The organism is Priestia sp. SIMBA_032 (assembly GCF_046535215.1).
Lineage (GTDB): Bacteria > Bacillota > Bacilli > Bacillales > Bacillaceae_H > Priestia > Priestia aryabhattai.
In genome coordinates this window covers 461,371-519,041 of sequence record NZ_JAWRXD010000001.1, presented here as the reverse complement: position 1 = coordinate 519,041, position 57,671 = coordinate 461,371, and the positions used below count along the sequence as shown (strand labels likewise).

Annotated in this window: 59 protein-coding genes and 1 pseudogene (2 of these 60 only partly in view); 38 read left to right on the top strand and 22 right to left on the bottom strand. The window is 38.1% G+C overall.

Annotated features, from left to right (window positions below):
- The 3 genes from SB717_RS02615 to SB717_RS02605 all read right to left on the bottom strand — a co-directional run.
- On the bottom strand, positions 1-158 hold the 5' portion of the coding sequence (locus SB717_RS02615; RefSeq protein ID WP_098621509.1) for an IDEAL domain-containing protein. The gene continues 64 nt to the left of window position 1, outside the view; the window shows 158 of its 222 coding nt (coding positions 1-158); the start codon lies at positions 156-158; the stop codon falls past the left edge of the window.
- Positions 159-361: 203 nt separating this feature from the next.
- The gene (locus tag SB717_RS02610) at positions 362-556 is read right to left on the bottom strand and encodes a hypothetical protein (RefSeq protein WP_013056022.1); all 195 of its coding nucleotides are present in this window, start codon (positions 554-556) and stop codon (positions 362-364) included.
- Positions 557-679: 123 nt separating this feature from the next.
- Positions 680-1,279 carry a TetR/AcrR family transcriptional regulator gene (locus SB717_RS02605; RefSeq protein WP_410903145.1) on the bottom strand — a complete coding sequence of 200 codons (600 nt, stop codon included), beginning with the start codon at positions 1,277-1,279 and terminating at the stop codon, positions 680-682.
- Positions 1,280-1,580: 301 nt separating this feature from the next.
- Between SB717_RS02605 and SB717_RS02600 the strand changes: the two genes are divergently transcribed.
- A complete protein-coding gene (locus SB717_RS02600) occupies positions 1,581-2,486 on the top strand; it encodes a chemotaxis protein (protein ID WP_410903144.1) in 906 nt (301 codons plus the stop codon).
- A gap of 49 nt (positions 2,487-2,535) precedes the next feature.
- Here SB717_RS02600 and SB717_RS02595 read toward each other — a convergent pair whose 3' ends face one another.
- Complete coding sequence (locus SB717_RS02595) at positions 2,536-3,003, bottom strand: YkyB family protein (protein ID WP_013056025.1); 468 nt, start codon at positions 3,001-3,003, stop codon at positions 2,536-2,538.
- Between the two features lie 254 nt (positions 3,004-3,257).
- Complete coding sequence (locus tag SB717_RS02590) at positions 3,258-3,770, bottom strand: L,D-transpeptidase family protein (RefSeq protein WP_410903143.1); 513 nt, start codon at positions 3,768-3,770, stop codon at positions 3,258-3,260.
- Positions 3,771-3,879: 109 nt separating this feature from the next.
- Here SB717_RS02590 and SB717_RS02585 point away from each other — a divergent pair, with 109 nt between their 5' ends.
- Both SB717_RS02585 and SB717_RS02580 read left to right on the top strand, forming a co-directional pair.
- Positions 3,880-5,406: a Ppx/GppA phosphatase family protein gene (locus SB717_RS02585; protein ID WP_410903141.1), complete on the top strand. Its 1,527-nt coding sequence runs from the start codon at positions 3,880-3,882 to the stop codon at positions 5,404-5,406.
- A 73-nt stretch (positions 5,407-5,479) separates the two neighbouring features.
- Complete coding sequence (locus SB717_RS02580) at positions 5,480-7,603, top strand: RNA degradosome polyphosphate kinase (protein ID WP_410903140.1); 2,124 nt, start codon at positions 5,480-5,482, stop codon at positions 7,601-7,603.
- Between the two features lie 39 nt (positions 7,604-7,642).
- On the opposite strand, the gene SB717_RS02575 is transcribed toward SB717_RS02580, so the two are convergent.
- Entirely contained in the window at positions 7,643-7,966 is a 324-nt protein-coding gene (locus SB717_RS02575) for a hypothetical protein (RefSeq protein ID WP_074678454.1), read from the bottom strand.
- Between the two features lie 145 nt (positions 7,967-8,111).
- Positions 8,112-8,978, bottom strand: coding sequence for a metallophosphoesterase (locus SB717_RS02570; protein WP_074678452.1), 867 nt, complete (start codon positions 8,976-8,978; stop codon positions 8,112-8,114).
- Between the two features lie 171 nt (positions 8,979-9,149).
- Here SB717_RS02570 and fadH point away from each other — a divergent pair, with 171 nt between their 5' ends.
- The 3 genes from fadH to SB717_RS02555 all read left to right on the top strand — a co-directional run bounded on the left by fadH (position 9,150) and on the right by SB717_RS02555 (position 11,870).
- Complete coding sequence (gene fadH, locus SB717_RS02565) at positions 9,150-9,914, top strand: 2,4-dienoyl-CoA reductase (protein WP_074678450.1); 765 nt, start codon at positions 9,150-9,152, stop codon at positions 9,912-9,914.
- Between the two features lie 105 nt (positions 9,915-10,019).
- Positions 10,020-11,231, top strand: coding sequence for an EAL domain-containing protein (locus SB717_RS02560; RefSeq protein ID WP_074678448.1), 1,212 nt, complete (start codon positions 10,020-10,022; stop codon positions 11,229-11,231).
- Positions 11,232-11,387: 156 nt separating this feature from the next.
- Positions 11,388-11,870, top strand: coding sequence for a DUF3993 domain-containing protein (locus tag SB717_RS02555; protein ID WP_410903139.1), 483 nt, complete (start codon positions 11,388-11,390; stop codon positions 11,868-11,870).
- 29 nt (positions 11,871-11,899) lie between these two features.
- Here SB717_RS02555 and SB717_RS02550 read toward each other — a convergent pair whose 3' ends face one another.
- Positions 11,900-12,136, bottom strand: coding sequence for a glutaredoxin domain-containing protein (locus tag SB717_RS02550; RefSeq protein ID WP_013056034.1), 237 nt, complete (start codon positions 12,134-12,136; stop codon positions 11,900-11,902).
- Positions 12,137-12,416: 280 nt separating this feature from the next.
- Here SB717_RS02550 and SB717_RS02545 point away from each other — a divergent pair, with 280 nt between their 5' ends.
- The 6 genes from SB717_RS02545 to SB717_RS02520 all read left to right on the top strand — a co-directional run bounded on the left by SB717_RS02545 (position 12,417) and on the right by SB717_RS02520 (position 16,892).
- On the top strand, positions 12,417-12,653 hold the full coding sequence (locus SB717_RS02545; RefSeq protein WP_013056035.1) for a YkuJ family protein: 237 nt from the start codon (positions 12,417-12,419) through the stop codon (positions 12,651-12,653).
- A gap of 382 nt (positions 12,654-13,035) precedes the next feature.
- Positions 13,036-13,491 carry a cyclic-di-AMP-binding protein CbpB gene (cbpB, locus tag SB717_RS02540; protein WP_074678444.1) on the top strand — a complete coding sequence of 152 codons (456 nt, stop codon included), beginning with the start codon at positions 13,036-13,038 and terminating at the stop codon, positions 13,489-13,491.
- Between the two features lie 99 nt (positions 13,492-13,590).
- A complete protein-coding gene (gene ccpC, locus SB717_RS02535; RefSeq protein WP_013056037.1) occupies positions 13,591-14,469 on the top strand; it encodes a transcriptional regulator CcpC in 879 nt (292 codons plus the stop codon).
- A 129-nt stretch (positions 14,470-14,598) separates the two neighbouring features.
- Positions 14,599-15,318 carry a 2,3,4,5-tetrahydropyridine-2,6-dicarboxylate N-acetyltransferase gene (dapD, locus tag SB717_RS02530; protein ID WP_013082280.1) on the top strand — a complete coding sequence of 240 codons (720 nt, stop codon included), beginning with the start codon at positions 14,599-14,601 and terminating at the stop codon, positions 15,316-15,318.
- Between the two features lie 144 nt (positions 15,319-15,462).
- Positions 15,463-16,590 carry an N-acetyldiaminopimelate deacetylase gene (locus tag SB717_RS02525; RefSeq protein ID WP_410903138.1) on the top strand — a complete coding sequence of 376 codons (1,128 nt, stop codon included), beginning with the start codon at positions 15,463-15,465 and terminating at the stop codon, positions 16,588-16,590.
- Positions 16,591-16,646: 56 nt separating this feature from the next.
- The gene (locus SB717_RS02520) at positions 16,647-16,892 is read left to right on the top strand and encodes a YkuS family protein (protein WP_013056040.1); all 246 of its coding nucleotides are present in this window, start codon (positions 16,647-16,649) and stop codon (positions 16,890-16,892) included.
- A gap of 35 nt (positions 16,893-16,927) precedes the next feature.
- Here the strand turns inward: SB717_RS02520 and SB717_RS02515 are convergent, their stop codons facing one another.
- Complete coding sequence (locus SB717_RS02515; RefSeq protein ID WP_074678440.1) at positions 16,928-17,791, bottom strand: mechanosensitive ion channel family protein; 864 nt, start codon at positions 17,789-17,791, stop codon at positions 16,928-16,930.
- Between the two features lie 356 nt (positions 17,792-18,147).
- On the opposite strand from SB717_RS02515, the gene SB717_RS02510 reads away from it, so the two are divergent.
- From SB717_RS02510 to SB717_RS02485, 6 genes are all read left to right on the top strand, one after another.
- Positions 18,148-18,696 carry a peroxiredoxin gene (locus tag SB717_RS02510; protein ID WP_013082283.1) on the top strand — a complete coding sequence of 183 codons (549 nt, stop codon included), beginning with the start codon at positions 18,148-18,150 and terminating at the stop codon, positions 18,694-18,696.
- Between the two features lie 102 nt (positions 18,697-18,798).
- Positions 18,799-19,245, top strand: coding sequence for a TlpA family protein disulfide reductase (locus SB717_RS02505; protein WP_045292727.1), 447 nt, complete (start codon positions 18,799-18,801; stop codon positions 19,243-19,245).
- A gap of 187 nt (positions 19,246-19,432) precedes the next feature.
- Positions 19,433-20,329 carry a phosphogluconate dehydrogenase (NAD(+)-dependent, decarboxylating) gene (gene gnd / locus SB717_RS02500; protein ID WP_074678438.1) on the top strand — a complete coding sequence of 299 codons (897 nt, stop codon included), beginning with the start codon at positions 19,433-19,435 and terminating at the stop codon, positions 20,327-20,329.
- 277 nt (positions 20,330-20,606) lie between these two features.
- Positions 20,607-22,343: an ABC transporter ATP-binding protein gene (locus SB717_RS02495; RefSeq protein ID WP_182004114.1), complete on the top strand. Its 1,737-nt coding sequence runs from the start codon at positions 20,607-20,609 to the stop codon at positions 22,341-22,343.
- Between the two features lie 15 nt (positions 22,344-22,358).
- Positions 22,359-24,164 carry an ABC transporter ATP-binding protein gene (locus SB717_RS02490; protein ID WP_182004112.1) on the top strand — a complete coding sequence of 602 codons (1,806 nt, stop codon included), beginning with the start codon at positions 22,359-22,361 and terminating at the stop codon, positions 24,162-24,164.
- Positions 24,165-24,314: 150 nt separating this feature from the next.
- The gene (locus SB717_RS02485; protein ID WP_074678432.1) at positions 24,315-24,977 is read left to right on the top strand and encodes a potassium channel family protein; all 663 of its coding nucleotides are present in this window, start codon (positions 24,315-24,317) and stop codon (positions 24,975-24,977) included.
- A gap of 42 nt (positions 24,978-25,019) precedes the next feature.
- Here the strand turns inward: SB717_RS02485 and rnjA are convergent, their stop codons facing one another.
- Both rnjA and SB717_RS02475 read right to left on the bottom strand, forming a co-directional pair.
- Positions 25,020-26,687: a ribonuclease J1 gene (rnjA, locus tag SB717_RS02480; protein ID WP_013056048.1), complete on the bottom strand. Its 1,668-nt coding sequence runs from the start codon at positions 26,685-26,687 to the stop codon at positions 25,020-25,022.
- A gap of 5 nt (positions 26,688-26,692) precedes the next feature.
- The gene (locus tag SB717_RS02475) at positions 26,693-26,902 is read right to left on the bottom strand and encodes a DNA-dependent RNA polymerase subunit epsilon (protein WP_013056049.1); all 210 of its coding nucleotides are present in this window, start codon (positions 26,900-26,902) and stop codon (positions 26,693-26,695) included.
- Positions 26,903-27,452: 550 nt separating this feature from the next.
- On the opposite strand from SB717_RS02475, the gene SB717_RS02470 reads away from it, so the two are divergent.
- Positions 27,453-28,235: a Cof-type HAD-IIB family hydrolase gene (locus SB717_RS02470; RefSeq protein WP_182004110.1), complete on the top strand. Its 783-nt coding sequence runs from the start codon at positions 27,453-27,455 to the stop codon at positions 28,233-28,235.
- 29 nt (positions 28,236-28,264) lie between these two features.
- Here the strand turns inward: SB717_RS02470 and def are convergent, their stop codons facing one another.
- Together def and SB717_RS02460 are read right to left on the bottom strand one after the other, a co-directional pair.
- Entirely contained in the window at positions 28,265-28,819 is a 555-nt protein-coding gene (def, locus tag SB717_RS02465; protein ID WP_013056051.1) for a peptide deformylase, read from the bottom strand.
- 174 nt (positions 28,820-28,993) lie between these two features.
- Positions 28,994-29,104: a YjcZ family sporulation protein gene (locus SB717_RS02460; RefSeq protein WP_016763434.1), complete on the bottom strand. Its 111-nt coding sequence runs from the start codon at positions 29,102-29,104 to the stop codon at positions 28,994-28,996.
- Positions 29,105-29,273: 169 nt separating this feature from the next.
- On the opposite strand from SB717_RS02460, the gene SB717_RS02455 reads away from it, so the two are divergent.
- The 6 genes from SB717_RS02455 to SB717_RS02430 all read left to right on the top strand — a co-directional run bounded on the left by SB717_RS02455 (position 29,274) and on the right by SB717_RS02430 (position 35,920).
- Positions 29,274-29,939: a YkyA family protein gene (locus SB717_RS02455; RefSeq protein WP_410903137.1), complete on the top strand. Its 666-nt coding sequence runs from the start codon at positions 29,274-29,276 to the stop codon at positions 29,937-29,939.
- Positions 29,940-30,519: 580 nt separating this feature from the next.
- Positions 30,520-31,635: a pyruvate dehydrogenase (acetyl-transferring) E1 component subunit alpha gene (gene pdhA / locus SB717_RS02450; protein ID WP_013056054.1), complete on the top strand. Its 1,116-nt coding sequence runs from the start codon at positions 30,520-30,522 to the stop codon at positions 31,633-31,635.
- Positions 31,636-31,638: 3 nt separating this feature from the next.
- Positions 31,639-32,616 carry an alpha-ketoacid dehydrogenase subunit beta gene (locus SB717_RS02445; protein ID WP_013056055.1) on the top strand — a complete coding sequence of 326 codons (978 nt, stop codon included), beginning with the start codon at positions 31,639-31,641 and terminating at the stop codon, positions 32,614-32,616.
- A 102-nt stretch (positions 32,617-32,718) separates the two neighbouring features.
- Positions 32,719-34,014 (top strand): dihydrolipoamide acetyltransferase family protein, encoded by a 1,296-nt coding sequence (locus SB717_RS02440; RefSeq protein WP_410903136.1) that lies wholly within the window; start codon positions 32,719-32,721, stop codon positions 34,012-34,014.
- Positions 34,015-34,017: 3 nt separating this feature from the next.
- Positions 34,018-35,430, top strand: a complete 1,413-nt coding sequence (lpdA, locus tag SB717_RS02435) for a dihydrolipoyl dehydrogenase (RefSeq protein WP_328238200.1) — start codon at positions 34,018-34,020, stop codon at positions 35,428-35,430.
- A 247-nt stretch (positions 35,431-35,677) separates the two neighbouring features.
- The gene (locus SB717_RS02430) at positions 35,678-35,920 is read left to right on the top strand and encodes a hypothetical protein (RefSeq protein WP_016763437.1); all 243 of its coding nucleotides are present in this window, start codon (positions 35,678-35,680) and stop codon (positions 35,918-35,920) included.
- Between the two features lie 50 nt (positions 35,921-35,970).
- Here SB717_RS02430 and SB717_RS02425 read toward each other — a convergent pair.
- Positions 35,971-37,005: pseudogene (locus SB717_RS02425) on the bottom strand (BCCT family transporter); the annotation flags it as partial.
- Positions 37,006-37,340: 335 nt separating this feature from the next.
- Between SB717_RS02425 and SB717_RS02420 the strand changes: the two are divergent.
- Positions 37,341-37,466 carry a GapA-binding peptide SR1P gene (locus SB717_RS02420; protein ID WP_013056059.1) on the top strand — a complete coding sequence of 42 codons (126 nt, stop codon included), beginning with the start codon at positions 37,341-37,343 and terminating at the stop codon, positions 37,464-37,466.
- A gap of 38 nt (positions 37,467-37,504) precedes the next feature.
- Here the strand turns inward: SB717_RS02420 and SB717_RS02415 are convergent, their stop codons facing one another.
- Entirely contained in the window at positions 37,505-38,980 is a 1,476-nt protein-coding gene (locus SB717_RS02415; protein WP_074678426.1) for an aminotransferase class I/II-fold pyridoxal phosphate-dependent enzyme, read from the bottom strand.
- A gap of 532 nt (positions 38,981-39,512) precedes the next feature.
- On the opposite strand from SB717_RS02415, the gene SB717_RS02410 reads away from it, so the two are divergent.
- Complete coding sequence (locus SB717_RS02410) at positions 39,513-39,782, top strand: UPF0223 family protein (RefSeq protein WP_013056061.1); 270 nt, start codon at positions 39,513-39,515, stop codon at positions 39,780-39,782.
- Positions 39,783-39,831: 49 nt separating this feature from the next.
- Here SB717_RS02410 and SB717_RS02405 read toward each other — a convergent pair whose 3' ends face one another.
- Positions 39,832-40,467 (bottom strand): YktB family protein, encoded by a 636-nt coding sequence (locus SB717_RS02405; RefSeq protein WP_410903135.1) that lies wholly within the window; start codon positions 40,465-40,467, stop codon positions 39,832-39,834.
- 267 nt (positions 40,468-40,734) lie between these two features.
- Between SB717_RS02405 and SB717_RS02400 the strand changes: the two genes are divergently transcribed.
- A complete protein-coding gene (locus tag SB717_RS02400; protein ID WP_013056063.1) occupies positions 40,735-40,920 on the top strand; it encodes a hypothetical protein in 186 nt (61 codons plus the stop codon).
- Positions 40,921-41,115: 195 nt separating this feature from the next.
- Entirely contained in the window at positions 41,116-41,922 is an 807-nt protein-coding gene (locus tag SB717_RS02395; protein ID WP_074678422.1) for an inositol monophosphatase family protein, read from the top strand.
- 108 nt (positions 41,923-42,030) lie between these two features.
- On the opposite strand, the gene SB717_RS02390 is transcribed toward SB717_RS02395, so the two are convergent.
- Positions 42,031-42,216 (bottom strand): YlaF family protein, encoded by a 186-nt coding sequence (locus SB717_RS02390; RefSeq protein ID WP_055989026.1) that lies wholly within the window; start codon positions 42,214-42,216, stop codon positions 42,031-42,033.
- A 113-nt stretch (positions 42,217-42,329) separates the two neighbouring features.
- Between SB717_RS02390 and typA the strand changes: the two genes are divergently transcribed.
- Both typA and SB717_RS02380 read left to right on the top strand, forming a co-directional pair.
- Positions 42,330-44,168, top strand: coding sequence for a translational GTPase TypA (gene typA / locus SB717_RS02385; RefSeq protein ID WP_013056066.1), 1,839 nt, complete (start codon positions 42,330-42,332; stop codon positions 44,166-44,168).
- A 159-nt stretch (positions 44,169-44,327) separates the two neighbouring features.
- Positions 44,328-44,645 (top strand): YlaH-like family protein, encoded by a 318-nt coding sequence (locus tag SB717_RS02380; protein WP_013056067.1) that lies wholly within the window; start codon positions 44,328-44,330, stop codon positions 44,643-44,645.
- 26 nt (positions 44,646-44,671) lie between these two features.
- Here SB717_RS02380 and SB717_RS02375 read toward each other — a convergent pair whose 3' ends face one another.
- Both SB717_RS02375 and SB717_RS02370 read right to left on the bottom strand, forming a co-directional pair.
- The gene (locus SB717_RS02375) at positions 44,672-45,106 is read right to left on the bottom strand and encodes a hypothetical protein (RefSeq protein ID WP_074678416.1); all 435 of its coding nucleotides are present in this window, start codon (positions 45,104-45,106) and stop codon (positions 44,672-44,674) included.
- Position 45,107: 1 nt separating this feature from the next.
- Positions 45,108-45,308 carry a YlaI family protein gene (locus tag SB717_RS02370; protein WP_258357963.1) on the bottom strand — a complete coding sequence of 67 codons (201 nt, stop codon included), beginning with the start codon at positions 45,306-45,308 and terminating at the stop codon, positions 45,108-45,110.
- A gap of 185 nt (positions 45,309-45,493) precedes the next feature.
- On the opposite strand from SB717_RS02370, the gene SB717_RS02365 reads away from it, so the two are divergent.
- Positions 45,494-45,949 (top strand): pyridoxamine 5'-phosphate oxidase family protein, encoded by a 456-nt coding sequence (locus SB717_RS02365; protein WP_028414102.1) that lies wholly within the window; start codon positions 45,494-45,496, stop codon positions 45,947-45,949.
- Positions 45,950-45,975: 26 nt separating this feature from the next.
- Here the strand turns inward: SB717_RS02365 and SB717_RS02360 are convergent, their stop codons facing one another.
- Complete coding sequence (locus tag SB717_RS02360; RefSeq protein ID WP_410903134.1) at positions 45,976-46,575, bottom strand: YhcN/YlaJ family sporulation lipoprotein; 600 nt, start codon at positions 46,573-46,575, stop codon at positions 45,976-45,978.
- Positions 46,576-46,791: 216 nt separating this feature from the next.
- On the opposite strand from SB717_RS02360, the gene SB717_RS02355 reads away from it, so the two are divergent.
- A complete protein-coding gene (locus SB717_RS02355; RefSeq protein WP_013056072.1) occupies positions 46,792-48,120 on the top strand; it encodes a PhoH family protein in 1,329 nt (442 codons plus the stop codon).
- 36 nt (positions 48,121-48,156) lie between these two features.
- Here the strand turns inward: SB717_RS02355 and SB717_RS02350 are convergent, their stop codons facing one another.
- Entirely contained in the window at positions 48,157-48,657 is a 501-nt protein-coding gene (locus SB717_RS02350; RefSeq protein WP_013056073.1) for a hypothetical protein, read from the bottom strand.
- A gap of 281 nt (positions 48,658-48,938) precedes the next feature.
- Between SB717_RS02350 and SB717_RS02345 the strand changes: the two genes are divergently transcribed.
- The 3 genes from SB717_RS02345 to pyc all read left to right on the top strand — a co-directional run bounded on the left by SB717_RS02345 (position 48,939) and on the right by pyc (position 54,122).
- A complete protein-coding gene (locus tag SB717_RS02345) occupies positions 48,939-49,205 on the top strand; it encodes an Fpa/YlaN family protein (protein ID WP_370506486.1) in 267 nt (88 codons plus the stop codon).
- 143 nt (positions 49,206-49,348) lie between these two features.
- A complete protein-coding gene (locus SB717_RS02340) occupies positions 49,349-50,539 on the top strand; it encodes an FtsW/RodA/SpoVE family cell cycle protein (protein ID WP_074678410.1) in 1,191 nt (396 codons plus the stop codon).
- A gap of 133 nt (positions 50,540-50,672) precedes the next feature.
- Positions 50,673-54,122: a pyruvate carboxylase gene (gene pyc, locus SB717_RS02335; protein WP_074678408.1), complete on the top strand. Its 3,450-nt coding sequence runs from the start codon at positions 50,673-50,675 to the stop codon at positions 54,120-54,122.
- 39 nt (positions 54,123-54,161) lie between these two features.
- Here pyc and SB717_RS02330 read toward each other — a convergent pair whose 3' ends face one another.
- Positions 54,162-55,064, bottom strand: coding sequence for a COX15/CtaA family protein (locus tag SB717_RS02330; RefSeq protein ID WP_410903133.1), 903 nt, complete (start codon positions 55,062-55,064; stop codon positions 54,162-54,164).
- A 504-nt stretch (positions 55,065-55,568) separates the two neighbouring features.
- On the opposite strand from SB717_RS02330, the gene cyoE reads away from it, so the two are divergent.
- Entirely contained in the window at positions 55,569-56,507 is a 939-nt protein-coding gene (gene cyoE, locus SB717_RS02325) for a heme o synthase (protein ID WP_014460983.1), read from the top strand.
- 137 nt (positions 56,508-56,644) lie between these two features.
- On the top strand, positions 56,645-57,671 hold the 5' portion of the coding sequence (coxB, locus tag SB717_RS02320; RefSeq protein ID WP_410903132.1) for a cytochrome c oxidase subunit II. It continues 29 nt past the right edge of the window; only the first 1,027 of its 1,056 coding nucleotides appear in the window; the start codon lies at positions 56,645-56,647; the stop codon falls past the right edge of the window.

The following is a 57,671-nucleotide window of genomic DNA, read 5'->3' as shown; positions in this document are numbered from 1 at the left end:
TCCAACGCATCATCAATAAGAGATTTTAGATACTGTTTATTAAAGTTTGTACTCATAGTCGTTAAAATACGATTAGCTTCTTTCGCGTAATAGTGTTGGTAAGGCGTGTACTGAGATGAGTGAGGATAGTGATTCATATTTTTTCGATAAGAACTCATAACATAAACCTCCTTTTTTAAAATAAAACGCAGCTTCTATTACTTGAAATGTACCCTTTCTATATAGTTGTTAACCCTGTTTTTAGCTGCGAATGTGCTAAGGTATGTGTTAGGAAATCAGAGGTTCCTTGCTTCACATTCGATTCTAGACTCAAAGAAGTAAGCGCATAAAAAGACCTGCATATATATGCAGGTCTTGTATATTAGTCAGTATGTATTTGGCCTTCACGCCAATAAACGGGGGAAACGTAGCCAAAATCAACTTCATGATCGTCCAATGTTACAACGCAGTGATCAGAGCCTTCTTGTTCTTTAATATCTTGATATACAGCTTCTTCTACGTTTTCAATAATGGTCATTTCATTATCGTCATTAAAAAGAATGACGGAGCCTTTCATATTACGAACACCTTCTTTTAAGATTATTCATTCACTTTGTGTAGTATAAACCGTTTTGGCTGTAGAGTCCACAGCTATCTTCGATTTCTTGTTAAAAATTTGTGAACAGGCTTTTAGGAGCTTTTAGGAATGAATAAGAAAACCTCTAAATAGAAGAGTAACCGACTTGTCTATTCTTTCTTGAAGGGCAACAGAGTCGGGTTGGTTGATACACCAGTAGAGAAGTGTGCCAAAAAAATTAAGTATTGCAATAGAAGCCATTTCTTCGGCAGGGATGTCGACTATAAGTTCACCTCGGTCTTGTCCTGTTTGAAAAACTTTTGTAAAATGAGCACGCATTTTTTCAATTTGAAGAATTTCAGATTGTTGAAAGGAACTGTTGGTAATAGCGATATAAAACCAAGAACGGATTAAGTGAGGGTTCGCTTCTTCGTTTGATTGTGCTAGTAATAAAAACAGTTGTTTAACAATGGCAGCAGTTGATTCTTCGGTTTGAAGGAGCTGTTCTAATTTATAGGAGATACGGTTTGTAAAATTAATTCCAAGGTAGTGAAGAACTTCCTCTTTTGTTTTGAAGTAATTAAAGAATGTTCCCTTTGCGACACCCGCTTCATGCGTAATTTGAGACACAGTCGTTTTTTGATATCCCTGCTGCTGGAATAAAGAGATAGCTGCTTTTTGGATGCGTTTTTTTGTTTCTTCTTTTTGTAATCCTCTGTTCATAAATTACACCTCATTTGAATAGGAGTGGTCGTTTGACTCAAGTTCATAAGCTAGTATCTAGTATAGAGAAGTAAATTAGAGCAAGTAAAAAACTGAGCAGAGGATGAGACAAAAGGATCGGCGCTCATGTTTTTATATAGTATATAATATTCTGTTAATTCGTAAAACAATATTTTATGTATATGTTCAAGGAAAAAGATAACAAAATAAGAAAATTTTTCTTTGCGGATATAAGAGACAGTTACTATAATAGGAAATATGGACTATTAGGTAAGCAGGTGAGATGAGAGGAGTAAGTGATATGAATCAAGATAAAGGAATATTGTTAGAAAGTGGTACAAACGAACTGGAAATTGTCGAATTTGAGATAGGAAATGTTTTATTTGGCATCAATGTAGTAAAAGTTAGAGAGATTATTAACCCCGTATCTATTACACCTGTTCCAAATGCGCATTCTTACATAGAAGGTATTATAGAGCTAAGAGGGGAAGTTCTTCCTGTTGTTGACATAACAAAAGCGTTAAAAATGGAACCTTCAAATACGCCGGAAAAAGATAAGTTAATTGTTACAGAGTTCAATCAGCAAAAAATTGTCTTTCATACCCATGCAGTGACGCAAATTCACCGTATTTCTTGGAAAGAAATTGAGAAGCCTTCAGATTTGTATCAAGGTTTTGAAACGCAGATTACTGGAGTGGTAAAATTAAACGGACAAATGATTCTGCTTTTAGACTTTGAAAAGCTGCTTTCTGACGTGAACCCTGATGCGGGTATTAATCAGTCGATAATAAAAAAGCTAGGGGCCAGGGAACGCTCCAATAAAAAGATTGTCGTGGCTGAAGACTCGCCGCTGCTGCGCCGAATGATTCAAGATATTCTTGCACAAGCAGGTTATGAAAACACGGAGTTTTTTGAGAACGGTGAGGAAGCATGGAACTATCTAAGCTCGGTGATTGATGAAGGAGTGGAAATCAGTGATCAAGTCCAGCTGCTTATTACAGATATAGAAATGCCGCAACTGGATGGACATCATTTAACTAAAAAAGTGAAAGAAAATCCTCAGCTTTCTATCCTTCCAGTCATTATTTTCTCTTCTCTTATCACAGAAGATTTACGTCACAAGGGAAAGATGGTAGGAGCGGAAGGACAAGTAAGTAAGCCGGAAATCGGAGAGCTTGTTGAGCTGATTGATCTCTATATTTTGTAGGATGACAAAAAAGTGCCTGAAAGCAGATTGCTCCACTTCAGGCACTTTTTTAAAAATAACTTTTACCCAGCGGTTTAAACACAGGTGCTTGCCGTTTTCTTGGAGTCGAAACAGGGCTTTTGGCCGGCTGTACAAGATGACCCGTATATTTAGATAATAAGCGCTTCGCATAAGATAATGACATAGTCGTTTTGGGATTTCGATACTGATGGTTTAAATGGCCGAGGTGTGATAACTCTTTGAAGTCTTCTTTCTTTGGAGGCATATGGAAAAAGTAGTCTCCAACTGATACAAGTACATCTGATTTTTGTTGACTTTTACCAGGGTTTGGCGAAAAGTGAAGTCCTTCTTTTTTTGCTTTTCCTTCTAAAATTAGTTGATCTAATGCAATTTTCTTTAACGTATATAACTGCTTAGGATCAGGAGCAGCTTTTGCGTGACGATTTACAGTGAAAATAGCTTGTGCAATCTCAGATACAGACGGGGTCAAAGAGCCTTGTCCATTTGCTTGAGACATACGTTCACTCCCTTTCTATCGTATCAGCTGTTCAACCTATAAGGTGAAAGCTGATACGTTCATTATAGCGTGTCTTGTCCCATTTGAAAATAATTACACGAAGAAGTATTTTGGTAATTAATGAAATTTCTTATGTATAGGGTTTGTTTTGTTACGCTTCCTTATACAAGTAAAGTGGAACAGCACGCTATACTTTCTCTTTTTTTAAAATGCTGCTCACACAGTTACACAATCATCAATTAGTAAATCCTGAACTATTGAGCCATTCGCCGAGAAGGTCGAATATAAACACCAGTACCATTTGGCACAATTTGAGCTAGTTCGTTTACTTGGGCATTATACATGCGAATGCATCCTTTGGATACGGCTTTTCCAATAGAACTTGGATCATTTGTTTCGTGAATGCCATAGGACTTCTTAGACAAGCTTAGCCACATTGTACCAAAAGGCCCCCCGGGGTTTGGTTCCCGGTTAACGATAACAAAGTCTCCAGTAGGGGTTGCGCTCAGCATTTTTCCTGCTGCAATAGGATAGACTTTTTGTATGATATTGTTTCTTCGTAATTCAAGCTGTTTTTCAGCAATAAACACGTGGATTGTGTAAGGAATGAGCTCTTTATCTGGGAGGTTTGGAATGATGATTACTTGCCCAGGCTTCAGCGTACGATGGTTTACAAAAGGATTAGCCATCCACAGGTCTTCAACCGGAATCCGGTAGTCACCTGAAACGCTTTGCCAGGTTTCACCCCGCTTTACTATATATCTCATTAACTTCGCTCCTTTGATATATGACTATGTTGTAACAGTATACGATTGGAAAAAGTAAAAGTGACTTTTGTGAGCATAAAGTTATTTTGAAAAAGGTGTTGACATTACATTGACTTATAAGCATGGACTGATTGATATAGGTTCAAATACGATACGCCTTGTTATTTATAAATACAAAAAAGGCAGAGGGTTTAAGCAAATTGAAAACGTGAAAGTAGCTGCACGGCTTCGAAATTATTTAAGTAAAGAAGGAGTGTTAACGGCTAAAGGAATATATACCTTACTTGATACGTTTAAAACGTTTGGAGTTATTACCAAGCATCATCAGCTGCCGCACGTTACTTGTGTGGCCACAGCTACCATCCGTCAAGCGACTAATGCAAAAGAAATTCTAGCGGTTGTAAAAAAAGAAACGGGCTTTTCTATTCAACTATTGTCTGAATATGAAGAAGCGTATTACGGCTTTGTTGCCGTTATTCATTCCACTTCGATCGAAGAAGCCATTACAATTGACATTGGCGGGGGAAGTACGGAAGTTACGTATTTTCACAATCGAGAGTTAGTGCAGTACCACAGCTTTCCGTTCGGTACCTTATCTCTAAGTCTGCAGTTCGTCAAAGGCAATATTCCCACTGCAGAAGAAAAAGTGAAAATCCGGGATTTCGTGCTCCGGCATTTCCATACTGTTCCGTGGCTTTTAAATCGCCATGTTCCGATTGTAGCAATTGGAGGAAGTGCAAGAAGTATGGTGCAACTGCATCAAGGTTTTATCCACTATCCTCTCGCGGGGCTGCATCAATATGAAATGAATTTAGCTGATATATTGCATGTGAAATCGGCTATTGGCTCATTGTCTTATCACAATCTTCAAAAGCTAGACCGCTTGTCAAAAGATCGTGCGGAGACAATTTTGCCAGCGATTGAAGTATTTCAATCAGTATATGAAACCGTGAACGCGACTCGCTTTATCTTAAGCCGCAAAGGCTTGAGAGAAGGGGTGTTATTTAAAGAAGCATCTGATGCTAATATCCAGCCAATGTACCCGGACGTCATACAGCAAAGTTTTCAAGAAATAATGGAAGAGTTTGAAGTAAGTAAAGAGTACGTCAAACAGCTTACGCGCACAGCTATTATGATGTTTCAGCATCTTAGGGAGCAGGGACCGGTTGATTTAAAAGAGGATGACCTAGAGCTTCTTATAAAAGCTGCGCAAGTGTATGATATAGGAGAGTATATTGATGCGGAATCAAGCAGCCAGCATACGTTTTATGTGCTTGCTAATCGTACAATAGATGGAATTTCACATAGAGAACGTTTAAAGCTGGCACTTGTTTCTTCATATAAAGGGAGGTCTTCTTTTAGGCAATATGTTGCTCCTTTTAAAAAGTGGTTAACAAAAGAAGAACAAAAAAAAGTCCAGCTGCTCGGTGCGGTTTTAAAAATAGCTGATGGCTTACATGCAACAAAGCGAAATGTTGTTCAACATATTGACATGAAAAGTGATGGAAACACAGTTACGATTAAACTATTATGTACAAAAACCTTTCTTCCTGAACAGTATCAGGCTGAAAAACAAAAAAAGCATCTAGAAAAAGTAGTAAAAAAAAATATTGTTCTTGAATTTACTAAGCTTTAGAATAACGCTGGATCGGTTAGAATATTCAGTATAGCTAACTAGATTAAATCCATTATCCTGGAAGGTGAGGCTAATGTTAGAAAGTAATCGCACTTATAAGCAAACCATACAAGTGGCTGATTCAGCTTATTACAATAATCGTGAATTGAGCTGGCTGGCCTTTAACAAGCGGGTGCTGGAAGAAGCTGTAGATACGAAAAACCCTTTGCTTGAGCGATTTAAATTTCTAGGGATTTTCAGTTCGAATCTGGATGAGTTTTTTATGATTCGGGTAGCGGGGTTAAAAGATCAGGTGAAGGCTGGATTTAATAAACCCGAAAACAAAGCAGGCTTAACTCCTACACAGCAGCTATTCTCTATCTCCAAACAAAACCACAATCTTGTCAAGCAGCAGTATGATACGTATATTCACACACTTCTTCCCGAATTACAGAAATACGGTGTGGAAATCATTACCATTGAAAAGCTGGAGAAATCAAATCTAGATAAGCTTGAACAGTATTTTGACGAGCAAATCTTTCCCGTATTAACTCCTATGGCTATCGATACCTACCGGCCGTTTCCTATGTTGATGAATAAAAGCTTGAACTTAGCAGTCGTCCTTTCAGAAAAGTTAAATGATGAGCAGCAAATTGCCGAGATAAAAGGAAGACTAGCTATCGTCCAAGTACCTTCGATGCTAACGCGCTATATTGAAATAGCTACGTCAGATTCTACCCGTCTATTTATATTGCTAGAGGATGTGATTGCCTATTTTATTAAAAAATTGTTTAAGGGGTATCACGTTTCTTCCGTTTCTCAATTTCGAATTACACGCAACGCAGATATGACTATTCACGAAGAAGACGCTCAAGATTTACTAAAAGAGATTGAAGAAGAGTTGCAGAAGCGAAAATGGGGAGCGGCTGTTCGGCTTGAGATTAAGAGTCCATATGATCTGGGTGTACTAGCGTATTTAAAGTCAGTCCTTGAAATTGACGATGAAGATGTGTATGAGATCAACGTACAGCTGGACTTAACCAGTTTATTTTCATTTTATAGATTACTTAAATCTACGCATGAAGAGCTCGCTGAAAAAACCTTTATTCCTAAGCTTACAACAGAGTTACACCCGGATCAAAATGTTTTCGACCAAATGATTCAAAGAGACATCTTGCTTCATCATCCTTATGAATCGTTTAAGCCGGTACTTGATTTTGTGAACTGTGCAGCAGACGATGAAAATGTGCTAGCTATTAAGCAGACGTTATACAGGGTAAGCGGAGATTCTCCCGTTATTAAAGCATTAAAAAGAGCGGCTGCAAAAGGTAAACAAGTGACGGTACTAGTTGAACTAAAAGCAAGGTTTGATGAAAAGAATAATGTGCAATGGGCTAAAGAGTTAGAGCGGGCAGGATGCCACGTGATATATGGAATGACGCATTTAAAAACGCATGGTAAAATTACGCTCGTGATGAGAAGGGAAGGAGAGCATATTAAGCGATTTGTTCATCTTGGTACTGGGAATTACAACGATGCGACGGCAAAGATCTATACGGATATAAGTCTTTTCACTGTCAACCGAAACATCGGGATAGATGCGGCCAATTTTTTTAATTACTTAAGTGGCTATACGCAAAAACCAGTATATCATCATTTATCCGTTGCACCATTTGATATAAGAAATGATTTTTTGCATCTCATTGATAAGGAAATCCATTATCACAGACGGTATGGCAATGGAAGAATCATTGGGAAGATGAACTCATTGACGGATAAAATTTTAATTATGAAGCTATATGAAGCTTCTATAGCGGGTGTGACAATCGAACTCATTGTTAGAGGAGCATGCTGCTTGCGCCCTCAAATTGAAGGCGTTAGCGAGAATATAAGAGTAAGAAGCATTGTGGGACGATTTTTAGAACATAGCCGAATTTATTATTTTCATCATAATAAACAGGAAAAGTTTTTCTTTTCATCTGCGGATATGATGACAAGAAATATGGTGAAACGAGTAGAAATTTTATTTCCTATCTTGGATACACATTTGAAAAAAAAAGTGTGGAAGTGGCTTAAAATTATGCTTGCTGATAATGTAAAAGCACGAGAACAAGATTCAGAAGGGAATTATCATTACGTCATAAAAAAAGAACATGAGCTCTCTATTAATAGTCAAGAGATCTTTTGTCAATATGCTCTTTGCGACGATGAGGAATAATATAAAAAAAGCCGAGTGCTCGGCTTTTTAGTCATGTTATTATCTAGGAATGGGACCAACAGGACCGTATCCAGGTCCGTAATATGTGTTATAGACAGGAGCACCGCCTCCATAGCCGGCACCAGGGTAGCCTCCTCCAGGAAATCCACCTCCAGGAAATCCACCTCCAGGAAATCCACCGCCGTAAAACGGAACCGGATAAGGATAAGGTGGTGGACAGCACCCAGGTCTGCCTCCAAAACCGCCAACAGCTAGTCCGCCAAGCAGCCCACCAGCTAAGCCAGCAACAAAAGGAAATCCAAAAAAGCGCTCGTCACCATTTGGAATATTACGATATCCTGCATAGGGATATTGATAGTACATAATTTAACCTCCTTGTCAGTTGTCTTTGTAGTGTATGGCTGAACGAAAGCTTTTGAGCCTGGTTTATTTCTTTAAGACTAGAATTAGGCGGTCATGATCAGCTAAAAAAAGACAATCAACATAAAAACGCCCTGTAGGGGCGTTTTTATGTTTTTTGCAAGGTGAAAAGCGTAATTTCAGGCGTAGCTAAAAAACGAAAAGGAATGCGCGTGGTTCCTAAGCCTCTATTCACATAAAGCTTCATTTTAGAATCTCCAACTTCGTACATTCCTTCAGGGTAAACCGTCCCAAAGGGCGGTGTAATCAAAGGGCCGTAAAAAGGAATTTGAATTTGGCCTCCATGACTATGGCCGGAGAGCTGAAGATCCACTGGGAAAGGAGCTGCTTTGACAGCAACGTCAGGTTCATGAATCATAGCAATAGAAAAGATATCCGGCTGTAATTGCCCTAGCGTTCCCTCATATTGTGGATTCCCAAGCATAATATCATCGAGTCCACAAATGTGAATGTAGCTTTTATCAGGCATGGACACCGTGTCAACTTCATTTACTAGAAGTCTAAATCCTGCGTCTTCAATGGCTTGTTTGTAGATGTTTGTTCCATACCCTCCATGATCATGGTTTCCATATATTGCGTATTTTCCAAGAGGAGCCTGAAGCCTTTGTAAAATCGGGGGGATTCTTTCTGGATGCGGGTATTCATTAGGTACATCCATTAAATCTCCAGTAAACAATATAATAGTAGGCTTCAAATTATTTATGGTTACCATAAGCTGTTCTAGTTGTAATAAATCATAAGAGAGTCCAAGGTGAATATCACTAAATTGTAAAATTTTTATTCCGTTAAAGCTTTTCGGAATGTTTTTAGAAGTAATTGTATGACGAACAATTTGCAGACGTCTAGGCTCAATATATTTGGCATATGTATACCCAAAAGACGTGGTGAGCAAAGACCCTAACGAAATGGACGCTAGTCCTTTCAAAAAAGATCGTCTTGTATACGTCTTTTTCATGCAAAATCAACCTATTCCTTATAGTTTTCAAGTTTTCATTATAGCATTGTTTTTTTTATCATCACAACGAGAAGTCTGCTTTTAAGTTAAATAGATAAAAGTTTCACTTTATTCAGAAAAAATAGTAAAATAAAAGTTGTAAAACACTTATGTTTTGGGGAGGAAGATAAATTGAAGAACAAGGTCGTAATTGTTACTGGCGGTTCAAGTGGAATGGGAAAACATATGGCGAAGCGATTTGCAGAACAAGGTGCTCATGTGGTAATCACAGGCAGGTCAGCCGATCGATTACAAGAGACGGAAAATGAAATTAAAACATTTGATGGACAGGTACTTTCAGTGGTGATGGATGTACGCAATCCAGAAGATGTGGAACGAATGGTTCAAGAAACAGACAAGGCATTTGGACAAATTGATTTTTTAGTTAATAATGCTGCAGGCAATTTTATATGTGCAGCTGAAGATTTATCCATTAACGGATGGAACAGCGTAATTAATATCGTATTAAATGGTACATTTTATTGCAGTTCCGCAGTAGGAAAATATTGGATCGATAAAGGTGCAAAAGGAGCCATTACAAACATTGTGGCTACATATGCCTGGAATGCAGGAGCAGGTGTTATTCATTCAGCTTGTGCCAAGTCAGGAGTTTTAACCATGACGCGCACGCTCGCAGTAGAGTGGGGAAAGAGATATGGTATACGGGTGAATGCAATTGCGCCGGGGCCAATTGAGCGAACAGGAGGAGCCGATAAATTATTTGAGTCAGAAAAAATGAAAGCGCGTACATTAAATTCTGTACCATTAGGACGCCTTGGAACTCCTGAGGAGATAGCAGGATTAGCTAGTTTCTTATTCTCCGATGAAGCGTCTTATATCAATGGTGAATGCATCACAATGGACGGGGGACAATGGCTAAATCAGCATCCTTTTTAAGCTTGGATACGCACTAAAAAGTATAAAGCAAACCGAGAAGGACTAGCAAAATTATGCTATTCGTATTATACTAACGTAAAGTGAACAAGGAGAGGGGAGAGTTGAGTGGACCCGTTAGATGTATTAACAAACATAGAGAAAACTCTTCCGTATTATCAAGCAATTTTTAGTGCAGATGGACATAGAGTAATTGGCTATGAAGTGTTGGCGAGGTTTCAAGATGAAGGGGAAATTAAAAGTCTCGGCCCATTCTTTCATGATGATGCGATTCCGGATGAATATCGCATAGAAGTTGATTATGCTGTTTTAACACAAGCGCTCGAGCATATGTTGACCCAGGAAGAACAATTTTTAATTTTTATTAATCAGAACCCTAATTTATTAATGAACGATCATGGAGAATCCTTGCTAGAATTATTGCAACTTTTCGAAAATAAAGGATTATCGCTTGATCGAATTGTTCTTGAGATTACAGAACACAATTTTAGTGGAGATTTGGAATCACTTCAACACTTACTAAAGTATTATCAAACATATGGTATTAAGATTGCAATTGATAATATAGGAAAAGAAAGTAGTAATCTAGACAGGATTGGGTTGCTTTCACCAGATATCTTAAAAGTAGATTTACATATTCTAAGACAAACAGACATGGCGCAGTCGTATCAAGACGTATTGTATTCTTTATCTCTGTTAGCAAGAAAAATGGGTGCTACGCTTCTATACGAAGATATAGAAGCCTCCTATCAGCTGCAATATGCATGGAGAAACGGAGGCAGGTATTTTCAAGGTTATTATTTACATAAGCCGGCTGCTGAACTTGTCGATCCGGACATCTTAAAGGATAAACTAAAGGAACGTTTTGAAATGTATATCGCTCACGAAAAGAAAAAGCTGCTTGCTGTTTATCAGCTGACAGAACGCTTTCAAGATAAAATGCAGCAGGTAATGACAAAGTGCAGAAAGCTAGAAACGTATGACGAGATGCTGCCTGTTATTGCAGAAGAACTATCCAACGTGTGTTTTCGCCTTTACATCTGCGATGAAAATGGATTTCAAAAGTCTTCTAACTATGTAAAGAAAAACGAGGATTGGATTCTTGAGCCTGAATATGTAAAGAAAAATTGGAGCTGGCGCCCATATTTTCTTGAAAATATTATTCGAATGAGCTATGAAAAAAAAGGCATACTATCAGATTTGTATAATGATATTGAAACAGGCGAGAATATCCGAACGTTTTCGTATCCAATTGATAATATGCACTATATATTCCTTGATATTTCATATTCTTTTTTATACGAAAGAGACGTTTTGTAGAGAATAAATAAATAGAAGTTAAACCGGCAACTAGCAAAAGTGGTTGCCGGTTTTTTATGTTTTTTTAAAGGAGAACGACAGTCGGCTATAGAGATATGCATAGGCAGGGGAAATTTCGGAATTCTAATAAAAAAGAAGCTAAGGAGCTGATTTAATTTGAAGAAAATATGCTTACTTGTCTTTTTGCTGATTGTCTTGTACTCAGGAAAACCTGTTCATGCAGAAGTGTCAGGAGAGATTAGGCATGAAATCTTTATAAATTTGCAGGACGCTTATCAGGCTCAGCTAAGAGCTGCGTCTGCCCATACTAATCAAGATGCAGCTCGTGAGCTGAAATTGTTTTTGGATGATGAGTATGCATCTGTATTTTTTAACGAGGCTCTCTTACAAAAAACTCAAGGTTATGTCGGAGAGGGACCTGAATATTTAACACACTACATCCCTTTCTTTTCTTTCGATGAACAGACGAAGGTAGCTCTTCATTCCGACCAAAATAAAGCTTATGTCTATCAATTTTTTCCGGCTGTGCATAATGAACGGGTAAAATACCAAGATCATTATGAAATGATCACTTTAGTAAAAAAACAGGGGAAATGGAAAGTGCAAAAGCTTATATATAGTAAGAAACACTCAAAATAGCCGAGGAAAGCTTATTTTGAGTGTTTCTGTTACCCGATGTTAAGAAGCTTCTCAAGCGCTTGAAGGTCAAATCCTCTGATAATTTCCTGGTCAACACGAATGGTCGGAGTGGAATAAGACTCTAACTCAGTAGTCATTCGTTTTCGAGCAGAAGCATCTTTAGATACGTCAAATTCTTTATAGGAAACGTGGTGATGCTGTAAAAACTGTTTAACAATTTCGCAAGGTGGGCAAGCTGGTTGTGTGTACAACTCTATAGATCTCAATGAAAGCACCTCCCTATATCAAAATGAATGATGTTAAAGTAGAATAAAGTTTTGTATGATACATAGTATATCGCTATGTTATTATAATAAAAAACGACATATATCGCTATAATAAGGCATTTTCTTATGAAAAATCACGTAAAGTACTTGTGTTTTTTTAGTATGTGGCATATAGTGAAATGGTGTCTTTTAAGTATTAGTTTAGATAAAGGATTTATTTGAATTGATATTGTAGAAAAGTCGAATGCGTAATGATGTAATAGGTGAAAGGAGAGATTATATGTCACAATTACAAGGTATTTTAACTCGTCTTGTGAATCTCCGTGAGCAAGCAAGTGGAAGTGAAGCGCCACAACGCTTCTTCGAAGTAGAGGGAAAAAGAATTTGCAGCGTGAAATATCATGCAAAAACTGAAACATACGAACTTGAAGTATATCAAGATGGTGAAAAGCCAGCCGTTTATCAATTTGATAACGTTGATATGATTGCAATTGAAATTTTTGAACTTATTCATTAAGGGATAAAGCAAAGCGAATGCCGCAAAGGATTTTATACTTTGCGGCATTTTTTTGTTGCTACGTATGGAGTTTTTGCGGTGGCTTCCGCCCTATTTTCCCGAGAAATATCGACAAAGTGATAGCAGATTTTCTGATAAATGGAAGGAACGGGTCGAATGCTGTAAAAAAATAAAAATAAAAAATTCAGATAATTATGAACTTTCGTTGACACTTGTTTCAAAAAAATCTAGACTTAACATATAAGGGAGAACATCGAGTGTGTCTGCTTCTATTGCCTCTTAAAGATTCGCATTTACGTAAGCAAGCTATTTTCATTTTGTAGCTTGTTCTTTTTCTCTTTACACACGTGGAAGTTATGAGAAATGGAAGGAGAATGTATAAATGATTGATATTGATCACAATCAGTTAAATCAAATTGAACTTCGAGATTTGCTTGTCACTTCTGATAAAGTTGCTCATGTTCAAGTGGGAAATAATTTAGAACATGCTTTGCTTGTGTTAACAAAGACTGGCTATACGTCCATTCCCGTATTAAATCCAAGGTTTCAGCTGCAGGGGTTCGTGAGCATGACACTTATTTTAGATTCGATTTTAGGATTAAAGCGCATTGAATTTGAACGATTAGAAACCATGAAAGTAGAAGAAGTTATGAATCAAAATGTCCCTCGTGTCTCCATGAAAAAATCCGTATTAAAAGTCATAAATGCCATGATTAACCATCCTTTTTTATGCGTAGAGAATGAAGATGGTATTTTTGAAGGGATTTTAACACGAAGAAATTTGTTAAAGTCATTAAGAAGACAGTCCCTTATTCTCCCGAAGGAGTCATTTCAATAATTTTTTTAAGAAATCGTGTTTCAGCCTATCTTTCTGCGTTTTTTTCTTATATGATAAAGGTAAAATGAAAGTAAAAAGAGGCTTGAAAGGAATAACTGAATGCAATTAATAGAATGTCGAATGCTCGTTGTATTAGCTCAAGAATTAAATATGAGAAAAGCTGCAGAGAGATTATTTGTATCGCAACCAGCTTTATCACAGAGGCTGCAAACCATTGAAAAAGCATGGGATACACAAATCTTCATTCGTTCGCAAAAAGGACTGTCATTAACGCCTGCTGGAGAAAAGATTGTTCAATTTGCAAAAGAAGTGGTAGAAAAAGAAGATCGGGTTCGCGAGGACTTGCATCATTTAGATAATGAAGTATATGGTACACTCAAATTAGCGGTGGCTTCGATTATTGGACAGCACTGGCTGCCGGCGGTGTTAAAACGCTATATGGATCGTTACCCACATGCTAAAATCTCTCTTGTAACCGGCTGGAGCAGTGAAATGCTTCGCTACCTGTACGAAGATGAGGTACATATTGGAATCATACGCGGAAACCCGGATTGGAAGGGTGTCAAAGAACATTTGTTTACAGATCCTCTTTACCTAGTTGATTCAGAAATTGAAAGGGCAGCGGAAGTAGTAAATACTCATCGACCATTTATTCAATTTAAAAGTGACTCAACGTATTATCAAGAAATTTTAGAATGGTGGCATCGAGAGTTTCATACTACACCGAAGCGTACGATTGTAGTGGATCAGATTGAGACGTGTAAGCAAATGGCTTTAAATGGTCTTGGCTTCGCTATTTTACCATCGATTGCTATTAAAGAAGCTGGAAGCCATATTCACCGGACGCCGCTTCTGAAAGCAAATGGAGAGCCAATTACGCGAGACACTTCTTTAGTTGGATATGAATCAGCTTTTAAACTGAAGCAAGTTCGAGCATTTGTTGATATTGTACGTGAATATGTAAGAGAAACGGTCTAAAGCGAGCCTGGATGCTCGCTTTTTTTATTTGCAATCGTTATCTTTTTATTAAAACGATAATGAAGCTTGTCATTGTGAAAGCATTTTGTTACATTAAATGAGACATTGCTTACTTAGGAGGAATACATAATGAAAATGATGGATGCTAATGAGATTATCTCATTTATTCAAAACAGCACAAAATCAACACCGGTAAAAGTTTACGTAAAAGGTGAAGTAGAAGGAATTGACTTTGGTTCATCTTCTAAAACATTCGTAACGGGTAACACAGGTGTAGTATTCGGTGAATGGAAAGAGATTAAAGCTGCTATTGAAGCAAACGAAGGAAAAATTGAAGACTACGTAATTGAAAACGATCGCCGCAACTCTGCGATTCCTTTATTAGATATGAAAGGAATTAAAGCTCGTATTGAGCCAGGCGCTATTATTCGCGATCAAGTTGAAATCGGAGACAACGCTGTTATTATGATGGGTGCATCTATTAACATCGGTTCTGTAATCGGTGAAGGAACAATGATCGACATGAACGTAGTACTTGGTGGTCGTGCAACAGTAGGTAAAAACTGTCATATCGGCGCAGGTTCTGTATTAGCTGGTGTTATTGAGCCACCTTCTGCAAAACCAGTTGTAGTAGAAGATGATGTAGTAATCGGTGCTAATGCTGTTGTTCTTGAAGGTGTAACAGTAGGTAAAGGCGCCGTAGTTGCTGCAGGTGCAATTGTGGTAGAAGATGTAGCTCCTTACACAGTAGTAGCAGGTACGCCGGCTCGCGTTATTAAAGAAATTGACGAAAAAACAAAGTCTAAAACAGAAATCAAGCAAGAATTGCGTCAATTAAACGAAGAATAAGAAAAACGATCAGTTTACGCTTTTTCTTTGCTGAATTAATAGGTTTTAGCGATTGGGATACTGAATCCTTAAACGTATCATATGGACAAGTTGGAAGCGTGGGCAACCACGCTTTCTTCTTTATTTCGTGAGGAGGACATACACATGGCTGAAAATGAATTTGTGAAAATAAGAAGAGAGCTACATAAAATTCCTGAATTAGGGTTTCAAGAGGTGAAAACACAGCGTTTTTTGCTTGATTATATTAACACTCTTCCGCAAGAGCGCTTAGAAGTAAAGACGTGGAAAACAGGACTCTTTGTTAAAGTACATGGTACAAACCCAACTAAAACAATAGGCTACCGAGCAGATATTGACGGTCTTCCTATCACGGAAGAAACGAATTATTCTTTTCAATCACAGCATGAAGGACTCATGCATGCCTGCGGACATGATATGCATATGGCCATTGGGCTAGGTGTACTGACTTACTTTGTTCAGCATGAAATCAAAGATAATGTATTGTTCATCTTTCAACCTGCAGAAGAAGGTCCAGGAGGAGCACAGCCGATGCTCCAAAGCGATATCATGAAAGAGTGGCTTCCAGATTTCATCTTCGCCCTTCACGTAGCTCCTGAATATCCTGTTGGGTCGATTGCACTGAAGGAAGGGTTACTATTTGCTAACACGTCTGAGCTATTTATTGATTTAAAAGGAAAAGGCGGGCATGCTGCTTATCCACATACAACAAATGATATGGTAGTTGCTGCATGTCAGCTCGTTTCACAGCTTCAAACTATTGTTGCTCGCAACGTTGATCCGCTAGACAGCGCTGTAATTACAGTAGGGAAAATTCAAGGCGGGACGGTTCAAAATATTATTGCGGAGCGAGCTCGCATAGAAGGAACCATTCGCACGCTATCTCCTGAATCAATGACGCGTGTTAAAGAACGAATTGAAGCGATTGTTAAAGGAGTAGAAGTAGGGTATCAGTGTGAAACAGCCATTGATTATGGCTGTATGTATCATCAAGTATATAATCATCATGAAGTCACGCGAGAGTTTATGGAATTTACCAAAGCGCAAACGGACGTGCATGTGATTGAATGCAAAGAAGCAATGACAGGAGAAGATTTTGGCTATATGCTAAAAGATATTCCTGGATTTATGTTTTGGCTTGGTGTTCAGTCTGAATATGGGCTTCATCATGCAAAGCTGCAGCCTCATGAAGGCGCAATAGATACTGCGATTTCACTTATTACAAAATATTTTGAACATAAAGGCAATCAATAAATCGTATAATCATTTTTCCTTATGGCTAAATTAATACCATGAGGAGGTGGGCAACGATGGCACGAATTGGTGTAGAATACGGTTTAACAGATGTACAGGCTGCACTTCAGCAGCTCGGACATGAAGTGGTACAATTACGCAACGAAAGTGATGCACAAGGGTGCGATTGCTGTGTTGTAACAGGACAGGATTCAAACGTAATGGGGATTTCTGATGCAGTAACGCAAGGCTCAGTTATTACAGCTAGCGGATTAACGGCAGAAGAAATTTGTCAGCAAGTAGGCAACAAGGTACAAGGATAAAAGAAAGCCGAAGGAATAAATCCTTCGGCTATTTTTTATGCATGCTGAGGCTGCTTGGCATCTTCAGGCTGCTTTTTATCAATATTTACTTGATGAGGGAACGGAATATCAATACCGTTTGCGTCAAACGCTTCTTTAAACTCTTTGCGAAGCTGACGTTCAACCCCCCACTGTTCACCGTTTTTAGCTTTGCCAACTACACGAAGCACAACGTCCGATGCGCCTAAACCTTGAACTCCTATCACGCTTGGTCCTTCTACAATGTTTTCATTTGTTGCAGCAACGCGCTCGCATACTTTTTCTAGTACGGAAATTGCTTTGTCGATGTCATCATCATACGAAATGCCAATATCAATCAACGCGCGCATATTGCCTCGAGAATGATTGCTTAAGCTTGTAATTTCACGGTTAGGCACATAGTGTAAAGTTCCATCAAATCCGCGAATTTGAGTAGTACGAAGACCTACTGATTCCACAATTCCTGAGAAACTTCCGGTTGTTACATAGTCGTCAACATCCAGCTGTTTTTCAAGAAGTAAAAAGAAACCTGTTACAACGTCGCTAACCAGTCCTTGAGCACCGAACCCGATTGCTAGACCCACAACTCCGGCACCAGCTAATAGAGCTGTGGCATGGATATTTACTGCTTCAAGCAGCATAACGATAAAAATAAAAATAAGTACATATGAAAACACGTTAACGGTTAAACTTTTGAGTGTGAGCATGCGTCCGCGCGTAGTATTTTCGCGCTCGCCCATTTTTTCAAAGGAACGTTCAATAACTTTTTTACCAATTGCTCGTACAAGTAAAAATACAATGGTAATGGCAATAAGTTTTAACACAATAACTCCAGCATTGGTAAGAAGCTGTTCCCAGTTGATGTCTTGCATCTTAAACATTAGTTGTTCATCCTTCCTATGTTCTGTTTCAATATTAATAAGTGGGAATTTATTCTGTGGAAAAGATTTTGTAAGAGTATGAGCACATTTGTTTATTCCCGATATTAGACATGCTAAACTGAGAAGGTAAATAAATGCAACCCTTTTATAGCATTTTTTTGCTGAAGTCAGGGTTTAATTTGCCCTAAAGGCGGGCATAACAACTATGTTACCATTATAAGATGTTGTTTAAATTCATTCTTAATTAATATTGACTAAAAAAACAATATCCATTATAATGAAAACCGTTATAACAGTACATAAGTGAGAATGTTTTATACATTTTCTCATTTAATAATTATTTGGAGGGATCATGTATGCCAGAACGTATGGTAGGTAAACAAGCTCCACGCTTTGAAATGGAAGCTGTATTATCAAACAAAGAATTCGGTAAAGTTAGCTTAGAAGAAAATATTAAAAATGACAAATGGACAGTATTATTCTTCTATCCAATGGACTTTACATTTGTATGTCCAACAGAAATCACTGCACTTTCTGACCGTTATGATGAGTTTGAAGATCTTGACGCAGAAGTAATCGGTGTTTCTACAGACACAATCCATACACACTTAGCTTGGATCAACACTGATCGTAAAGATAATGGTTTAGGTGATCTTAAATATCCATTAGCAGCTGATACAAATCACGTTGTTTCTCGTGAGTACGGCGTTTTAATTGAAGAAGAAGGTGTAGCACTTCGCGGTTTATACATCATCAGCCCAGAAGGCGAATTACAATATTCAGTTGTAAACCACAACAATATTGGCCGTGACGTTGATGAAACTTTACGTGTTCTTCAAGCGTTACAAACTGGCGGACTTTGCCCAGCTAACTGGAAACCAGGTCAAGCTACTTTAAACGCGTAAGCACAACGTTTAAAAGGTCTAACGTCCACGTTAGGCCTTTTTTTCATCGGATAATAAAGAACATATAGTCAATAATAGTGAAAATAAGGGAGGCTTTTATTCATGAAATTACGTCAGCCAATGCCTGAGTTAACAGGCGCTACAGAATGGTTAAACGGAGAGGTTACAAAAGAGCAGCTAATTGGCGAAAAGCCAACGCTTATTCATTTTTGGTCAGTAAGCTGTCATTTATGTAAAGAAGCAATGCCTCAAGTAAATGAATTTCGCGACCAATACAAAGATCAATTAAACGTAGTAGCCGTTCATATGCCGCGCTCTGAAGATGATTTAGACTTAACAAAAATTAAAGAAGTAGCAGCAGAACATGATATTACGCAGCCAATTTTTGTAGACAGTGAACATAAATTGACGGATGCATTTGAAAATCAATATGTACCGGCATATTACGTATTTGACAAAACAGGTCAGCTACGCCACTTCCAAGCTGGTGGAAGCGGTATGAAAATGCTTGAAAAGCGCGTGAATCGTGTATTAGGCGAGAACGAATAAATACAGGCAGTTGTAACAGGTGAAAAGCATTCGATGCTTAGTAGAACTTGCATCGAATGGTTTTCTTTTTTGTGTGTAGGAAGTAACTGATAAAGGAAATATAAAAATGTGGATTTTTTCTTGTGAGTTTACACCATACTAACACTAACAACATGATAGGAAACTTACTATTGGAGGTAATTTACATATGAAATTAGGCATGATTGGCTTAGGGAAAATGGGAGCAAATTTAGTATTGAATTTACTCGATCATAACCATTCTGTGGTAGCATTCGATGTGAACAACGAAGCAGTACAGAAAGTATCAGAAAAGGGAGCAGAAGGAGCTTCTTCCATCAAAGAATTAGTGAGCAAATTAGAAAAACCACGCATTGCTTGGGTAATGGTTCCGGCTGGAGAGCTCACAGAAAAAGTAATTTCTGAGCTTCAAGAACTACTTGAAGAAGGAGATATGATTATCGAAGGCGGTAATTCTAAGTATAAAGATTCTGTACGACGTGCTGCAGCTTCTGCTGAAAAAGGAATTCACTATTTTGATGTTGGAACAAGCGGCGGAATGGAAGGTGCCCGAAACGGTGCTTGTATGATGATTGGGGGAGATAAAGAAGCATTTGCTACAATCGAACCTATTTTCCACGACATCAACGTAGAAAACGGCTATCTCTATTCAGGTGCAGCAGGAAGCGGTCATTTCTTAAAAATGGTTCATAACGGAATTGAGTACGGCATGATGCAAGCAATTGCTGAAGGTTTTGATGTGTTAGAGAAAAGTGAATTTGACTATGACTATGAAGCCGTAGCCCGCGTATGGAATAATGGCTCTGTTATTCGCTCATGGTTAATCGAATTAATGGAACGTGCATTTTCAAAAGATGCAAAACTTGAGGGGATTCGAGGAGTAATGAACTCTTCTGGAGAAGGAAAGTGGACAGTAGAATCAGCATTAGATTTACAAGTGCCAACGCCAGTTATTGCTCTATCCTTAATGATGCGCTATCGCTCACTTGAAGATGATACGTTTACAGGTAAAGTAGTAGCCGCTCTTCGCAATGAGTTCGGTGGACATGCAGTAGAAAAACAATAAAAAAAGAGGCTGGGACAAAAGTATTTTAGTCCAAGTGACAAACGAACCACTAATCAACATATTTGATTGGTGGTTCGTTTTTTTGTTATGGTGAATAGGTTTTGTGTATTCCATTTGTTCTTCTTTAGATTGGATTCATTTAGCTATATTCCAACCTCTTTTTTATGACTATTTACCTTTTTTTGATAAAATATCTAAAAATTATGGTAATTTATTTCGGGAACCGATATATTTAAATATGTGTGGCACATTTTAGCTAAAGGAAAGGACGGGGTATATGGGAACGTTTAAAAAACTAAAAGATTTTTATTTGCCGTACCGAATGTACTTTTTTTATTCTGCTATTTGTTTGTTATTTGTCACCTCCATCACTGTGATTTACCCTATTGTGCTGCAATATACGATTGATCATATTGTGTTGGGAAAACAATATCAGCTAGTCGATAATGTAGCATTTATTTTTATTGGACTGATGATTGTCAAAGGAATCTTTACATATATTCAGCAATATTACGGCGACTTATTTGGAATTAAGTCCGTGTATACTCTTCGCAATAAACTTTACCGCAAACTTCAGTATTTACCGTTTTCTTACTATGACAATGCTAAAACAGGGGACTTGATGTCCAGGTTGACAGCTGATGTAGAAGGATTTCGTTTTTTTCTATCTTTTGGCTTCTCAGAATTAATTCGCTTCGTTATTTTACTTACTGCCAGCTTTTCCGTTATGTTCTATTACTCTATTTCACTCACTCTGGTCACAATCTGCCTGCTGCCTTTTTTGGGGGTAGCTGTTTATCGTTTTGATAAACGCGTTCATCCAGCGTTTCGCTTAATTCGCCAATCGTTTGGGGAACTTAATACAAATGTTCAAGAAAATATAAGCGGCATACAGACGGTCAAATCATTATCAAGAGAAAAATTTCAAACCTCTAAATTTAACGATTCCAACGGAGTTTATAAAAATCGAAACATTGAAACAGCGAATGTGTGGGCAACATATTTTCCCCTAATGGAGTTTATAGGAAATTTATCTATTGTTGGTCTCCTTGCGTACGGAGGAGCGCTTGTTATGAACGGAAGCGTACGTCCTGGAGAGCTTGTTGCTTTCTTTAGCTTAACCTCTTATTTGATGTGGCCTATTATGAATCTAGGGTTTGTTATCAATATGTTTTCACAGTCTAAAGCTTCAGGTGAAAGGCTGCTAGAAATTTTAGAAGAAGAAGAAAAAGTCCATGAGCATGCCGGAAGCTTCTCTATTAATGGAACGGTCGAGTTTCAGAATGTTAGCTTATCCTATCCAAACGAGGATAAAAAATCGCTTGAGAACATATCGTTTTCTGCTTCTAAAGGAAAAGTCGTAGGTTTAATTGGAGCAACTGGAGCCGGCAAAACAAGCTTAACACAGCTACTCACGAGGTTTTACGAACCGACTTCAGGACAAATCTTAGTTAACCATCGTCCGATTAAAGAGTATCCGCTCTCTGTTCTTCGGAAAGAAATTGGATTTGTACTTCAAGAAACGTTTTTGTTCTCAAGCAGCATAGGAACCAACATCTCTTATGGCGTACCAGGTATTTCTAGAGGAGACATTATTGATGCTGCAAAACGAGCGCAGGCGCATGATTTTATAATGGAGCTTCCAGATGGATATGACACGATGCTAGGAGAGAGAGGACTGGGGTTATCAGGCGGGCAAAAGCAGCGTATTGCGATTGCACGAGCGCTTATCTTAAATCCTAGTATTCTAGTATTAGATGATGCCACCAGTGCCGTTGATATGAAAACAGAAAGAGAAATTCAATTGGCTTTAAAAGAAGTGATGAAAAATCGTACGACGTTTATTATCGCACACCGCCTTTCTTCCTTGCGACATGCCGATGAAATCTTGGTCTTACATGAAGGTCACATAAAAGAGAGAGGAAGCCATGAAACGCTCATTCAAAAGCAAGGGATTTATAAAAACATTTATGACATTCAATATGAAAGCAGTACGTCGGTGATGAACGTATAACAAGGGAGGAATAGAATGGAAGTCGAAAAAAATAAAGTTGTGCGAGAGCGCTTTTATTATCAAACAGATCAAATCATTGATAAGATGTTTAACTGGAAGCAAATGGCCCGCTTGTTTCGTTATCTTCATCCATATCGAAAAAACTTGCTTCCTTTCTCGTTTCTTATGGTCATTATCACGACGGTCATTAGACTCGCTATTCCTATTTTGATAGGTGTATATACGCTTGATCATGCCGTAAAAGACAAGAATAGCACGCTGCTCATGCAGTTAGTTTTCATAATCTTTAGTTTGTATATTCTATCTTATATTGCGAATGTCTTTCGAATTAAATGGATGAACCAACTCGGGCAGCACGTTATATATGATTTAAGAAAACATTTATTTACCCACGTTCAAGGGCTGTCGCACCGGTTTTTTGATACGCGTTCAGGAGGCTCTATTCTTGTAAGGATTATGAATGATATTAACTCTCTTCAAGATTTATTTACTAACGGGGTAGTTAATCTGTTTATGGACCTCTTATTGTTAGTTGGGATTGTAGTTATATTATTTTCTCTCAGTCCTACTTTGACATGTGCTGTTTTAGTCATTTTACCGATTATGTTCTTGATTTCCACAAAGCTGAGAAGAAGAATTCGCCGGTCATGGCAAGTTGTTCGTATGAAGCAGTCAGTATTAAATTCACATTTAAATGAGAGTATTCAAGGCATTCGCGTCACTCAATCATTTGCTCAAGAACAAGAAAATATGCTGTTTTTTGATCGCATAAACAGTGAAAATTACGAGAGCTGGAGGCAAGCTACTCGAAAAAATGCCATGTTTCGACCGTTTGTAGAACTCACAAATGCTGTCGGAACGGCCATTTTAATTTGGTTCGGCGCTGTACTTATTCAAGATGAACGGCTAACAATTGGTATTTTTGTATCATTTGCTTTTTATCTTGGGATGTTTTGGGAACCGATTTCTCGTTTAGGGCAAGTGTACAATCAATTATTAATGGGAATGGCTTCATCCGAGCGTATTTTTGAATTTCTAGATGAAAAACCTCTCGTCGCAGATTTGGAAACCGCTACGTCTTTAGAGGATATGAAGGGGAAAGTTGAGTTCAAGCACGTCTCATTTTCTTATGATGGGAAGCGGAAAGCTCTAAACAACGTATCAATTGAAATAAAAGAAGGACAGACGGTTGCTTTAGTGGGGCATACTGGATCTGGAAAAACGTCCATTGCTAATTTAATCACGCGTTTTTATGATGTGAACGAAGGACAGATTTTAATTGATAATATGCCTATTCAAGACATTACGTTAGCGAGTTTACGAGCGCAAATTAGTATTGTGCTGCAAGAAACCTTTATTTTTTCAGGAACCATTACGGAGAATATTCGTTTTGGAAAACCCGATGCTACCGATGATGAAGTGATTAAGGCCGCAGAAGCGGTAGGGGCTGCAGATTTTATAAAGCGTTTGAAAAAAGGTTATGATACGGAAGTAGAAGAGCGAGGAAACGTCTTATCGGTGGGAGAGCGTCAATTGATCTCATTTGCTCGAACGCTGTTGGCTGATCCTCGTATTATCATTTTAGATGAAGCGACAGCAAGCATCGATACAGAAACAGAAGTAAAGATTCAACAAGCGCTTAAAACGCTGTTAAAAAACAGAACGGCCATCATGATTGCTCATCGGCTATCTACTATACGAGAAGCAGATAACATCATTGTATTAGATCACGGAAGCATTATTGAGACAGGGAATCACGGGGAACTTATGCAGCAAAAAGGCGTATATTATTACCTTGTTCAAACCCATGCTACAGCTTAAAAAAACAGAGGGAGCTGATCCTTCTGTTTTTCTATGAGAAATAGTAAAGACATATAAGTGTTGTTAACGGGAAAATGAGGTTGATACAAAAGAATTGTGGTAAAATAACGGTAGTTCAGATTTTTTCCTGTACATAATGGAGGAATTCAAATGAAAAAGGAATTTGCAGTCATCGGATTAGGTAGATTTGGTGGAAGTATTTGTAAAACATTAAGTGATCAAGGAATGGAAGTTCTGGCGATTGATATTGATGAAGAAAAGGTAAATGAGTATGCTAACGTTGCTTCGCACGCAGTAGTAGGCGATTCAATGGATGAAGCGGTTCTAAAAAGTTTAGGAATTCGTAATTTTGATCACGTTATCGTAGCTATTGGTGACAATATTCAGGCGAGTATTTTGACGACCCTTATACTAAAAGAGCTGGGCGTTGAAAAAATAACGGTAAAAGCGCAAAATGATTATCATGCCAAAGTATTATCAAAAATTGGCGCCAATTTTATCGTGCATCCCGAACGAGATATGGGACGAAGAATTGCCAATAACATGATTTCAAACAGCGTGCTGGATTATTTAGAGCTATCTGAAGAACACAGCATTGTCGAATTAGTAGCGAGTAAAAGAATGGCTGGCAATACGCTGATTGAGTTAGACATTCGTGCGAAATATGGCATTAACATTGTAGCCATTAAGCGTGATCGAGATATCATCGTTTCTCCTCAGGCGTCCGAAACGATTCAAGAAGGGGACGTGTTGATTGTTATTGGAGCAGATGCAGATATCAACCGCTTCGAAAATAAATTTGCCAGTGCCTAATAAAAAAGAGCAGATGCAATTGCATCTGCTCTTTTTCTTGTATTAAACCTCCATAATGATTGGTAAAATCATTGGACGGCGCTTTGTTTTTTCGTAAAGGAATGGAGCCAATGTGTCTGTGATTTCATTTTTAATCTCAGACCATTGTGACGTACGACGTTCCATCACTTTGTTCAAGTGTTTTGTAATGAGGGACTGTGCATCATTAATTAAGTCACCAGATTCGCGCATATAAACAAAACCACGAGAGATAATGTCTGGACCAGCAGCGATCTTGAAGTCTTTCATATTGATGCTTACAACGACAATAACAAGACCTTCTTCAGATAAAATGCGGCGGTCACGAAGTACGATATTTCCAATGTCACCAATCCCGCTTCCGTCAATATATACAGAACCTGAAGGGATTTTGCCAGCTACTGAAGCTTCGCTGTCGCTTAAAGCTAGCACCTCTCCATTATCCATAATGAAGCAGTTTTCTTCAGGAACTCCACAGTCTGTTGCAAGTTTGATGTGCATTTTCTGCATGCGATACTCACCGTGAATTGGCATAAAGTATTTTGGTTTCATTAGGCGAAGCATTAGTTTTTGCTCTTCCTGTCCACCGTGTCCAGAAGTATGGATATCGTTTAGAGCACCGTGAATGACCTCTGCTCCTGCACGGAATAGCATATCAATTGTTTTGCTAACACTTACTGTATTTCCTGGAATAGGTGAAGATGAGAATACAACTGTATCTCCAGGGATAATTTGAATTTGGCGGTGAGTACCATTTGCAATTCTAGATAGCGCTGCCATCGGTTCACCTTGGCTGCCCGTACATAAAATAGTCACGCGGTTAGCTGGAATTCGGTTAATTTGAGAAGGCTCAATGAACGTATCTTTTGGACATGAAATATATCCAAGCTGTTGGCCAATCTCAATAGCTGCTTCCATACTGCGTCCGAATACAGCAACTTTACGGTTATGCAATACGGCTGCTTCCACTACTTGCTGTAAGCGGTGAATATTTGAAGCAAACGTTGCAAAAATAATACGGCCGTCTACTTTACGGAAAATGTCATGAATGCTGTCACCTACGCGGCGCTCAGACATCGTAAAGTTAGGAATTTCACTGTTTGTACTGTCTGAAAGCAAGCATAGAACGCCTTCTTTCCCGATTTCAGCCATTTTTGTTAAGTTAGCCGGTTCGCCCACTGGTGTAAAATCAAACTTGAAATCTCCTGTATGTACGATTTGTCCGTTTGGTGTTTTTACCACAATTCCGTAAGAATCAGGAATACTGTGAGTTGTGCGGAAGAACGTTACCGATGTTTTACGGAATTTAATTACGTCATCTTCAGTAATTTCATGAAGCTGAGCTGTACGAAGCAATCCATGCTCGTCTAATTTGTTGCGAAGAAGCCCAAGGGCTAATTTCCCTGCATAAATAGGAATGTTTAATTCTCTTAATAAGTAAGGAATTCCGCCGATGTGATCTTCATGACCATGTGTAACGAAAAGGCCACGGATTTTATCTGCATTTTTTACTAAATAACTGTAGTCAGGAATAACGTAGTCAATTCCTAAAAGCTCATCTTCAGGGAATTTAATTCCTGCATCAATAAGAATAATTTCATCTTGAAACTGTACGGCATACGTATTTTTACCGATTTCGCCTAGGCCACCCAGGGCGAAAACTGCCGTTTGATTATTTTTTACAAATTTCATTTTCATCATATCTCCAATACTTTAAAATCTTCATGCTGTTGTTCATATTCTAGATAGTCTCCAGTCACTGCTTGAACAAACTCAATATTAATTGAACGCGCTTTTAACTTTTTACGAACGTCACGCTCAGAATCTGCGTTCACATACACTGTTTTTGTATTTTCACGTACAGCTACTTCACTCATTTTTTCTTGAAAATAAACTTTAAAAATCATAACAAAAATCTCTCCTTAATTCCGAAATTCAAATAACTTATTTTATTATATTATAAAATGTGTATGTATTTCATGTATTTTCTAAAGAAACTTGCTTTCACTACATTTTAGTCATCTAAATATAACAAGTCAATTAATTATAGAATAATATTAATAGGAAACGGATACAAGACTATATTTTCCGGGCGTATAAAAAATAAGGGCTATTCCATTGTACGATGCAGACACACACTCTGCAAATTTTACAACAGAAAGCCCTAAAAAAATCGGTTATGCCATTGTTTTTTTACGCAATAATTCATTCCAGCGTTTTAGCAGCCTTTTTCGAAAATCTTTTAACATGATTTTTCAGCTCCTTTGTTTTTTTTGCGATACCTGCCTGTCTCTCTCTGTACTTTTATTATATGATGAAAAGGGAGAGGTTTCTCGTGGTTAAATATGGAAAAAATGTAAATAGGGACGTCCATTTATAGAGAAACTAGTACTTGTTTGATATAATTGGAAAGGCTTAACAAAGAGATAAAAAATTATAAAAAATAAGGTGATAAACGTGGAACGAAAGATTATTTTTTTTGATATTGATGGAACGTTATTGGATCATGATAAAAAACTGCCTGCTTCTACAAAAAAAGCTGTTCAGCTGTTAAAAGAGCAGGGTCATGAAGTGGCAATTGCAACTGGAAGGGCTCCTTTTATGTTTAAAGATCTGCGTGAAGAGTTGGATATTCAAACATATATTAGCTTTAATGGTCAGTACATTGTTTTAAATGGAGAAGTTCTTTACAAAAACCCGTTAAATAAAGAAGAGCTTCAAGATTTAACGGCTTTTGCTGTTGAGCATGATCACCCTGTCGTGTACATGGATCATGAAGATATGAAATCAAACATTGAATTTCATGACTATATCGAATCCAGCATCAGCACACTGAAAATTGGATTTACCCACCCTCACCACGATCCTGCTTATTTCAAAGAGCGTGAAATTTATCAATCCCTCTTATTCTGCACAGCGGGAGAAGAAGCTCCTTATGAAGAAAAGTTTAAGAAATTTGACTTTATTCGCTGGCATGAATTTTCAACTGATGTTCTGCCAAAAGGTGGATCAAAAGCGCGAGGGATTGAGACCATGATTGAAAAGCTTGGCTTTGACAAAAAAGATGTATATGCATTCGGAGACGGCTTAAACGATATCGAAATGCTGGAATTTGTCGGAAATGGTGTAGCGATGGGAAATGCGGAAGAAGTCGTGAAAGAAGTTGCTAATCTTGTTACAAAAGATGTAGCAGAAGATGGTATTCTCCACGGATTAGAGCTAGTAGGATTATTAAAATAAGAAAAAACGCGAGCTCTGGCTCGCGTTTTTTAGCGTTCATATGGAAAAGCATTTTCAGGTTCTTGAAATGGATTCTCTTTATTGATGTAATCATAAAACATAATTCCGTCTAAATGATCGATTTCGTGCTGGAATACGACAGCAGGAAGGCCCTTCAAACGAATTTTCACTTCTTCGCCTTCAAGCGTTGTGCCTTTTACTGTGATACGTGCATATCGAGGAACAAATCCTGGGATATCTTGATCGACAGACAAGCAGCCTTCACCGCCTGTAAGGTATGTCTTTTCAACTGAGTGGCTAATGATCTTAGGGTTAAATAATGCATAGCTGTATAGCTTGCCTTTTTCATCCGTAACGTGTACCCCAATCATTCGTTTTGATACATTGATTTGAGGAGCGGCAAGCCCGATACCAGATCGCAGTCCATATTTAGCAGCAATTTCAGGATCTTGGCTGTTTTTTACATATTCTAATAAGCTATGTAAAATCTTTTTGTCTTCTTCAGAAGCAGGTAACGGTACTTCTTTTGCTACTTCTCGCAGCGTTGGGTGTCCGTCTTGAATAATATCATTCATTGTAATCAACTTTCACATCTCCCTAGGCTATTTTATAGGTATAAAGTGTACCAAATCCGTATAAAAAAGTCATTACCTCGACCTTGACTACATAAATGTTTCTACTAATTATATGTATCAAACATATGGAAAAACATGCATATGAAAAAATAAAAGCGACCGTTAGCCGCTTTTATTGTATAATTACCAGCCGCCACAGCTGCAGCCGATAATAACTAATAAAATGAACAGTACGATTAATAACACAAAACCTTTATTAGAACCCCCGCAGCCATATCCACCATAACCCAACATAATATAACCTCCCGTAGTTATCAATCCCAAGGTAAAAAGTAATAAACTCCCTTTTTTTCACGATTGGGTTAGTATAATATATTAAAAGGTGGAAAAAGGGTGTAGATAAATTGCTAATTTCCTACAAAAATTGTATAATGACCCATGAATAAGGGAGGATTTACCAGATATGAAATGCGTCGGAAGATATATAGTTATCGGCATTGCTGCTATGTCACTAGCAGGCTGTGCAGAAGGCTCATCGCCTGAACTTGAAGTATATAATGGATTAGAAAAAGTGGTAGCACAAGAAAAGCAATTTGCCGATCAGCAAAAACCGTTAGCTGACTTAGAACAGCAAGAAAATGCGATATACGACCAAATTATTGAGCTAGGGATTAAAGATAAAAAGAAAATAAAAAATAAAGCGCAAAAAGCGCAGCAGTTATTAGATGAGCGTGAAAGTAAATTACAAAAAGAAGAAAAAAGCATCAGCGCTTCGCAAAAACAATTTGAAGCGACAGAGCCGAAGATCCAAAAACTAGAGGACGGCAAAGCAAAAGAAGAGGCGCTTGAACTATCTTCGTTAATGAAGAAGCGTTATAAGGCCTACCAGTCCTTACATGATGCCTATTTTCATTCCATTAAATTAGATCGTCAGCTATATATGCTCTTTGAAAAAGACAATGTAAAATTAGAGAATCTTGAAACACAAATCGCTTCGATCAATGCTACCTATAAAGAAGTTGAAAAGAAAAAAGAAACGTTCAACACATTAACAGCTGACTATAACAAAGCCAAAGAGGATTTTTATAACAAAACAAAGTTAAAAGTGAAAAATAGCGAGGATAAATGAAGAGGCCTGTGAAGTTTACAGGTCTTTTTTTTGGCTGAAAAGGAAGGTTTTCTGAAATAAAGAAAGAGTTTCGACATGATTCAAGTAAAAATTACAAAAGGTTATTGTTTTAAAAAATCGTTTATTTGTGGCAAGATAGGAGATGTGCAGACGTAAAAAAAGAGAAGGTTATTATAAAACATATAATACAGTTTGTGTCTGTGTAATAGTACAGCATGTCTTTTTTATGTGTTTTATTTCACAAACTAAAAAAGCGTAATTTCTTGATGTAAATGCATTGACGAACTGTTTTAGTGTATTGTAAACTAGGTAGCGTAGTAAGTGTTGTATTAATCATTTTTGCAAAATAATTAATACAGTTTAACGAAACGCTCGTTTCGCTTAAACTTTCCTTTTACGTAAATGTTTGCACAGAATTCGCTGGGGAATACATAGAAATGTTAAGGATTAGCGAATTCAAAAAGCTACTCGACAAAATATGACTTTTACTTGTCCATTTGGGACATTCTAAAAGCGTGTATGTTTGTTTGATTAGTAAAATGAATTTATACGGCTTAAATGAAAGGAAGAGGTGACTTAGATGGCTGCTAAAACTAAAAAGGCTATTATTGATGTATCAAAGCAACTTGATAAAATCGCTGAGCAGTACCAAACGTTCCAAATTCTTAATGAAGAGGGCGAAGTAGTAAATAAATCAGCGTTGCCAGATTTATCTGACGAAAAATTAAAAGAGTTAATGACTCGCATGGTATACACTCGTATTCTTGATCAACGTTCAATTTCATTGAACCGTCAAGGTCGTTTAGGTTTCTATGCACCAACTGCTGGGCAAGAGGCTTCTCAAATCGCTTCACATTTCGCATTAGAAAAAGAAGACTTCATTTTACCTGGGTACCGTGATGTGCCTCAGTTAATTTGGCATGGTCTTCCACTATATCAAGCGTTCTTATTCTCTCGTGGTCATTTCCACGGTAACCAAGCGCCAGAAGGTGTAGATGTACTTTCTCCACAAATCATCATCGGTGCACAAATCGTGCAAACTGCTGGTGTGGCACTAGGTCTTAAAAAGCGCGGTAAAAAAGCAGTAGCAATCACTTATACAGGTGACGGCGGAGCTTCACAAGGTGACTTCTACGAAGGTATGAACTTCGCAGGTGCATTCAAAGCTCCAGCAATCTTTGTTGTACAAAACAACCGCTTTGCAATTTCAACACCAGTTGAAAAGCAATCTGCAGCACGTACAATCGCTCAAAAAGCAGCGGCTGTTGGTATCCCAGGCGTTCAAGTAGACGGTATGGATGCACTAGCAGTATACGTTGCAGTAAGCGAAGCTCGTGAGCGTGCAGTAAACGGTGAAGGTCCAACTTTAATTGAAACATTAACTTACCGTTATGGTCCACATACAATGGCTGGTGACGATCCAACTCGTTATCGTACAGCTGAGCTTGACACTGAGTGGGAAAAGAAAGATCCACTTGTTCGCTTCCGTAAATTCTTAGAAGCTAAAGGCATCTGGAATGAAGAAGAAGAAAACAAAGTAATCGAGCAAGCTAAAGAAGATATCAAACAAGCTATTAAGAAGGCTGACGATTATCCAAAACAAAAAGTTACAGATTTAATGGAAATCATGTACGAAACTATGCCTTCAAACTTACAAGAGCAATATGAAATCTACAAAGAGAAGGAGTCGAAGTAAGCCATGGCGCAAATGACAATGATTCAAGCGATTACTGATGCGTTACGCACAGAAATGAAAAACGACGAAAACGTATTAGTTTTTGGTGAAGACGTTGGCGTAAACGGTGGAGTATTCCGTGCGACTGAAGGTCTTCAACAAGAATTCGGCGAAGATCGCGTATTCGATACGCCATTAGCTGAATCTGGTATCGGTGGTCTTGCTGTAGGTCTATCGACTCAAGGTTTCCGTCCGGTTCCTGAAATTCAATTCTTTGGTTTCGTATACGAAGTACTTGATTCTGTATCAGGTCAAGCTGCACGTATGCGCTACCGTTCTGGCGGTCGCTGGAATGCACCAATCACATTCCGTTCACCATTTGGTGGAGGCGTTCATACACCAGAACTTCACGCTGATAGCTTAGAAGGTATCGTAGCATCTCAACCTGGTCTAAAAGTTGTAATTCCTTCAACTCCATACGATGCAAAAGGTCTTTTAATTTCATCAATCCGTGATAACGATCCGGTTGTATACTTAGAGCACATGAAGCTTTACCGTTCATTCCGTCAAGAAGTACCTGAAGAATCATACACTATTGACTTAGGTACAGCTGATGTGAAACGTGAAGGTACAGACGTAACGCTTATCGCTTACGGTGCAATGGTACATTCATCATTAAAAGCAGCTGAAGAACTAGAAAAAGAAGGTATCTCTGCTGAAGTAGTGGACTTACGTACAGTTCAACCTTTAGATATCGATACAATTCTTGCATCAGTTGAAAAAACTGGTCGCGTAGTAGTAGTTCAAGAAGCTCAAAAACAAGCTGGTATCGCAGCTAACGTTGTAGCTGAAATTAACGATCGTGCAATCTTAAGCTTAGAAGCACCAGTATTACGTGTAACAGCACCGGATACTGTGTTCCCATTCTCTCAAGCTGAGGGCGTATGGTTACCAGACCACAAAGATATCGTTGAAACAGCTAAGAAAGTACTTGAATTTTAATTAGCATTTTACTGTGATAGAAATCAGCTTTGTGCTGATTTCTGTCTTAGATAAAATAAACACTAACAAATTGAACGCAACTAACTAGGAGGGTGAAGACACGTGGCATTTGAATTTAAACTGCCGGATATCGGTGAAGGTATCCACGAAGGTGAAATTGTAAAATGGTTCGTAAAAGCTGGAGATGAAATTGATGAGGATGATGTACTAGCAGAAGTACAAAATGACAAAGCTGTTGTTGAAATCCCATCTCCTGTAAAAGGTAAAGTATTAGAAGTAAAAGTTGACGAAGGTACAGTAGCTACTGTAGGACAAGTTATCGTTACTTTTGATGCTCCTGGATACGAAGACTTAAAATTCAAAGGTGACGATCATGATGATGCACCAGCAGAAGAAGCTAAAGAAGAAGCTTCAACTGAAGAAGTGACTGAAGAAGCAACAGCTCCTGCAGCACAAGCTGATGTTGATCCTAACCGTAAAGTAATTGCTATGCCTTCAGTGCGTAAATATGCTCGTGAAAAAGGCGTAGACATTAAAGCTGTTCCTGGTTCAGGTAAAAACGGACGTATTGTTAAAGATGACATCGATAGCTTCCTATCTGGTGGTTCTACAGCAACTGCTGAAGCTCCAGCTAAAGAGGAAACTGCTTCAGCTGAACCAAAAGCAGCAGCAGCACAAGCTATTCCTGAAGGCGATCTACCAGAAACTCGCGAGAAAATGAGCGGTATCCGTCGTGCAATCGCAAAAGCTATGGTTAACTCTAAACACACTGCTCCACACGTAACATTAATGGATGAAATCGATGTAACAGCTCTTGTTGCTCATCGTAAAAAATTCAAAACAGTTGCAGCAGATCAAGGTATTAAATTAACATTCTTACCTTACGTGGTAAAAGCGTTAACTTCAGCACTTAAGAAGTTCCCAGCTCTTAACACTTCAATCGATGATTCTACAGATGAAGTAATTCAAAAACATTACTACAACATCGGTATCGCTGCTGACACTGAAAAAGGTCTTTTAGTACCAGTTGTGAAAAATGCTGATCGTAAATCTGTATTCGAAATTTCTGATCAAATTAACGACCTTGCTGGAAAAGCACGTGATGGTAAATTAGCTCCTGCTGAAATGAAAGGCGCTTCTTGTACAATCACAAATATCGGTTCTGCTGGTGGACAATGGTTTACTCCAGTTATCAACCACCCAGAAGTTGCAATTCTAGGTATCGGACGTATCGCTGAAAAACCAGTTGTACGCGACGGTGAAATTGTAATTGCTCCAGTATTAGCATTATCACTAAGCTTTGACCACCGTATTATCGATGGCGCAACAGCTCAAAACGCTCTTAACCAAATCAAGCGTTTATTAAATGATCCAGAATTATTATTAATGGAGGCGTAATAAATGGTAGTAGGAGATTTCCCAATCGAAACTGATACTCTTGTCATTGGTGCTGGCCCTGGTGGCTACGTTGCAGCAATTCGTGCAGCTCAATTAGGTCAAAAAGTTACAATCGTAGAAAAAGGTAATCTTGGAGGCGTATGCTTAAACGTTGGTTGTATTCCTTCAAAAGCATTAATCGCTGCAGGTCACCGTTTTGAACATGCTAAACATTCTGAAGACATGGGGATTATCGCTGAGAACGTAACAGTTGATTTCTCTAAAGTTCAAGAATTCAAAAACGGCGTTGTAAACAAACTTACTGGCGGTGTTGAAGGCCTTCTTAAAGGTAACAAAGTTGATATCGTAAAAGGTGAAGCTTACTTCGTTGACAGCGAAACTGTACGTGTAATGGATGAAAATTCAGCACAAACGTACAAATTCAAAAATGCAATCCTTGCAACTGGTTCTCGTCCAATTGAGATCCCTGGATTCAAATTCTCTGAGCGCGTAATCAACTCTACAGGTGCATTAGCGCTTAAAGAAGTTCCTAAAAAATTAGTTGTAATCGGCGGAGGTTATATCGGTACTGAGCTTGGTACTGCTTTTGCTAACTTCGGTACAGAAGTTACATTTGTAGAAGCTGCTGATGAAATTCTAGCTGGTTTTGAAAAACAAATGAGTTCACTTGTTAAACGTAACCTTAAGAAAAAAGGAAACGTTGAAATCTATACAAAAGCAATGGCTAAAGGTGTTGAAGAAACTGCTGACGGCGTACAAGTTACGTTTGAAGTAGGCGGAGAGTCAAAAGTAATCGATGCGGACTACGTATTAGTTACTGTTGGTCGTCGTCCTAACACTGATGAGCTTGGTCTTGAGCAAGTTGGCGTTAAAATGACTGACCGCGGTCTTATCGAAATCGATAACCAAACTCGTACATCTGTAAGCAACATCTTTGCAATTGGTGATATCGTAACTGGACCACCACTTGCACACAAAGCTTCTTACGAAGGTAAAATCGCAGCTGAAGTAATCGCTGGCGAACCTGCTGAAATTGACTACTTAGGAATTCCAGCAGTTGTATTCTCTGAGCCTGAGCTTGCATCTGTAGGTTATACTGAAGCACAAGCGAAAGAAGAAGGATTAGCTGTTAAAGTTTCTAAATTCCCATTTGCTGCTAACGGACGTGCCCTTGCACTTAACGCTGCAGAAGGCTTCTTGAAGCTTATCACTCGTAAAGAAGACGGAGTAGTTGTTGGTGCTCAAATCGCTGGACCTAGCGCATCTGACATGATCGCTGAGCTTGGTCTTGCTATCGAAGCTGGGGTAACAGCTGAAGATATCGCATTAACAATTCACGCTCACCCAACATTAGGTGAAATCACAATGGAAGCTGCTGAAGTAGCTATTGGAAGCCCAATTCACATTGTAAAATAATGTTTTTAAAAAGCTGATGCGTATGCATCAGCTTTTTTTTGAAGAAAACTGTTTTCATAAAGTATCAGATGCTTGTCAGACAGTTTTTGTTGCTGATGAGTATTCTTTTAGGAGAAACGTGTAAAAAGCGCTGCAGCAGTCTTAAATGAGGCCTAGATGCATACATATGAAGTGGGACGTGCTTTCTTTGTAGGTAAGATAAAAAATTGCTTCTTTGGATAACGAATGAAAAGGCGGCGAAGGAGCTATGAAGACGTATTTCGTTTGGAGCTTACACATTGTTATTTGGATGGGGTATTCACTGGTTGAATTGCTATCAAAACGTGATCAATTGACATCTAAAATTATTTTATTTTTAGTATTTGCTTATTTAGCTTACGGAATAGCAGAAATGAACGTCAAATCTAAAAGACTGGCGCTTATGATGACGGGTACAACTTCAGCTGTTTGCTTGACGTGTTATCAATTAATTTTATTTTGCACGGCGTAAGATTGCATAAAAAAAAGCGTTAGCTTGTATAAGCTAACGCTTTTTTTGTCTTACACAGATTTCTTTTCTCTTTTTAATGCGCCTTCTTCTTTAAAAGCTTTCATTAATGAGAAGACCGTTAGCACGAGCACAATTGAAAATGGAAGTGCTGCTATAATCGCAGCTGTTTGGAGCGCATCCAAACCACCTGTCCAAAGCAGAATGATTGCTGTTAACGATTGAATTAAGCCCCACGTAAGCTTAATAGAGCCTGAAGGGTTTAGATCACCATTTGTTGTCTGCATTCCTAAAACAAATGTAGCTGAGTCAGCTGATGTAATGAAGAATGTAGCAATTAAGCAAATAGCGACAATGGACATGAACGTACCAAATGGAAACTGTTCAAGTATGTAGAATAAAGCAACTTCTGTCCCTTTATTATTGATAACATCCATAACAGGAAGATCCTTAAAAAAGTCTAAGTAAACCCCAGAACCTCCGAATACGGCAAACCATAATCCACCAAATACGGTCGGAACAGCTAGTACACCAATTAAAAATTCTCGAATGGTTCTACCTCGTGAAATACGAGCAATGAACGTACCAACGAACGGTGCCCAAGCAATCCACCATGCCCAGTAGAAAATTGTCCAATCTTGAACCCATGTGCTGTTATCAAACGGGCTCAATCGAAAACTCATCGACGGCAAGTTTTGAATGTAGCTGCCAATTGTTGTAACGAATAAGTCCATAATAAAGTTGGTTGGACCTGCAAATAACAAGAACAGCATTAACAGAATAGCTAAAACAATATTAATGTTACTCAAATACTTGATACCTTTGTTCAGGCCTGTCTGTGCTGACAGCATGAACAAGAACGTCACGATAATAATAACAATTAATTGAGTTGTAAAATTATTATCAATACTTGGCGACAAGTAAGAGGCTCCACCGGTAATTTGAATAGCGCCTAGTCCTAGAGATGTTGCCACCCCAAAAACAGTTGCAAATACGGCGATGACGTTTATGATTGTTCCAAGAGGTCCATCAACACGTTTTCCTAATAGTGGACGTAAAATATTACTGATTATGAACGGGTAACCTTTTTAGCTATACATGAAACCATATGGTTATACATTTTAGTAAAGTTTGTATGAAATGTCTACCCTATTAGTAAGAAAAAAAGCAAGATCTCAAATTCTTATTTTTCGCAATTATTTTAAAGTGCTGAAATACAGGTGAAATTAGACATTGTTTTTTCATATAAATAGAGATGATGCTAAGCGTTTAGCTTTTTGAAAACAAATATAACATTTATGAGAAAAATATTTTTAATGTGACATACTAATTAGTTGTTGACATATTTAATGTGACATAATAATATAATATCAAGAGTTGTAAAACGCTTACAAAAAAAGACGGTTAAAGGGGAGTTTACAAAATGGGAACAATCGTATGTCAAACATGTAACTGCACAATTGATCATTTCGAAGATGAGAAAGTGACGCGATTATACTCAACATGTAAAAGCGGAGAATGTCAAAAAGCAGATGAAGATTTAGATTAATTCAATAAAAAAAAGGTGCGAAGTTCCGCACCTTTTTTTTATTGAATTGCTTTATGTTCTTTAATGACACGAAATGTCTTTAATTCAAAATCTTCCGGACCCTGCACTGGTAAACCTGCCTCTAAGTTTGTTTCAATGTAGGTTAAATTTTCCTCAGTGATGATTTCCCCAGGAATAAAAATAGGAATACCTGGAGGATAGACCATCACAAATTCTGCAATAATACGACCTGCCGACTCATGAAAAGGTACCACTTCGGTTTCAGCGTAAAAAGCATCACGAGGTGTTAAAGCTAATACAGGAATATCAGGTAATAAAATAGCCGGTTTTGCTGTTGTCTCAGAAAGATTATGGAATTTTGCGGATAACTCACGCAGAGCTGTGACCAGACGTGAAAGATCTTCTTCAGTATCTCCGGGCGTGATAATACATAGAATATTATAAAGGTCAGACATTTCAACTTCGATATTATGAGCTTCACGCATCCATTTTTCTACGTCATAGCCCGTAATTCCTAAATCTGAAACAGAAATAATTAATTTAGTAGGGTCTAAATCATACGTAGCTTTTGTGCCTAAAATTTCTCTGCCTATACATCGGATATGCTCAATTGTATTAATTTCTTTTCGTGCTTTTTCAGCGAGAGAAATTGCACGTTCAGCCAGCTCTTTTCCTTCTGTAGCTAAACGTTTTCGTGCAACATCTAAAGAAGCCAGCAGCAGATAAGATGTTGATGTTGTTGTCAGCATGCTTAAAATAGACTGTACACGTTTTGGAGAAATTAATCCTTCGCGTATGTTTAAAATTGAACTTTGCGTCATAGAGCCGCCTAATTTATGCACGCTTGTTGCTGCCATATCTGCACCGGCCTGCATAGCAGACAGAGGCAAATCATCATGGAAGTGAATATGAACCCCGTGAGCTTCATCAACAAGTACAGGCACTTGATACGAGTGGGCAATTTCTACGATTTTGCGAAGGTCTCCGGAAATTCCAAAGTAAGTTGGATTGATAACAAGCACTGCTTTTGCTTCAGGGTGCTGCTTTAAGGCTTTTTCTACAGAGTCCGATGTAATACCGTGAGAAATGCCAAGATTTTCGTCAATTTCAGGGTGAATAAAAATAGGCGTAGCTCCTGAAAAAACAATCGCACTCATAACAGATTTATGCACGTTTCTAGGAACGATAATTTTATCTCCAGGTCCACATGTCGCCATAACCATTGCCATAATTGCTCCGCTCGTTCCTTGAACAGAGAAAAAAGTATGGTCAGCACCAAATGCTGCTGCAGCTAAATCCTGCGCTTGTTTGATAATGCCTTTTGGCTGGTGAAGGTCATCAAGGGGACCGATATTAATTAAATCAATGGATAAAGCATCATCGCCAATAAATGAGCGGAATTCAGGATCCATTCCATTTCCTTTTTTATGTCCAGGGATATGGAATTGTGTTGGGTTTTTCTTAGCGTGATTAACCAATCCAGTAAATAATGGAGTTGAAAATTGAGAAGACAACTTTGCTATACACCTCTTTTATCATAAATTGTCAGTCCCTCTAAGCAAAGCTTAGAGGGACTTTGATTGTTTTTTTATCAAATTACAGCATTCAATTTTATATACTAAAAACTAATGGCTGTTGAATTCTACATATTAAAATATCATATCTTTTTTCTCTAAAAGAAAATTCAACAGAAATTCTACTCGGCAGTTTTCTTGATTTTAACCATTATATAAATGAATGAAACGCGTATGTTTACTACTGTTTGATAATATAAATACAATTTTTAATTACAAAAATACAAGTAATTGTAAACTGCTTATTACTCATTATTTTATAGCTCTTTATGTTTTGAAAATCCCCATAAAACAAAAGAATTATAGCACTTATTAACCCATTTGCAAAGATATTTTAAAGAGAAAATAAAAAGAAAAAAAAGGAGGAATTCTTTTGTGTGAAAAGAGAATAAATTTTGTGTACATTATAGATTGTGATAGAGTTAAGAATATAGATATACATAGATTGAAGAAATAAATGGAGTGATGAAAAGTGGAATATCAATACCCTATCTCCCTTGATTGGAGTACAGAAGAAATTATTGATGTAGTGAAGTTTTTTGAAAGCATTGAACGAGCTTATGAAAAAGGTATTGAGCGTGATCACCTAATGGCAGTCTATCGCCGATTTAAAGAAATTGTGCCAAGTAAAGCAGAAGAAAAAACAATCTGTAACGATTTTGAAGACCAAAGTAAATACTCTTCTTATCGAACGATTCAAAAAGCAAAGGCTGCTTCTTCTGGAGATATTATAAAAATGTAAAAAATGGAGCCAAGCTTGGCTCCATTTTTTTTATATCAATTCGTTAAAATTATGCATATGCTTTTTTAGTTAGTTCATATAATGGAGTTACCGTATGAAATGTTTGTTCAATACGAGCCATCCATTCTTCGCCGTTCATTGCAATCGCTTCTTCTTTTGGAATTGTAATGCCGCATAGGATCTCAGCTTTCTTAACCGTCTCTAGACGTTCAAACAAACTCTCTAAGTCTTCAGAAGATAAGTCGCCCATTTTTTCACTATCAGGTTTTGTATGATCCTTCGACCAAACAAACGAGGCTGGGATATTTTGACGAATCTCCTCGATGTTTTGTTTTAGCAGCTTTCCAAATTGTTCTTTAATAGGTGATTCGTAAATGACGGCGAACCAAACAAAGACGTGTGTTTCCCAAAGCCCAATTTGAAAATGAGGGAGCTTTTTATACCCGCGTTTACTGTTAGCAAAGGCTACCCACGTATCTGCTGGCGGGTTAACTGTTCTTCGTGCATGTTTGGCAATGTGTACGAACATTTCATCTCCACAAAGTGAAGAAAGAGTAGGAGCAAAATGATTGCTTAATTGTTCGAATTTTGGGCGTATCGTTGTTTTGATGGCTTCCATACGTACATCAAGCCCCTCGATACGGAATACGTTAAAGTCATCTTGTGAAAATCCTGAGAATGCCATGTGAAACCTCCGTTTTTTAGTGAATATGTATAGCTGCTGTGCATCTATGCAACTAAGTATGATTTACGCGAAGATTCTACCACATGAAAAGCATAAACACCAATTAATTCGCATATGCTTGTCAAAACGTGTCTATCATTTTTTTATAGGTAATCACACAATTTAGTTGCATGAGATTAGGTTTCGACATAGACTATATCAATCAAAATATCTGAAAATTTAGTTTTCTATAAGCAGGTTCAATAATTTGAGAGGGGTGTTTGAAACATGAAACAAGTGGTGAATATGTATAAGAAGAATGATGGACAAAAAAGATTAGGTGTAATTCGTTTGGAGTTAGATTACGAGTTAGCGACGTTATATGAAGCCATGATGGAGAACAATGAGGAACAAAAACAAAAATGTAAGCGAAAGCTCGAGAAACTTCGTGAAGAAATGATATCTCTTCAGTAGCAGATACGGGAATAAAATAGAACAAATAAGGGTAAACTGTAAAAAAGGATTAAACTGAATGAGCAGATTTATAAGTGGTAACAGAGCACGTGGGAGAAGAAGCGGCAGTTCTTCTCCCACGTGCTCTGTTAATTGACATCTTGCAGAGGTTTTTTTAAGCTTAAATAAGAGACGTATTTTTGAGGGGGAATTGAGATGACACAACGCTGGAAAGAAATTGATACATACGTTAAAGAGTGGCTAAAAGAAGCTGGACAAAAAATTCAACAGTCGTTTAGTAAAGAACTTCTCATTCAAACGAAATCGAATCCAAATGATTTAGTAACAAATATGGATAAAGAAATCGAACAGTTTTTTATCTCAAAAATTAATGAAACCTTTCCAGAACATCATATTCTTGGAGAAGAAGGATATGGAGAAGAGCTTGAATCAGAAGAAGGAACAATTTGGATTATTGATCCAATCGACGGGACGATGAACTTTGTTCATCAGCAGCGGAATTTTGCTATTTCCATCGGTATATTTGAAAATGGTGTAGGACAAGCAGGTTATATTTATGATGTTATTCATAATGAGCTGTATCATGCTTTAAAAGGACATGGCGCGTTTATGAATGACATCCAATTGCCGAAACTTGAGCCTGTACCAGTTGAACAAGCTATTATTAGCCTAAATGCAACATGGGTGACGGAGAACCGGCGTATTGATCCTTCCGTATTAAGTCCGCTTGTGCGTAAAGTAAGAGGGACCCGTTCATATGGATCCGCAGCTATTGAGCTTGCTTACGTAGCGGCCGGACGCTTGGATGGATACATTACTTTACGTTTGGCTCCATGGGACTTTGCTGCCGGTAAAGTGTTGATTGAAGAAGTTGGAGGAGTTATGACGGATTTAGAAGGAAAGCCGTTAGAGATTCTTGAAAAAAGCAGTGTATTTGTAAGCAAACCAACATTACATGACGAAATCTTTCGTACGTACCTTGAAGGAAAGTGGAATAAATAAAATAGAAGTGAAGACTTACGTGTAGTCAAAGAATTTTGTGATGAAAAAACGTCATGAACCATTTTAATCTTGCAAATGGCCATGACGCTTTCAATCATCGCAAAAAAATTACAGCTGCCCTTTTTCTCGCATTTTTTTCTTAGTTGTAAAGCCAAGACCCATTACAACAATTAAAGCTGCGATAGCTAAAACGACCCCGAGAGCGCTTCCTTCTCCGATAAATATGCCAATTGACATAATTGCTGCAGTTGCGATGAATGCATATAAAACGAATACCCACTTAATGTTTCTCATGTTGATTCCTCCCATTTGTAACGGATATTTATAGTGTACAACAAAATCATTCTGCAATTCTAGAGTTAGTGTGATATAATAGCTTAGTTATTACAAGCATAGGAGTGAAATGCGTGAACATTCGTAAAGATTTACGTAATATTGCCATTATTGCCCATGTAGACCATGGGAAAACAACGTTAGTAGATAAATTATTACATCAGTCCGGAACATTCCGTACTAATGAGCATGTTGAAGAACGTGCGATGGATTCAAATGACCTTGAGCGTGAGCGTGGAATTACAATTTTAGCGAAAAACACAGCTATTAATTATAAAGATACGCGTATCAACATTATGGATACGCCAGGACATGCTGACTTCGGTGGAGAAGTTGAGCGTATTATGAAAATGGTAGACGGTGTTCTACTTGTAGTAGACGCATACGAAGGATGTATGCCTCAAACGCGCTTTGTATTGAAAAAAGCATTAGAGCAAAACTTAACGCCGATTGTTGTTGTTAACAAAATTGACCGTGACTTTGCTCGTCCAACTGAAGTAGTTGATGAAGTAATTGACTTATTTATTGAACTAGGTGCAAGCGAGGAACAAATTGAGTTCCCTGTTGTTTATGCTTCAGCAATCAATGGAACGGCTAGCACGAATCCTGAAAAGCAAGATGAGAACATGTCATCTCTATTTGACTCAATCATCGAGCACATTCCAGCACCAGTAGACAACAGCGACGAACCACTTCAATTCCAAGTGGCAATGCTTGACTACAATGACTATCTTGGTCGTATCGGTGTAGGTCGCGTATTCCGCGGAACAATGAAAGTAGGCCAGCAAGTTGCATTAATGAAGCTTGACGGTACGGTAAAACAATTCCGTGTAACAAAATTATTCGGTTTCCTAGGCTTAAAGCGTGTTGAAATCGAAGAAGCAAAAGCAGGAGACTTGATTGCTGTATCAGGAATGGAAGACATCAACGTAGGTGAAACAGTATGTCCGTTTGACCACCAAGATGCACTGCCAATTTTACGTATTGATGAGCCTACTTTACAAATGACGTTCTTAGTAAACAATTCACCGTTTGCTGGTCGTGAAGGTAAATTTGTTACATCTCGTAAAATTGAAGAACGTTTAATGTCTGAACTTGAGACGGATGTAAGTTTACGCGTGGAAAATACTGATTCACCGGATGTATGGGTTGTTTCAGGACGTGGAGAACTTCATTTATCTATTTTAATTGAAAACATGCGTCGTGAAGGATATGAGATTCAAGTATCAAAACCTGAAGTAATCGTTCGTGAAATTGATGGCGTTCGCTGTGAGCCGGTTGAACGTGTTCAAATTGACGTGCCTGAAGAACATACGGGTTCTATTATGGAATCAATGGGTGCTCGTAAAGGTGAAATGGTTGATATGATTAACAACGGCAGCGGTCAAGTTCGTCTGATCTTTATGGTTCCTGCACGTGGTTTAATCGGTTATACAACTGAGTTCTTATCGTTAACTCGTGGATTCGGTATCATTAACCATTCATTTGATAGCTACCAACCAATGCAGCAAGGTCAAGTTGGAGGTCGCCGTCAAGGTGTGCTTGTTTCTATGGAAAGCGGTAAATCATCTACTTATGGAATCCAAGGCGTAGAAGATCGTGGTACAATTTTCGTTGAGCCAGGTACAGAAGTATACGAAGGTATGATCGTAGGAGAACACACTCGTGAAAATGATATCGTTGTTAACATCTGTAAAATGAAGCAAATGACGAATATGCGTTCTGCTAATAAAGATCAAACAACAGGTATGAAAAAACCTCGTATTATGTCTTTAGAGCAATCACTTGAATATTTAAACGAAGATGAATATTGTGAAATCACACCAGAATCTATTCGTCTACGTAAAAAAATTCTTGATAAAAATGAACGTGAAAAAGCAGCGAAAAAGAAAAAATACGCTGACACGAAATAATAAAAAAGTAAGTCGTTAGCTCTATTTGCTAGCGGCTTGTTTTTTATCTATTATATCAGAATTTTCTATCTTTTGAAAGCGTTTTATAAAGAAGGAATTTGGAAAGGAAAAAGGTGGCTTATATCGAATAATGTAAAGTAAGGAATAGGGGGAAGAATTATGGATGTAAAAGAACACCTTTCATTTTTTGCTGCTTTGTATCAAGTAGATGAACATGCAAAAATAGGAATGTGGCTGTTATACTTTACCATTTTAGGGCTATCTGTTCTCGTGTACAAACTCGGATTTGCAAAGAAGCTGCCGCTTTTAAAATCTGTTGTTATTTATCTGTTTTTAGCTTTTGGATGTACGATCTTAACGTTTTTAGGCATTTTTTTACCTGTAGCTGAAGGGCTTGTAGTTGCAGCACTTGTATTAATTATTTATAAAATACGGCTGTATCAGGCTAAAAAGCAAAACTCCACGTTGGGTTCATAAAAGACTACATAAAAAGACGCTTGTAGCTACAAGCGTCTTTTTAGTATGATATAGCCGAAGACAAGAGCGGCTGCGAAAATTAGATGGCCCGCTGTCCAATAAAAAATCGCTAGTAAATCATCCACCGCAGGCGTAGGCTTGAGCGCAAGCAGCGTCAACGGAAAATACAAAGGAATGGTTGGAAGTGTTAACAAAAAGGAACACAATACGATTTTTCGAATAGACATATTGTTTAATTTACCTACTATGTAAACAAAAACGATCCCAATTACAACGGCAATGAGTAAATGAAAAACAAACTCTACCCATTCAGGCCATTGAATAGGACCAATGATAGGAATAAAATCAACATTTAATAAAAGGGTATAAACTTGTTTGCCGGTTAGCCATTCTATCCATTTTAAACATAACCCAAGGATAATCCCGCTTAACATGCCAATACTTATTCCTAATCGGAGCACCTTACCAATCCTCCTCTGTCTTTTTCGACTCATATAGTTTAAAGTTACCGGTAGCTATGCGTTCTTTTGTTCGTTTTTCAATCCGTTCAGCACATTCATTGCACATATATGTATGGATAGGACGGTTGCGCAGTCGTTTTGCCACGAGTGTTTCATCCTCAATTGTTTCAATTTTATCGCACATGACACATTGTACTCTCATTTCTATCACCTCAACTTCTCTATACATCATTCTAGCCGAAAATTCTTGTTTTATAAAGTTTTTTTGCGGTGCTATCTCGCAGTAGAAAAGGAACGACAGGAAAACATTCCTAAAGAAGCAGGTAATTTCGCTTGTTAGCTCGAAGATAGTAATTAGTAAGTACATAAACAGTAGGAGGGATGAAAATGGCCAACGAAGTCGAGACTCAATTAGTAGATGCATTATACGATGAGCTACAGACAGAGAGATTTGCAACCATTTCAACTATTGATTTTGAAACAAACGCTCCAAATGTTAGTGCCATTTCGTGGTTAGTAGCTCCGACTAAACAAAAAATTCGATTTGCCGTAGATGTCAAATCGAGGATTGTAGAAAACATTAAACATACGAATAAAGCAGTGGTAAATATTCTTGCTAATGAATCATGCTACTCAATCAGCGGAATAGCTGAGGTAGTGCAAGAAAAGTTAGAAGGGGTAGCTTTAAAGCTGACGCTAATTGAACTAGATATTAATGAAGTAAGAGATGTCATGTTCTATGGTTCTAAGATTTCAGTAAACCCTTCATATGAAAAGACCTATGATCCAGTAGCAGCCGCTAAACTTGATAAGCAAGTAATTGAAGCGATAAAAAAAGCTTAGCAGCAGCCTGCCGCTAAGCGACTTTCTTATTCATTTTTTTGAAGATGATTGTTAGATTGTTTTTCCTGCTCATTCTTTAAGTTTTGCTCTTGTTTATTATTTAATTTTTGATTGTTTGTATCTGTTGAACTAGGATTTCGGCGAATTTCTTCTGCAAATTCAGGCATCACTCGGTTTACAATGGCCGCTAATTCATCTAGAAATCCTGTAACCGGCCGACCTTTGCGAATTTCATTTCCAATTTGTTTTAGCCGAGCCACCGTATCAGGATCTGCAATAACAACAGAATTAGCGCCGTAAGGATCAGCTTTCAGACCTTCGGCAACTGTATATTTGATTGAACTTACTTCTGAACGATCAATATTTTTGCCGACGTCAATGCCTACAATTGCATACTTACCGAGCACAATGGCAGTAGCATCATTTACATTCGGAACGCTTGAAGCCAGTTCAACTAAATGCGCTGATATTTCATTAGCAGTACGCTTGTGAGAGTGTTCAGGAGATGAATTTTTGACCTGTACAATTCGATCTGTTTTTTGCCCTTCTTCAACGTCTGCTTCGTTATTATTGCAGCCGGTTAGTGTAATAAAACATAAGCTAATGGATAGAAAAAATTTGTTCATGTGGGAGACTCCTCCTTATGAATGACTCATTTTTTGTAGTAATTTGTATTTAGTTTCTAATAGTTCTTCTATCTTTATACACGTGTTCATATATTTAAAGAAAATGGTCCGTCCATTTAAGGTCACTTCACACATGCGCGTTACATAGTATATAAATGGATGGGTGCCTTGTTTCACTCCTTACAGGAAAAACAATCGGAGTAGGAGGCTGAATTATTGGGAAAAATTTATGTATTAGATACGAATGTTTTATTACAAGATCCGCATTCAATTTTTTCATTTGATGATAACGAAGTAGTGATTCCGGCCGTTGTGCTAGAAGAAGTTGATTCGAAAAAAAGAAACATGGATGAAGTCGGACGAAATGCAAGGCAGGTATCCAAACTCATTGATAACTTAAGACAACATGGAAAGTTATATGAGAAAATCCCTTTAGAAAATGGGGGCCATTTGCGAATTGAACTCAATCATCGCTCTTTTCAACAGCTTCAAGAAATCTTTGTGGAAAAAACAAATGATAATCGAATTTTAGCTGTTGCTAAAAATCTATCTCTTGAAGAGGAAACAAAAGAAGATGGACGTGAAGTGATACTAGTGAGTAAAGATGTGTTAGTACGTGTGAAGGCTGACGCAATCGGCTTAAGAGCAGAAGATTTTTTAAGTGATCGAGTAGTGGAATTCAATAGCATTTATACAGGCTTTTCTGAAGTCTATATTGCAAAAGAACTGCTGAGTCAATTTTACGAAAAAGGAGAGCTGCTAACGTCTCAAATTGCGAACCACTCCTTTTTTGCAAATCAATTCTTAGTGATGAAAGATGCATTTGGAGGATCCGGATCAGCCATCGGCATTGTCGATCAAACAACAACGAAAGTAAAAAAGCTTTTATTTGAATATGATCATATCTGGGGAATCAAACCACGAAATGTTCAGCAAATTATGGCTTTAGAACTTCTTCTTAGAGACGACGTTCAACTGGTCACGTTAATTGGAAAGGCAGGTACGGGTAAAACGCTGCTTGCTTTAGCTTCAGGACTTATGCAGACGGAAGATCTAGGATGTTTTAAAAAGCTACTTGTAGCTCGTCCAATTGTTCCTTTAGGGAAAGATATTGGATTCTTGCCAGGAGAAAAGCAGGAGAAGCTTCGTCCATGGATGCAGCCAATTTATGATAACCTAGAGTACTTATTCAACACTAAAAAGCCTGGAGAACTGGATGCGATTCTAGCGGGTCTCAGTTCAATAGAAGTAGAAGCCTTAACGTATATAAGAGGCCGAAGCATTCCAGAACAGTTCATTATTATTGATGAAGCGCAAAATTTAACGAAGCATGAAATTAAAACAATTTTAACAAGGGTAGGGGAAAAGAGTAAAATTGTCCTTATGGGAGATCCGGCTCAAATTGATCATCCTTATTTAGATGAGTATAACAACGGATTAACATACGTAGTCGAAAAGTTTAAAGAGCAAAAAGTATCGGGCCACGTTCGGTTAATCAAAGGAGAGCGCTCCGGACTGGCACAATTAGCAGCTGATATTCTTTAAAAAAAGTGGGGTTCCTTTTGGAACCCCACTTTTTTATTATGTAACGATGATTTCTTCCACATATTTAATAGGGTTGTTTCGGTTAGATCCGTCAGGTAAATAAACATAGATAGGCCCGTCTTCTCTAAGAGGCTTTCCATCTTGGCTGAAACCAAAGATTAGTTTTTGCGCTTCTTCTAATGAAAAAGAAATCAGCGCGTCTTTTGTTTTAAATGAAACGTTGGTAGCTTCTTCAGTAGGTGAAGCATTTGCTAGAAAAGGTGCAAATAAAATGCCAAATGTTCCATTTACTAGCTCCTGTTTTTTGAATTTCTTTTCGGTTTTTAACGTAGGAGGAAAGACGGCTCCTTCTTGAATTTCACGGTCCCAATGCTTCGAAACAGCCTTTGTGTACGCTTCTGTCTCGTCTTTTTGCTCCGGTGGATGTTCAAAGAAAACGTCCATATCGAGCTTGCGGTCATCGAAAATCCACACGCTTGGGTCGAGTGTCAGCGTATATTTTACTTTTCCTTTTAACATAATAATTGAATTCATCATAAATGCCCCCTTGCTAAAAGTATAAGCGCTTTCTACTTATTTGTCACTTTGATGAAAAAATTTAGTTGAGAGTGATTCTCGTATGATATAATGTAAAAGTCAACGAAAGTGCGAAATTTCCTACATCTATGGTAATGGTTTTGAGAAAGTAACAGTATAAAAAAGACGGCCAGCCTCACGGACATGTTTATCCTTGCTTTTTTGGAGCATAGCCTTTAAAATTGAGAGATAGATTAGGTAATCGCTCGCGAACGGAGGGATTGAGTTTGACGCCTGAGACAATGATAGATCATCGTGAAAAAGCGTATGCGTTGTTAAAAGCTGATGCAGATAAGATTTTGCAATTAATTCAAGTTCAAATGGATAACTTAACAATGCCACAATGTCCTCTTTATGAAGAGGTTTTAGATACACAAATGTTTGGTTTATCAAGAGAAATTGATTTTGCAGTTCGTCTTGGTTTAATTGATGAACGTGTTGGAAAAACATTGCTAGACCGCCTCGAGCGTGAACTTTCTGCACTGCATGAAGCGTTTACAAAAAAATAAAAATCACGCGATTGAAACTCAAACTATATACAAACGTAGTTTGAGTTTTTTATTACAGGTGGTTGAAATTTCCTAATTTACTCAAATTTGTACATAAAAGATGAAACGAAACAGAAACACGTCATTTTTAAAGGAAGAGGGTTATGGTAAAAAAAATATTTAGGCATTTTGACTATTCAATTGTAATTCCAGTGCTGCTTCTTTGTGCGGTTGGACTAGTTATGGTTTACAGTTCCAGTATGATTGTAAGTATTACAAGATATCATACGTCAAGTGATTTCTTTTACAACAGACAAAAAATGTGGCTTGCTTTTACGCTTGTATTGTTCATTTTAACAATGCTAACACCTTACAAGCTGTATCCTAAAATACTGCCTTATGCGATTTTGGGCATTTTTGTACTGCTTTTGCTTGTGTTTGTAATGGGGCATACGAGTAACAATGCGCAAAGTTGGCTGCAGCTTGGCGGAGCAAACATGCAGCCGGCTGAATATGCCAAACTTGTTGTCATTTTATACTTATCGTATGTTTTGTCTAAAAGGCAAGAGTATATTGACAACATCAAAAAAGCTTTTTTTGGACCTATGGGTCTTGTATTTCTAATATTAGGTTTTGTAGCTATTCAGCCTGACCTTGGAACGGGATCAATTATTTTTGCTATTGCCGTGACAATTATGCTATGTTCGGGAATCTCTAAAAAAACCTTTTTCCGCATGCTAGCACTCGGTATCATTTTGCTTACGGTAATTATTGCGATTGGGTTTTTCACAGGTCAGTTTACAGACAACCGAATTGGCCGTTTTACCGGTGCATCAGATCCGTTTGCCAATGCTCAAGGAACCGGTTATCAGCTGGTTAATTCATATTTAGCAATAGGTACAGGAGGCTTAAAAGGCCTCGGTTTAGGAGAAAGTGTACAAAAGTATGGGTATCTTCCGGAGCCCCATACCGATTTCATTATGGCTATTATTGCAGAAGAATTAGGATTCTTTGGAGTTATGCTCGTACTGGGCCTTTTAGGCTTCTTAATTTTCAGGATTTTAATGCTGGCTAAAAAATCTCAGGATCCGTTTGCTAGCATGATTTGTATTGGAGTAGCCAGTATGATAGGTATTCAAACAGGCATTAACCTTGGAGGGCTGACGGGACTCATTCCAATTACCGGCGTTACGCTTCCGTTTATCAGTTACGGAGGGTCTTCACTGCTAACGCTGATGGTATCTATGGGAATTATTGTAAATATTTCATTTTTCGTAAACTATCAAAATAAAAAGCAGAAAAATACGGAAAATATTGTGCTACATCCGAACAATACATCAACAACAAGCGATTGATTTTCGTGAAAAAATTGTGTAAAAAAAGCAAAAATTTATTGGGATTTTATCATTTTCCATTGATTTTTGCTTTTCTTTTATCCAATTTTGCTATATATTGAAGTTTATACGAAATTGAGAGGAGATTAGCAACATGAGTTTTGTAACTAAAAAAATCAAAAAAGTATTAGTAGCAAACCGAGGAGAAATTGCGATTCGTGTATTTCGAGCATGTACTGAACTGAATATTCGGACTGTTGCAATTTATTCGAAGGAAGATGCAGGTTCTTATCACCGTTACAAAGCGGATGAAGCCTATTTAGTAGGAGCGGAGAAAAAACCGATTGATGCTTATTTAGATATAGAAGGCATCATCGATATTGCTAAGTCTCATGATGTAGATGCTATTCACCCTGGTTATGGTTTTTTGTCAGAAAATATCCAATTTGCGAAACGTTGCGAAGAAGAAGGCATTATTTTTATTGGCCCAAAATCCAAGCATCTTGATATGTTTGGGGATAAAGTAAAAGCACGTCATCAGGCTATTCAAGCAGATATTCCCGTTATTCCTGGTACGGATGGTCCTATTGATTCAATTGACGAAGCAAAAGAGTTTGCTAATCAGCATGGATATCCTCTAATGATCAAAGCAGCTTTGGGCGGAGGCGGTCGAGGCATGCGTATCGTTCGCGATGCAGACAGCCTGAATGAAGCTTATGACCGTGCCAAATCAGAAGCAAAAGCGGCTTTTGGTAATGATGAAGTGTACGTCGAGAAATTAGTTGAAAATCCAAAACATATTGAAGTGCAAATTTTAGGTGATGAACAAGGGAATGTTGTGCATCTTTATGAACGCGACTGTTCTGTGCAGCGTCGCCACCAAAAAGTAGTAGAAGTAGCACCAAGTGTTTCTATAGATGAAGACTTACGTCTCCGCATTTGTGAAGCAGCTGTGCAGCTGATGGAAAAAGTGCAGTACATAAATGCTGGTACAGTAGAATTTTTAGTATCAGGAAACGATTTTTATTTTATTGAAGTAAATCCACGTGTTCAAGTAGAACACACAATTACTGAAATGATTACAGGTATTGATATCGTTCAATCGCAAATTTTAATTGCAGACGGCTACGGACTTCACAGCAAGGAAGTGTCCATTCCTGCACAAGATCAAATTCAAGTACATGGATATGCGATTCAATCTCGTGTAACGACAGAAGATCCGCTAAACAATTTTATGCCGGATACGGGTAAGATTATGGCTTATCGTTCTGGTGGCGGTTTTGGCGTACGTTTAGATACGGGAAACAGTTTCCAAGGTGCTGTAATTACGCCTTATTATGATTCACTGTTAGTAAAAGTAACAACATGGGCATTAACATTCGATCAAGCCGCATCAAAAATGGTACGGAACTTAAAAGAATTTCGTATTCGTGGAATTAAAACCAATATTCCGTTCCTTGAAAATGTAGTGAAGCATGATAAGTTCTTAACAGGTGCTTATGATACATCATTTATTGATACAACGCCTGAACTTTTTGTTTTCCCGAAGCGAAAAGACCGCGGAACTAAAATGCTTACATACATTGGGAATGTTACGGTAAACGGATTCCCAGGTGTATCGGAAAAGAAAAAGCCAATCTTTACAAAACCGCGCGTTCCTAGTGTCGATATAAGCAAACCAATTCAAAACGGAACAAAGCAGATTTTAGATGAAAAAGGCGCTGAAGGGCTAGTAAATTGGGTGAAAGAACGCAAGGAAGTGCTATTAACGGATACAACCTTCCGTGACGGCCATCAGTCTCTTTTAGCTACGCGTATTCGTACAAACGACTTAAAACAAGTAGCTAACCCAACTGCACGCTTGCTTCCGGATTTATTTTCTATGGAAATGTGGGGGGGAGCAACGTTTGATGTCGCTTATCGATTCTTAAAAGAAGATCCGTGGGATCGCTTGCTTACTTTACGTCAACAAGCGCCAAACGTTCTTTTCCAAATGCTTCTTCGTGCGTCAAATGCGGTTGGATATAAAAACTATCCTGATAATGTAATTAAGGAATTTGTTGAAAAATCAGCTTATGCAGGTATTGATGTTTTCCGTATCTTTGACAGCTTAAACTGGGTGCAAGGAATGACTCTTGCAATTGACTCCGTTCGTCAAACAGGGAAGATCGCAGAAGCAGCGATGTGTTATACAGGTGATATTTTAGATCCGACACGTCGTAAGTATGATTTGGATTACTACAAGAACTTAGCAAAAGAGCTTGAGCAGTCTGGCGCACATATTCTAGGCATTAAAGATATGGCGGGTCTTTTAAAACCACAGGCAGCTTATGATTTAGTATCGGCTCTAAAAGAAACGGTTGATATTCCAATCCACCTTCATACGCATGATACAAGCGGAAACGGTGTATACACGTATGCAAAAGCAATTGAAGCAGGTGTAGACATTGTAGACGTAGCCGTAAGCTCGATGGCCGGCTTAACGTCTCAGCCAAGTGCTAACTCTCTTTATTACGCCTTAGAAGGTGCAGACCGCAGACCAAATCTGGATATTAAAAATTTAGAACAGCTTTCGTACTATTGGGAAGACGTGCGAAAATATTACCAAGACTTCGAAAGCGGGATGAATGCTCCTCATACGGAAGTATACGAGCATGAAATGCCAGGCGGTCAATATAGCAACTTACAGCAACAAGCAAAAGCAGTTGGTTTAGGAAACCGCTGGGATGAAGTAAAAGATATGTATTCACGCGTGAATTTGCTATTTGGTGATATTGTAAAAGTTACGCCATCATCAAAAGTAGTTGGAGATATGGCATTGTTTATGGTTCAAAACAACTTGACAGAAGAAACGCTGTTTGAGCGCGGTGAAACGCTTGACTTCCCGGATTCAGTTATTGAATTGTTTGAAGGGTATTTAGGACAGCCTCACGGGGGATTCCCTAAAGAGCTTCAGCGCATCATTCTAAAAGGCAGAAAACCGATTACAGTTCGTCCTGGTGAACTGTTAGAAGATGTGGACTTCGATGCAGTAAAAGAAAAGCTATTTAAAGACTTAAATCGTCAAGTAACGAGTTTTGATGCCATTGCTTATGCGCTGTATCCAAAAGTATTTATGGATTATCACAAAGCAGTCGAGCAATACGGGGATATCTCTGTTCTTGATACACCGACTTTCCTATACGGCATGCGTTTAGGAGAAGAGGTTGAAATTGAAATTGAAAAAGGAAAAACCTTAATTGTTCGCCTTGTATCCATTGGAGAACCGCAGGCAGACGGTACGCGAACAGTATACTTTGAATTGAACGGTCAGCCTCGTGAAGTCGTGATTAAAGACGAAAGTGTCAAAACAACCGTTACGGCAAAACAAAAAGCCGACCAAGGAAATCCGGCCCACATCGGCGCTTCAATGCCTGGAACTGTTATTCGAGTAGTAGTAGAAAAAGGCGATAAAGTCTCAAAAGGTGATCACTTAATGATCACAGAAGCAATGAAAATGGAAACAACCGTGCAAGCACCATTTGACGGCGTGATTAAACAAGTACACGTGTCGAATGGAGATGGCATCCAGCCGGGAGATTTATTAATTGAATTAGAAAGCTAATCAAAAAAGGTACGAGCTCTGAGCTCGTACCTTTTTTGATTAATTATATGTATGACGCGTTGCAAGTAAGGTTAAGTAGCTTAATACACCGAATAGGAAAGAGATAATTAAAGAATGAGCAAGCGCGAGCTCTAGCTGCAGACGTGTGATAACAACAAGCATACCGGAAACCGCCTGGAAAATAACTAGAATGAGAGCAGCTAACCATCCGTAAAAAATATTTTTTTGATGACGATAATATTTAACTGCATGGATAAAGGCAGCTAAAATCCATACAAACGTTAAAACAGCAGAGAATCGATGTCCCATTTGAATCCACTGATTTAAATCAACAGGTAGCCAACCGTTTCTGTTTGAACAAAATGGAACGTCTGGACAGGCTAAGCTAGCTTCTTTATGGCGAACAAGCGCGCCCGTGTACACAACGGCATATGTGTACAAGATAACCCCGTAAATATGTTTTTTCATTTTAGAGCCTAGCTGCATATTAGTTGCGTCGAGCTTTTGATCCACTTCAAAGATAATAAGTGTTAACAGCAGCACAGAAGCAAACGAAATAAGAGAAATACCAAAATGAAGAGCTAGCACCGCATCTGATTGACCCCACATAACGGCTGCTGCCCCAATTAATGCTTGCAGTACGAGGAAGAAAAAAGAAATAAACGCTAAAGGCCTAACTTCTTTTATATGTCCTAGTGAAATCCATGCCCATACGCATAAAGCGAGCACAAGAAAGCCCGACACGCCCGAAACTAAGCGGTGGCTTAGCTCAACAACGGTTTCAAATGTTAAAGGGTCAGGAATGAGCTGACCGTTACACAGAGGCCAAGAATCTCCGCACCCGTCTGCTGAACCAGTTTTCGTCACAAGGGCACCGCCAAGTAGAATAAGTAACATGGCCATGCTTGTCACCACGGATAAAAACTTTAATCCAAGTCGCACAATAATCACCATCCTAAAAGCAAAGTAAGTAATATAACGAGCTAAACAATTTATCTTAATCTTTTTGTATATTAAACATAAATTTCATTTATTCTCCATAAACTTGATTGAATTTGTTATAATGGTAGAAAGTGTAAGGTTTGTTCATGAGTTTGACTCTGCGGATATGTAAAAGGTACCGTACAGAAAACTATTTTACTTGCAGAAATATCTTTTAACAAGTGACAGGGACATGCATTTAGCTCATGACAAAAAAAATCCATATTTTTTTCATGAATTCTTCACAAAGTAACGGCAAAATATGGTTTAATAAACATGAGAAATAGATATTTCTCTACTATTTTATCGTTTACATGTGAAGCTTTTAAGTAGTTTTGGTGAGAGGAATATGACTTCTTTGTGAACGAAGAGGAAATTTTTGTAAAAATATGTTGAAAACGCCTTCATTTATAGACTCTTTATTTACTAGATAAAAGTCTGTGGATGAGTAAAGGAGGAAGCGCCATGGAAGATTCAAAAATGGTGGAAGATTCAACGCTTTCTGCATCGCCTAACACAGCTCATGTAAGCGAAAATAGTTCCATTTGGTCAGATTTTTTAGCTACGATTAAAATCGGAATAGTCAACTCAAATTTCATCACCACCTTTACTGGTTTTTGGCTAGCTCTTTTCTTCAACGAACAACACTTCTTAGAAAACCTGGATAAAGCATTTTTTACTTTAATAGGTTCTTCACTTATCATCGCCGGTTCATGCAGTTTGAACAATTACATAGATCGTGACATTGACCCTTTAATGGAACGAACAAAGGGACGACCTACAGTGACAGGGAGTTTTACACCTTTGACGGTCCTTGGGATTGGAATCGGTTTGACGTTAACCGGCTTGCTTATGCTACTAGTTGTTTCTTCCGTAGCCGCTCTCATCGGATTAGCAGGAATACTTACATATGTAGTTCTTTACACCATGTGGTCCAAAAGACTATACACAATTAATACAGTAATCGGAAGTATATCAGGCGCTGTCCCGCCTTTAATTGGATGGGCCGCTATCGATCCCAATTTACATGTAGTGGCTTGGGTATTATTTTTAATCATGTTTATTTGGCAGCCGCCTCATTTTCTAGCTCTTGCTATGCGAAGATGTGAGGAATACCGAGCAGCGGGAATCCCTATGCTGCCTGTTGTACACGGTTTTGAGCTTACAAAACGACAGATTCTCATTTGGATTGCTTGTTTGTTGCCATTACCTCTTTATTTATACGAATTAGGCACTCCATTTCTAATTTTGGCCACTGTTTTAAACATAGGATGGCTATTTTTAGGATTTGCTCAATACAATAAACAAGAAGACACAAAGTGGGCTAGCATGATGTTTGTCTACTCACTAAACTATTTAACTATTTTATTTGTCTCAATGATTGTCGCAACGCTTTTTGCCTAGATAAAATCTTTCACTGAATGCGACACTGCACAAGGGGGATTTCTTCTACATGTAGAATTCATTATAGAAGGAATAAGTTTTATGCTCAAGAGGGCATAGATGAAATCACGTCAATGAAAGAGAGGTTGGGGAATGGTATGAAAAAATGGCGATTGAACTTTCGCGTTTTGTCGTTATTTACGCTGCTTGCATTCGTGTTATCGGCCTGTGGAAAACCGTTTTTGTCAACACTTAAGCCTGCAGGTGAGGTAGCTGAAGAACAATATTCGCTTATGCTGCTTAGTACAGCCATCATGGTTTTAGTTATTATTGTTGTCACCATTATCTTTATATTTGTTATTCTGCGCTTTCGTCGTCGTAAAGGCGAAGAGAATGTGATTCCAAAGCAGGTAGAGGGGAGCAGAAAGTTAGAAATTATATGGACAGTGATTCCTATCTTGCTGCTGATTATTTTGACTGTTCCAACGGTCATCTCAACATTTAAGCTAGCGGACGTAAAGGGAATGAAGGACAAAGATGCTGTCGTAGTAAATGTGCGTGCTAACTTGTACTGGTGGGAATTTGAGTATCCTAATCAAAAAATTATTACATCCCAAGATCTAGTTGTTCCAACGGATAAAAAAGTCTACTTTAATATTAAAGCTTCTGACGTCAAGCACTCATTCTGGATTCCTTCAGTTGGAGGAAAGCTCGATGCTAACACAGAAAATGATAATAAATTCTGGCTAGTGTTTGATTCTAAAAAATCGAAGGAAGCTAACGGGGTTTTCTACGGAAAATGTGCTGAGCTTTGCGGTCCATCTCATTCTCTTATGGACTTTAAAGTACGGGCTGTATCAAGCAGTGAATTTGATACGTGGGCAAAAGATTTGAAAAAGGCAAAGCCTGATGTAGAAACAGCATCCGCAAAAGCTGGTCAAGAGGTCTTTAATGAAAGCTGTATCGGATGTCATGCTGTTGACGTCAAAGACAATCGTCCAGAGCAAGCTCGTCAAGCGCCAAACTTAGCCGGTTTTTCTGAACGTGAGCGTGTAGCTGGAGTGCTTCCTCACAACAAGGAAAATATCAAAAAATGGTTAAAAGACCCTGAAAAAGTTAAGCCGGGTAATAAGATGAGTGGTACATATCCTGACTTAACTGATGAACAAGTGAATGAGCTAGCAG

Bases quoted from the DNA above. Each gene is read 5' to 3' on its own strand.
- SB717_RS02610 (WP_013056022.1), bottom strand. From the start codon at position 556: ATGAAAGGCTCCGTCATTCTTTTTAATGACGATAATGAAATGACCATT.
- SB717_RS02605 (WP_410903145.1), bottom strand. From the start codon at position 1,279: ATGAACAGAGGATTACAAAAAGAAGAAACAAAAAAACGCATCCAAAAA.
- SB717_RS02600 (WP_410903144.1), top strand. From the start codon at position 1,581: ATGAATCAAGATAAAGGAATATTGTTAGAAAGTGGTACAAACGAACTG.
- SB717_RS02595 (WP_013056025.1), bottom strand. From the start codon at position 3,003: ATGTCTCAAGCAAATGGACAAGGCTCTTTGACCCCGTCTGTATCTGAG.
- SB717_RS02590 (WP_410903143.1), bottom strand. From the start codon at position 3,770: ATGAGATATATAGTAAAGCGGGGTGAAACCTGGCAAAGCGTTTCAGGT.
- SB717_RS02580 (WP_410903140.1), top strand. From the start codon at position 5,480: ATGTTAGAAAGTAATCGCACTTATAAGCAAACCATACAAGTGGCTGAT.
- SB717_RS02575 (WP_074678454.1), bottom strand. From the start codon at position 7,966: ATGTACTATCAATATCCCTATGCAGGATATCGTAATATTCCAAATGGT.
- SB717_RS02570 (WP_074678452.1), bottom strand. From the start codon at position 8,978: ATGAAAAAGACGTATACAAGACGATCTTTTTTGAAAGGACTAGCGTCC.
- SB717_RS02545 (WP_013056035.1), top strand. From the start codon at position 12,417: ATGTCACAATTACAAGGTATTTTAACTCGTCTTGTGAATCTCCGTGAG.
- cbpB (WP_074678444.1), top strand. From the start codon at position 13,036: ATGATTGATATTGATCACAATCAGTTAAATCAAATTGAACTTCGAGAT.
- ccpC (WP_013056037.1), top strand. From the start codon at position 13,591: ATGCAATTAATAGAATGTCGAATGCTCGTTGTATTAGCTCAAGAATTA.
- dapD (WP_013082280.1), top strand. From the start codon at position 14,599: ATGAAAATGATGGATGCTAATGAGATTATCTCATTTATTCAAAACAGC.
- SB717_RS02525 (WP_410903138.1), top strand. From the start codon at position 15,463: ATGGCTGAAAATGAATTTGTGAAAATAAGAAGAGAGCTACATAAAATT.
- SB717_RS02520 (WP_013056040.1), top strand. From the start codon at position 16,647: ATGGCACGAATTGGTGTAGAATACGGTTTAACAGATGTACAGGCTGCA.
- SB717_RS02515 (WP_074678440.1), bottom strand. From the start codon at position 17,791: ATGTTTAAGATGCAAGACATCAACTGGGAACAGCTTCTTACCAATGCT.
- SB717_RS02510 (WP_013082283.1), top strand. From the start codon at position 18,148: ATGCCAGAACGTATGGTAGGTAAACAAGCTCCACGCTTTGAAATGGAA.
- SB717_RS02505 (WP_045292727.1), top strand. From the start codon at position 18,799: ATGAAATTACGTCAGCCAATGCCTGAGTTAACAGGCGCTACAGAATGG.
- gnd (WP_074678438.1), top strand. From the start codon at position 19,433: ATGAAATTAGGCATGATTGGCTTAGGGAAAATGGGAGCAAATTTAGTA.
- SB717_RS02495 (WP_182004114.1), top strand. From the start codon at position 20,607: ATGGGAACGTTTAAAAAACTAAAAGATTTTTATTTGCCGTACCGAATG.
- SB717_RS02490 (WP_182004112.1), top strand. From the start codon at position 22,359: ATGGAAGTCGAAAAAAATAAAGTTGTGCGAGAGCGCTTTTATTATCAA.
- SB717_RS02485 (WP_074678432.1), top strand. From the start codon at position 24,315: ATGAAAAAGGAATTTGCAGTCATCGGATTAGGTAGATTTGGTGGAAGT.
- rnjA (WP_013056048.1), bottom strand. From the start codon at position 26,687: ATGAAATTTGTAAAAAATAATCAAACGGCAGTTTTCGCCCTGGGTGGC.
- SB717_RS02475 (WP_013056049.1), bottom strand. From the start codon at position 26,902: ATGATTTTTAAAGTTTATTTTCAAGAAAAAATGAGTGAAGTAGCTGTA.
- SB717_RS02460 (WP_016763434.1), bottom strand. From the start codon at position 29,104: ATGTTGGGTTATGGTGGATATGGCTGCGGGGGTTCTAATAAAGGTTTT.
- SB717_RS02455 (WP_410903137.1), top strand. From the start codon at position 29,274: ATGAAATGCGTCGGAAGATATATAGTTATCGGCATTGCTGCTATGTCA.
- pdhA (WP_013056054.1), top strand. From the start codon at position 30,520: ATGGCTGCTAAAACTAAAAAGGCTATTATTGATGTATCAAAGCAACTT.
- SB717_RS02445 (WP_013056055.1), top strand. From the start codon at position 31,639: ATGGCGCAAATGACAATGATTCAAGCGATTACTGATGCGTTACGCACA.
- lpdA (WP_328238200.1), top strand. From the start codon at position 34,018: ATGGTAGTAGGAGATTTCCCAATCGAAACTGATACTCTTGTCATTGGT.
- SB717_RS02430 (WP_016763437.1), top strand. From the start codon at position 35,678: ATGAAGACGTATTTCGTTTGGAGCTTACACATTGTTATTTGGATGGGG.
- SB717_RS02420 (WP_013056059.1), top strand. From the start codon at position 37,341: ATGGGAACAATCGTATGTCAAACATGTAACTGCACAATTGATCATTTC.
- SB717_RS02405 (WP_410903135.1), bottom strand. From the start codon at position 40,467: ATGGCATTCTCAGGATTTTCACAAGATGACTTTAACGTATTCCGTATC.
- SB717_RS02400 (WP_013056063.1), top strand. From the start codon at position 40,735: ATGAAACAAGTGGTGAATATGTATAAGAAGAATGATGGACAAAAAAGA.
- SB717_RS02395 (WP_074678422.1), top strand. From the start codon at position 41,116: ATGACACAACGCTGGAAAGAAATTGATACATACGTTAAAGAGTGGCTA.
- SB717_RS02390 (WP_055989026.1), bottom strand. From the start codon at position 42,216: ATGAGAAACATTAAGTGGGTATTCGTTTTATATGCATTCATCGCAACT.
- SB717_RS02380 (WP_013056067.1), top strand. From the start codon at position 44,328: ATGGATGTAAAAGAACACCTTTCATTTTTTGCTGCTTTGTATCAAGTA.
- SB717_RS02370 (WP_258357963.1), bottom strand. From the start codon at position 45,308: ATGAGAGTACAATGTGTCATGTGCGATAAAATTGAAACAATTGAGGAT.
- SB717_RS02365 (WP_028414102.1), top strand. From the start codon at position 45,494: ATGGCCAACGAAGTCGAGACTCAATTAGTAGATGCATTATACGATGAG.
- SB717_RS02360 (WP_410903134.1), bottom strand. From the start codon at position 46,575: ATGAACAAATTTTTTCTATCCATTAGCTTATGTTTTATTACACTAACC.
- SB717_RS02350 (WP_013056073.1), bottom strand. From the start codon at position 48,657: ATGATGAATTCAATTATTATGTTAAAAGGAAAAGTAAAATATACGCTG.
- SB717_RS02345 (WP_370506486.1), top strand. From the start codon at position 48,939: ATGATAGATCATCGTGAAAAAGCGTATGCGTTGTTAAAAGCTGATGCA.
- SB717_RS02340 (WP_074678410.1), top strand. From the start codon at position 49,349: ATGGTAAAAAAAATATTTAGGCATTTTGACTATTCAATTGTAATTCCA.
- pyc (WP_074678408.1), top strand. From the start codon at position 50,673: ATGAGTTTTGTAACTAAAAAAATCAAAAAAGTATTAGTAGCAAACCGA.
- cyoE (WP_014460983.1), top strand. From the start codon at position 55,569: ATGGAAGATTCAAAAATGGTGGAAGATTCAACGCTTTCTGCATCGCCT.